Source organism: Pseudomonas sp. W5-36 (assembly GCF_046540455.1).
Taxonomy (GTDB): domain Bacteria; phylum Pseudomonadota; class Gammaproteobacteria; order Pseudomonadales; family Pseudomonadaceae; genus Aquipseudomonas; species Aquipseudomonas graminis_B.
The window spans coordinates 1-57,671 of the sequence record NZ_JAXCIQ010000025.1 but is presented as its reverse complement, the minus strand read 5'-3'; the positions used below and the strand labels follow the sequence as shown (position 1 = coordinate 57,671).

Genomic DNA, 57,671 nt, shown 5'->3' with positions numbered 1-57,671 from the left:
CACCTGCCGAGCTGGCGTTCAGGCCGATCGGCACGAAGCCCGCGACCGTCACCAGCGTACCGGTGAGCATCGGGAAGGCCGTCGAGGTGTAGGCGTAGGTCGCGGCCTGGGCTTTGGTTTCGCCTTTTTCAAGGCGTGACACCATCATCTCCACGGTAATCATCGCGTCATCGACCAACAGGCCGAGGGCAATGATTAGCGCGCCCAACGAAATACGCTGCATGGTGATGCCGCTGTATTCCATGAACACGAAGACCATCGCCAGCACCAGCGGGATCGAGCAGGCAACCACAAGCCCCGCACGCATGCCGAGGCTGATGAAGCTTACGATCAGTACGATCACCACCGCCTCGAACAGCGCGCTGGTGAAACCACCGACGGCTTTCTCTACCACTTGCGCCTGATCGGACACCACGTGCACGCCCACGCCAATCGGCAGGTCGGCGGTTGCGGCGCTCATGCGTTCGTGCAACTGCTTGCCGAACTCCTGAACGTTGCCGCCCTTCTTCATGGCGATAGCCAGGCCGATGGCGGTCTTGCCGTCGAAGCGGAACAGCGGCTTGGGTGGATCCACGTAGCCGCGGGTGATTTCGGCGATGTCGCTCAAGCGATAGAAGCGATCGTTGAGGCGGAGGTTGACGTTTTCCAGGTCTTTTTCCGACGCGAACTGGCCGGAGGTGCGCACTGATATGCGCTCAGGACCCGCCTCGATGACCCCGGCAGGCGTCACGGTGTTTTGCGATTGCAGGCTTTGCACGACCTGACGTTGATCCAGCCCCAGGGCGGCCAGCTTGCGGGTGGAGAAGTTCAGGTAGAGCACTTCGTCCTGCTCGCCGATCATCTCGACTTTGCCCAGACCCGGCACGTCGCGGATCTGGACGCGCACTTGCTCCACGTAGTCGCGCAGCTGGCGCAGGGTCAGGCCGTCGGAGGTAAAGGCGTAAATCGAACCGTAGACGTCGCCGAACTCATCGTTGAACGCCGGGCCTTGAATCCCCTGGGGAAATTGCCCGCGAATATCGTCGATCTTCTTGCGCACCTGGTACCAGATGTCAGGAATGGCCTCCGCGCTGGTGGTGTCGCGCAGGTAAACCATAACAGTGGACTCGCCCGGCCGGGTGTAGCTCTTCACGTAGTCGAGGGAGTCGAGTTCTTCGAGCTTTTTCTCGATGCGGTCGGTGACCTGCTCAAGGGTTTCATCCACGGTCGCGCCCGGCCAGCGGGTTTGTATGACCATGGTCTTGATGGTGAACGAAGGGTCTTCTTCGCGTCCCAGGTTCATGTAGGAAAACACGCCCATCAGCAGGCCGACGAACATCAGGTACCAGACAAAAGACTGATGCTTGATCGCCCAATCGGAGAGGTTGAACGTCCCTTTCATCGCGGGCTTTCCTTATCGACTTTGATTTTCTGCCCCGGCTTGAGGCTGTTGACGCCGGCGGTCACAATGCGATCGCCATCGTTGACGCCACCGGCCAGTACCACGGAATCACCACTGCGGCTGACGACCGTGACGACGCGTGGGGAAACCGTCTGATTCTGCATGTCGATGACCCAGATCTGCGTTTTGCCATCCACTTCCTGCGCTGAGGTGGCGGGCAGCTCGATGCGCGGTTTGATCGCCGAGCTCAGGGTCACGCTGATCGCTGTGCCCAAGCGGAAGGCCGACGGCGTTTCTGCCAGGGTCAAACGTGCGCGACGGGTGCGCGTGGTGCTTTCGGCCTGGGGTTCGAGTTCTCGCACCGTCGCGGTGGTGTTGATCTCTGGCTCCAACTGGCTGGCGACTGTAAACACGACGTCGCTGGGCAGTTGATCACTCAATTGCGCCGGCAGGTCGATGACCGCCTCCTTGATGTCCGGGCGCGCCAGTGTCACCACCTGCTCACCTGCGCTGACCACCTGGCCGGCCTCGACTTTCCATTCGGTGACGACGGCATCGTGATCGGCGCGCAGCTCGCTGTAGCTCAGCTGATCCTTGGCCTGTTGCGTCGCGGCCTTGGCCTGGTCGTAGGAAGACTGGGTGGTTTTCAGGTCGGTGACGGCGACATCCAGCGCAGCCTGGGCGCCGACGCCGCGATCAAACAGCTCGTGCTGCCGACGGGCGTTGGCCTGGGCGTTGATCAACTGGGCTTCGACCCGGGCCAGATCGCCCTGGGTCGAGCGCACCTGGTTCTGTTGGTCCGTCGGGTCGAGCACCGCGAGCATATCGCCCTTCTTGACCTGTGCGCCGACATCGACACTGCGCTGGGCGATGCGGCCCGAGACGCGAAAACCCAGAGTGCTTTCATAGCGCGCCGCAATGTTGCCGGCGAAACGACCGAGGCTTTCCTGCGCCTGGGGCTTCACTTCGATGAACAGCACCGGCCGAACCGGCTCCGGCGGCGGCTCTTCCTTGCTGCAGGCGCTTAACAGCAGACCGGTCAATATGATTCCCGACAGGCGCTTCATGGCTTGTCTCCTGTCGGTTGTTTGGAGGGATCGGGGTACACGTCGGCGAGTTCGACCTGCATGTCGGGGTGCAATAACTGGTTGCCGGCAACGACCACTTTTTCACCGTTCTTCAAACCGTCGACGATGATCACTTTGCCCGTCAGGTAGCGCCCGACCGTGACGCCGCGCAGGCTCACCTTGTTGTCACCATCGACCACCCAAACGGCAGGCTGGCCGAGCTGATCGCCCAGGCCCTTGGTGAGGGCCGACCACGGCAGTTCGACGCTGGTCCTGGCCGGCACGCTCAGGGCGGCACTGACCACCGAACCCAAGTCCATGCCCGGCGGCAGCGAGCTGAGTGCGATCTTCACTTGCAGCGTGCCCGTCTGCGCTGACACGGCTGGCGTGACTTCACGGACTTTACCGACGGCCTTGACCTTGGAGTTGTCCAGCAACGTGACTTCAACCGGCTGGTCGGTGGGCGGGTTAACGAACAGCGATTCGTAAACGTTGAACACAGCATCGCGCTCACCGTCACGGGCCAGACTGAAGATCGGTGCCGTCGGTTGCACGACCTGGCCGACTTCGGCCTGCCGCGCGGTGATGATCCCCGGCGCGTCGGCGATCAAGGCGGTGTAACTCAGTTGCTCGCGGGCGTTGGCCAGTTGCGCCTGGGCGGCTTTGAGCGCGCTCTGGCTGCCGCGCAATTGCGCCTGGGCCGAATCGTATTCACTGCGACTGGTGTAGCCCTTGGGCAGCAGTTTTTCCTGACGCACGAAGGCGGCGGAGGTCTGTTTCACGCGCGCCTGCTCGGCGGCAACGGCAGCGATGGCGGAGTCGACGTTGGTTTGCAGGTCTTTAGGGTCGAGTTTGGCCAGCACTTGCTTGGCCGACACCCGATCGCCGACATCGACCGAACGCTGAATGATCTTGCCGCCCACCCGGAACGAAAGCTGCGTCTGCACCCGCGCCTGCACGTCCCCGGTCAGTGCCACGTCCGCAGCGAAATCGACCGTCTTGACCTCCTGCGCCTGCACGCGTGCGCGCACGGGCTCCTGGGGCTTTTCCTTGCCACAGCCGGCGAGAACGGCCAGGCACAGACCGATGGAAATAACGGTCAGACGACCACGAAAAAGAGGGGGTTGGGCGGGCATGCAAGCTCCTTGTGCCAAGCCATTACGACACCGCGCCGCCGAACGCCGTTGCGATGTGGTCATGCGACTGTGAGCGTAGATCAGGGTTCCTTGGGGTAAGGAACTCTGCCGGGCTCTAGGCCGCACGCCAATTTACGCTAGAGCGCGCCTGTTCGCGATGGGGGCGGATCTATGATATCGATGTTGGCAGACACACCGCCTTCGCGAGCAAGCTCGCTCTCATGAACATGACAACGCCGCAGCTCTGCCTGCGGACACTGCTTAAAGGGGACTGATTTATTTACAACTCCACCGTAAATTAATCTGTCCCCGCGCTAGCAGTCTGCCGCAGGCATTTTGAGTTACTGAGTCTTGCCAACGCTTCGCGTCACATCCCCCCAAGCCCAAGGCGCCCCGGCAAGAGCAGATGCCGGCTTTTGGATTACCGCACTCGGGGACAGATTAATTTACGGAGAAGCGCTGTAAATAAATCAGTCCCCGTTTAACCCGTCCCCGTTTAACCCACCGCCTTCGCGAGCAAGCCCACTCCCACAGGGGTTGTGTTTGACGCGAAACAGCGCGTCGTCTGGACGACGGGATATCTCACAAGTTCGCTGCGTCCCAAACATCTGGCTCGCACGCAAATCCCCTGTAGGAGCAATCGAAGGTTACGACGGTCGCGAAGGCGGTGTAACTGGCACACCGCCTCCCTATCTGACGCGCCTAAACAGCCCGATCAAACATCAAGGATCAACTCCCCGCGCCACCGTGGGCTTCTTCGAAGAAGAAATCCTTCCAGCTGTCGGCCTTGTTTTTCAGCACACCCAGCTCGTGCAGTTTTTCGGCGTAGATGAACGTGCGCTGGGGCACGACGGTGAAGTCGATTTCAGGGTCGGAGACGATCTTCTCCACCAGCGGCAACGGCAGTTTCGATTTCTCGACGTCGATGTAGGTCTTCGCCGCCGCAGGCTTGTCCGCCTTGATGATTTTCTCGGCCTCGGCCAGCGCGTCGTAGAACGCTTTGTAGGTCTTCGGGTTTTCGTCGTGGAATTTCTGGGTGGTGTAGAGCACGTTGAACGTCGCCTGGCCGCCCAGCACATCGTACGAACTCAGCACCTTATGCACCTTGGGGTTTTCCAGCTCCTGATACTGAAAGGGCGGGCTGGAGAAGTGCGCGCTGATCTCCGAACCGCCGGCGATCAGCGCCGAGGTTGCATCCGGGTGCGGCAGGCTGACCGAGATGTTGTCGAATTTCTTGAAATTGTCGCTCCCGAAGAGCTTCGCGGTTTCGATCTGCAAGGTGCGCGACTGGAAACCCACGCCCGCCGCCGGCACCGCGATGCGGTCCTTGTCGGTGAAGTCGTTGAGGGTCTTTACGTTCGGATTGTTACTGAGCAGGTAATTGGGCATCGAGCCCAACGAAGCAATCGCCTTGACGTTCTGCTTGCCCTTGGTCCGGTCCCAGATGGTCAGCATCGGCGGCACGCCCGCCGACACCACGTCCAGCGCGCCAGCCAGCAGGGCTTCATTCATCGCGGTGGCGCCGGAGATGCTGTTCCAGTCGACCTTGATGTCCAGGCCCTGCTCCTTGCCGTGCTTCTCGATCAACTTCTGCTGCTGAACGACGTCCAGAATCAGATAACCGATACCGAACTGCTGGGCGATGCTGATTTTGCCTTCAGCGTGAGCGCCGCTGCTCAGCAACGCGCCAGCCAGACCCACGGCGGCGGCGAGCGTGGTCAGTGTCGGGCGCTTGAACGGTGCAGCTGTGTTTGAAAAATCCATACATTTCTCACGATGAAGGCGAAAGGGGGTGACGGCCTCATTGCCCATCCAGCGGCCACAAGGCGGAGCGTTCGTTGATAAAGCAGATCAGCGCTGCATGCCCCACCGCTTCACGGTCAGGCGCTCGACGTTGCTGAACAGCAGGTTTTCCACCAGCAGACCGATGATGATTACCGCCGCCAGACCCGCGAATACCTTGTCGGTGTACAGCTCGTTGCGATTCTGGAAGATGTACCAGCCCAAACCGCCCTTGCCCGAGGACGCGCCGAACACCAGCTCAGCGGCAATCAGGGTTCGCCAGGCAAACGCCCAGCCGATCTTCAGACCGGCGAGAATCGACGGCAGCGCCGCGGGGATCAGGATGTACCAGACGAACCGCAGCCCCTTGAGCCCGTAATTGCGCCCGGCCATGCGCTGGGTTTCAGAGACCCCGAGAAATCCCGCGTAGGTATTCAACGCCAGTGCCCAGAGCACGGAGTGCACCAGCACGAAGATCAGGCTGTTTTCACCCAGGCCGAACCACAGCAGCGACAACGGCAGCAGCGCGATGGCCGGCAACGGGTTGAACATCGCCGTCAGCGTGCCCAACAGGTCGCGACCCAGTTGAGTCGACACCGCCAAGGTGGTCAGGCCGAACGCAAGGACGATGCCAATCAGGTAGCCCTTGACCAGGACCGTCAGGGAGATCCAGACCTTGGTCAGCAATTCGCCACTGGCGATGCCGTCGATAAACGCCGAAGCGGTTTGCAGAAAGCTCGGCAGCAGCAAGTCGTTGCCTTGAATGCGCGCGGCGATTTCCCAGATGATCGCGAGGGCGACGAGGATGACAGCCTTGCGCACCCAACTGACCTGCCAGATGCGATGCGCGAGGGGAATGTCGCGGGCCAGGTCTTCCTGCGTGAAAGGCTCCAGCACGACTTCGTATTCTTCCCGCAGAGGGGGTGAAAGGCTCATGGGTGCAATCTCTTGATGGGGTAGCGCGACGAACCGCGATCAGTAGGCAATCCGAACATCCTGAAACCGCAGATCCGGCTCGACTGCAGGTGCTTCGCCCTCGTCGAACAACAGCCGGTGAATGCGCTGAGCAGACGCCTGGAACTCAACCCCGCCAAGGCTTTTCAGGGTGTACTGATGGCTGTTGATCTCGGCGCGCACGCGGCCCGGATGGGGCGACAGCAGCAGAATCCGGTTGCCCACCACCAGTGCTTCCTCGATGGAGTGGGTCACGAACAGCAGCGTGAAGCGCACCTCTTCCCACAACTCCAGCAGCTCCTCCTGCATCTTGCGACGGGTCAATGCGTCGAGCGCGGCGAAGGGCTCGTCCATCAGCAGGATCTTGGGCTGCATCGCCAGCGCCCGGGCAATCGCCACGCGCGCCTTCATGCCGCCGGACAACGTGTGCGGATAGGCATCGGCGAAGGCGCTCAGGCCGACCTTCTCCAGGTAATACCGCGCACGTTCCTCGGCTTCACGACGCTTGAGGGTGCGCGAGGCCAGCAGCGGAAACATGACGTTCTGGATCACCGTCTTCCACGGCGGCAACTGGTCGAATTCCTGAAACACCACAATGCGGTCCGGCCCCGGCTCCCTGACCTGCTGGCCAGCCAGACGAATCTGTCCTTCGCTGGGCTGAATGAATCCGGCCACGGCTTTAAGGAGCGTGGACTTGCCGCAGCCCGACGGGCCGAGCAACACGAAGCGGTCGGCCGGATCGATTTCAAAACTGACCTGATGGGTGGCCCGCACTACGCGTTCCGGCGTGCGGTACTCAAGGCTGACGCCCTGTACTTGCAGCAGCGCTTCAGCGGTGGGCTGATTGGCCTGGTGCGCGTTCAAGCGATCGCTAGCCGTGTGGCTTTGCAGAACAGCATTCATGGAGCTCTCCTGGATCAGAACGGCGCATCGCCCTGAATGGTGGTGCGGTGCAAGCGACGGCGCAGGTGATCGGGCGTGCCGCCGGCCAGATGAATCAGCGAACGGTTGTCCCAGAACACCATGTCGTTCTCCTGCCACTTGTGGCGGTAAACGCCTTCCGGGCGAACGCTGTGGGCGTACAGCTCTGTGAGAATCGCCTGACTCTCGTCGTCCGGCAGGCCGACGATGTGGGTCGTGAAGCCTTCGCTGACAAACAGCGCCTTGCGCCCGTTTTCCGGGTGGGTGCGCACAATCGGATGGCTGACCACAGCGACCTGTGCCAGCTGTTCAGCGCTGAGGGTCGGGCGCCAGTTATCGGCGTTATGCCCATGGCTGTAGCGCGAGGTGTAGCTGTGCGCGGCGCTGCGACCTTCGACGGCCTTGCGCAGGTGCTCGGGCAGCGTGTCCCACGCCAGGTGCATGTCGGCGAACAGGGTGTCGCCGCCTTCGCTCGGCAGTTCCTGGGCGTAGAGCATCGAGCCCAGGCTCGGCAGTTCTTTGTAGGACAGGTCCGAGTGCCAGTACTTGCCCGCATCGCCCAGCCCGACCGGCTGGCCGTTTTCGACGATATTGGAGACGATCAAAATTTCGGGATGATTGGCGAGCAGGAACTGCTTGAGCACATGAATCTGCAGGACGCCGAAACGGCGGCTGAAATCGATCTGCTGCTGCGGGGTGATGTGCTGATCGCGAAAGACGACAACGTGATAATCGAGATGCGCTTGATGCACGCGGGCAAAATCGGCGTCGTTAAGCGGACGGGACAGATCCAGACCGACGATTTCCGCGCCCACCTTTTCGGCGAATGGACGCACATCGAACGGCTGACCGGGCGCTTGCGCGGACGAAGCGTGGGAGGCTGCTGGCATGAGAACTCCGACTCCAAAAGGCGTGGCTGAGGAGGGAGGACTTTAAAGCTATAAGAACGGAAGTTTAAATATCGTTAGAGCATATGCATAGCGCCGAACAACCTATCGAAGGCCGTCGGTACTCATTGTCATCACCGCAGCCGCAGGCCCGGAAACGTTGACGAATTTCTACGTTAAAACGCAAAAACGCGCTTGTCCGTCGCCACTCCCTGCAGCCGATGACAGTGCGTCAGCGGAGCGGGAGCAGCGGCGGGCAAGCGCGTTTTTTATCGTTGAGCGCGCGGCAATCGCGCGTTCAGGCCTTCATCAGAACGCCGGCAGTACCGCGCCGTCGTACTTCTTGTTGATGAAGTCTTTGACTTGCTGGCTGGTCAACGCCTTGGACAGCTTCTCGATCGCGTCTGTGTGAGCGTTGTCGGTACGGGTCACCAGATAGTTCACGTACGGCGAGTCGGCACCTTCCAGAATCAGCGCATCCTTTTTAGGGCTGAGCTTGGCTTCCAGCGCGTAGTTGGTGTTGATCAGATCCAGGTCAACCTGATCCAGCGCGCGCGGCAGCAGCGCCGATTCCAGCTCGCGGAATTTCAGGTGCTTCGGGTTGGTGGCGATGTCTTTCGGCGTCGCCAGCGCGTCTTTCGGGTCTTTCAGGGTGATCAGGCCGTTCTTCTGCAACAGCAGCAGGGCGCGACCGGCGTTGCTGCCTTCGTTAGGGATGGCAACGGTTGCGCCATCAGGCAGCTCGGCGATGGACTTCCACTTCTTCGAGTAGCCGCCGAACGGTTCAACATGTACGCCGACGCCGGTCACCAGCGTGGCGCCCTTGCCTTTGTTGAAGCCATCCAGATAAGGCTTGGTCTGGAAGTAGTTGGCATCCAGACGCTTCTCGTTCAGTTGCACGTTCGGCTGCACGTAGTCAGTGAAGACCTTGATCTGCAGGTCCACGCCTTCTTTGGCCAGTTCAGGCTTGATCAGCTCGAGGATCTCGGCGTGCGGAACAGCGGTGGCGCCCACAACGAGCTTCTCGGCGGCGTGTGCAGCGCTGATGCCCAGGGAGAGAGCGGCCGCCAGTGCGGTGAACAGAAACGTCTTCTTCATGCGATGTCCTTAATAGAAATCGGGTCGCCTCGTGGGCGACTGTGCCTTCGATCTGCCGCGGGATCGACCCTTGGCAGGGTGGCGGCTGATGCGGACAGTACCGAGATTTTTTATTCCGAGACAATACTTTTTAGTCGGGTGGTTATGCTTTTTCGTTCTCATGGGGCGTTTTCCCACCGGCCCATCAAATACATGAGCCCGAGTGCCCTCAGCGAACAGGCAGATTCAGGTGTTCCGGCAGGATTTCCGCACCGCTGCTGACCAGCAGCGCGAAGTGAATGACGTTCTCCAGCTCCCGCGTATTGCCCGGCCAGTAATGGGCTTCAAGCACGCGCTGCGCGTCCTCGCCGATCAACGGCATCTCGAAGCCGAAGCGCTGGCTGTAAATCCCCAGGAAGTACTCGGCCAGTGGCAGGATGTTGCCCGGCTGCTCGCGCAACGCCGGCAGATCGAGGCGCCCTTCATTCAAGTAGCGATAAAGCCGCTCATGGAATTTGCCGGCGGCGACTGACAGGCGCAGATCGATGCTGGTCGCTGCGACCAGCCTGACGTCGACCTGGCTGGGCTGCGTGGCGCCGACGCGGGTGACTTCGTGGTTTTCCAGCGCCGCCAGCAACTTGATCTGGATCGCCATTGGCAGGTCGGCGATCTCATCAAGATAAAGGGTGCCGCCGGTTGCCGAGCCGAACCAGCCGGCACGACTGCTGGCAGAACCGCTGTGGGCGCCAGCGGCGTAACCGAACAGCTCGGCGTCGGCGTAAGTCGAGCTGATGGCGCCGCAGTTGACCGACACGAACAACCCGGCCCGGTCGCTGCCACGGTGAATATGACGCGCGAGCAATTCCTTGCCTGTGCCGGATTCGCCGCGGATCAGAACCGGCAGGTCCAGTGGCGCCAGCAGCTCCATCTCTTCGCGCAGCTGCCGTGATCGAGGATCGACGAACACCAAGGCCTTGGCGCGGATGCTCAGCGGGCTTTTTTCAGCATCAGGGAAGGTCAACAGCGGGTGGATCGAAATGTCGGAAAGGCTCATGGCAGGCTCCCGCCCCGGCCATTCATGGACCCGGGCGTTGAAAAAAAAGCCGCAGCACCTGTCGGTTCACTGCGGCGAAAATGATGCTGAGAACAGTGGGCTCGTGCGCAACGACGGTGACGTGTGCTGATGTCATGCGCGGCGGCGGGTAAGTTGCTCGATACGCCCTTGCAGCCGGTACAGGTAAGCGAAACCCTGCTCCCAACGCTGATGGCCCGACTTCACGTTGATATGGCCAGCGCCGCTGAGGATGCCAATTTCGGCGCCCCAATTGCGGGCCATTTCCATTGCGCGCAACGCACTGACGGCTGAATCGTTGTCCGAGCTGACCACTTGGGTCGGGAACGGCAGCAGGTGCTCGGGAATCGGCGCGAAATTGCGGATCGCCGGCGGGCAATTGGGGCGTTCGACGTCAGCGGGGGCCACCAGCAAGGCCCCTCGCACCTGACACAAACTCGTCAAAGGCGCCAGCTGCGCCCAATGGGCGACGGTGACGCAACCCAGGCTGTGGGCGATGAGAATCACCGGTGTGCTGTCAGAGGCGATAGCGCGCTGCAGTTCACCCACCCAATCTTCTCGACGCGGCTTGAGCCAGTCGGCCTGCTCCACGCGCACGCTGTTGGGCAGGCTGTTCTGCCAGTGAGTTTGCCAATGGTCGTCGGCAGATCCTTGCCAGCCTGGCACGATCAAATAACGGATCGATTCGTTATGCATGGCCTTCGCCTCCTGCATGGTGCGTTCATGGGGGCGAGTATAGGGATCGCACATATATTCGAAAAAGAATAAGAAGCTATTTATTAATAGCTCGAAAATATATGCCGCTGCATCAGAAGAAGGCGCCAAAAAAGAGGGCCACCCCCTGCCTTAAAGGGGTGACCCTGAGAATCACGCTGTCTGCCCCCAGCTCGCCGGGGATGAGCAGAGATTAAGGGGCGGTTGTTACAGAAATTTTTATCCGGAGAAATTTCCTACAAGCCGGCGAGGCTGGCGTAATGGGCCGCCAGGTATCAACCGCGCGCAGGCTTGAGCACCGAGTCATTTTCAGTCATCCGTTCAAACCGGTTGGCCCGCCCGAAGGTGCCGAAGTCATTGAAGCGCACGCCCATCTCAGCCATCACCTTGTGCGCAACGGATGCCGTCATCTGGCGGATGTAGAAAGGCTCCTTCACCACAAAATGATGGATGCCATGGGTGCTGCCGAAGTTGAAGCAGAACGCCTGCAGCGGCCACATCCACCACGGGTTGAGCACTTGGGTCTGCTGCATGACATTGCCCATCTCGACGTCGCCGTAGTAATGCATGTTCGAACTGACGAAATGCAGACAGAAGGTCCTCAGCACGTTCGGGCCCACCAACACCACAACAGCGATGTCGATGACGTGCATGACCGCCAGCGTATCCGCCGACCATTCAATCGGGCTGCCCATTAGACCGGCAATGCCATTGGCGGCATGGAAGCCGAGAAACACGTACCACGTGCCCCAATTCGCCAGCGCCAGCGGCGCATAGACACGCAGGGTGCGCTTGAGAATGCTGAACTTATGCGCCCAGGTTTTCGCGCGCAGCATGCGGATCAGCGACGACATGACGTTATCGCCCACCATCAGCAACCGCGCCACGCCCCATGGTTCGCCGTTGGTGATGGCGCGCTCCTCCATATCGGCCTCGGTGCCGGAGACCTTGTGATGGTTGAGGTGCAGATGCCGACGAATCCATGGGTTGATCGTGCTCGGCCGCGCGAGCCAGACCAGTGCCAGCATCAGGTTATGGGGCACGCGCTGTTTGCGGAAATACATGCTGTGGATCAGGTCGTGTTCAAGCTCGTGGGTCAGCGAGGCGAAGAACGCATTCAGCAGCAGACACGCCCACCAGGCCAGGTAACCCCCGAGATAGAGCGCCGCGCTGCCGATCATGCCGGCCAGTGCGAAGAACAGGATGCCGGCGCCAATGGCGTCCTGATGCCGTAGCAGCGGATAGCGCTCACGCAACGCGGCGCCGTGGGCGGAAACCACGGCACGAATATGCGCTGATCGTTGTTGTGCATTCAGTCCGGCAGCACTTGCAGAAGTGTCGTGCATGATTCCATTCTCCGGTTTCAGGATGAAAAAACGTGGCACCACTGTGCCGCTTGGGGAGGGAAGCTGCCTGACCGTGAACGCCAATCTGTAGACCGGAGGCGCCAACCTGTATGTCTGAGCCGAGCATTCTCGCCAGCTGGACCCGCGCCCTGCGCAAGCAACTCGATGCTCTCGGCCTCGATAGCCTCGCACTGAGTCAGGCTGCGGGCCTGGATCCGCAGCTGATGGATGATCCCAACGCGCGATACCCGGTGACAGTGACCACCCGTTTCTGGGAGCTGGCGGTGCAGGCCAGTGGCGATCCGGCGCTGGGCTTGCGGGTGTCTCGTTTCGTCAGCCCGACGACCTTTCACGCACTGGGTTACGCGCTGGTCGCCAGCGGCTCGTTGCGTGAGGTGTTCGAACGCATCGTGCGTTATCACCCGGTGGTGAGCGACGCGCTGGTGATGAGCTTTGAACGTGTGGATGAGCGTTACGAGTTTCGTTTCCGCGTGCCCGACGGCAGCCCGGTGCCAGCCAATGAGGCCATGGACGCCTTCGCCGCAATCTATGTGCGCACCTGTCGCAACCGCCTGGGCCGTCATTACGCGCCGCTGGCCGTGCACCTGATGCGTCCGCAACCGGAAGACCCTCAGCCGTGGCATGACGTCTTCCGTGCGCCGCTGTTTTTCGGCGCGGCGGAGAATCTGCTGAGTTTTGCCAGCGAGGATTTCGACAGGCACCTGGACGATGGAAATCCGGAGCTGGCCGTGCACAACGAGGCGGTGCTCAACCGCACCCTCGAGCAACTCAGTGCACTGACGTGGGAGCGCAAGGTGCGTGGCGCCATCGAGACCCACTTGCCGGAGGGCGAGCCGTCCGCCGAGCACATCGCCCACACCCTGCACCTGAGCCTGCGCAGCCTTCAACGCCATCTGGCCGACGAGGGTTGCCGCTACGACTTGCTGCTCAATCAATGCCGGCAGAATCTGGCCCTGCAGCACATGCGCGATCCCGGTTGCTCGCTCAGTGAAGTCGCCTATCTGCTCGGTTTCGCCGACACCAGCAGTTTCAGCCGCGCGTTTAAGCGCTGGACCGGCATCACGCCAAGCCAGTATCGCGAAGGAATGCTGCGCTGACGGGTGACGCCCTCAGCCGCATGCGCCGGTCAGGCGATGAAGGGCCGCCTCACGCAGCCATTCAATGTCCAGCACGCCGATAAGATCGTGATCGCGCCGGACGATCTGCCGTTCGGCGAGCTGCCCCAACACCCGCTCGACCACCTCACCGCTCAACCCGAGGCAGCGATTCGAGGCGATGTCGGCAAGGGGCACGCTGCGCACGGAGCGGTCCATCTCGCCATAGGCTTCGGCCAGCATCAGCAGCCGAAAAGCCACGCGCTCTTCAGTCGGCATCAGGGTGATGTCTGCGATGGCGGGCACGGCGAGGCCGAGCTTGCGTCCCAGCAAATCGCGGAAATGCCGCCAAAAGGCCGGGTGCTCGGCCAGCAGTTGCTTGAGTGGCGCGTGGGGCATGTGCAGGAGGATGACTGCATCCTGAGCGAACACATCGTGGGTTGCGGGGAGGTCGTCGAACAACGAGGCCTCGCCGAACCAAAAGGGCCGATAGCCTTCTGCCGGGGGCATGTCCCCCTGCTGCGGCTTGAGGGGATTGATGCGCAACGAGCCCGTGAGCAACGCGTACAGACCGGGCACCGGGTCGCCGCGCTGGAAGATCGATTTGCCGGGCGTCACCCGGCGCTGCCGCATGCTGCTCAGCAAGCTATCCTGCAACAGCGCAGGCAGATCGCGGAACCATCGGTCGTTGATAAACCATGAGCGCCATTGGGTTCCATTCGTCATGTGAATCTCCTTTTGATAGCCGGCGTTTTGTTGCAGGCTGAGCCGTGCAGCGGGCTCAGCCTTAAAAAATCAGCGGCATGATCCACGTATCCACAGAGGAATAACAATGAAAAACCTCGTCGATCACCTCAGCCAGTACGCGGCCTACCACCGCGACACCCGCAATATCCTCACCCACTTCGTCGGCATTCCCCTGATCGTGATCGCGGTGGCCGTGCTGCTGTCACGCCCCGGCTGGACCAGTTGGTCCCTCGGCGGGATTTGGGTGTCGCCCGCTTTGCTGGTGAGTCTGGCCGCGACGTTTTTCTACCTGCGGCTGGATGCCTTCTTCGGCGTGCTGATGGGTGTTCTGCTTGCGCTGTGCCTGTGGCTCGGCGCCCATCTGGCGCAACAGACCACCATGGTCTGGCTCAGCGCAGGCGTCGGCTTGTTCGTGCTCGGTTGGGTGATTCAGTTTGTGGGCCATTATTACGAAGGCCGCAAGCCGGCGTTTGTCGACGACCTCACAGGCCTGATCATCGGCCCGCTGTTTGTCGTCGCCGAAGCGGCTTTTTTGCTGGGAATGAGAAAAAAGTTGCAGCACGCCATCGAAGCGCGAGTGGGCAAGACCCATCGGCGGGATTTGAAGAAGGCTGCGGTTTAAAGCTCAGACCCACCGCCTTCGCGACCGTAGTAACCTACGATTGCTCCTACAAGGGATTTGCGTCCGGCCCGGATTGTGAGTACCCACACGAACCTGTAGGAGCGTGGCTTGTCCCGCGATCGGCGACACAGTCGTCGCAAACTGGATAATGCGGTGCATCAGGCAGAACGCATTATCAGGATTGCTGCCGGTCCCCGGCAGATCGCGGGACAAGCCACGCTCCTACAGGGGTACGCTTAGAGGTTGTCGACTTTCTGCCAGACCTTCGGCTTGAAAAACAACGTCTCGCCCCTCGCCAGTCCGGTCAGGCTGTCATGGTCTTTCACCACTTCGGCTTCGATCAGCTCGGGTTGCCCTTCGACCTTCAGCGTCACGCGCGTCGTGGCTCCCAACGGGCGGATGTCCCGCACTTCTGCCGCGTGGTGCCCTTCCACTTCATGCCGTGACAACGACACCTCGTGCGGGCGGAACAGCACGTGATTGTCATCGCCCAAGTGCAGGCGGTTCGAGTCACCCAGAAAGTGGTAGACGAAGTCGCTGGCCGGGTTCTCGTAGACGTCGCCGGGGGAGCCGATCTGTTCGATCACACCCTTGTTCATCACCACGATGCGGTCCGCGACTTCCATCGCCTCTTCCTGGTCGTGGGTCACGAATACCGATGTCAGGTTGATGTCTTCGTGCAGCCGCGCCAGCCAGCGACGCAGTTCCTTGCGCACCTTGGCATCCAGCGCGCCGAACGGCTCGTCCAGCAGCAACACCTTGGGCTCCACCGCCAGGGCACGGGCCAGGGCAATCCGCTGACGCTGACCGCCCGACAGTTGCTCCGGATAGCGATCCGACAGCCAGTCCAGCTGCACCATGTTTAGCAGCTCATGCACTTTGACCGCGATCTGGCTTTCGTTCGGGCGCTGGTTCTTCGGCTTCATGCGCAGGCCGAAGGCGACATTGTCGAACACGGTCATGTGGCGAAACAGCGCGTAATGCTGGAACACAAAACCCACGTTGCGATCACGCACGTCGTGGCCGGAGACATCTTCGCCATGGAACACGATGCTGCCTTTATCCGGCGTTTCCAGCCCTGCAATGATGCGCAGCAGCGTGGTCTTGCCACAGCCGGACGGGCCCAACAGCGCGACGAGCTCGCCACTCTGGATATCCAGACTGATGCCGTCGAGGGCCTTGAAGGCGTTGAAATTCTTGCTGACGTTACGGACTTCGATCGACATGAATTATTCCTCCGCCGCGTTTTTGCGCAGACGGCTAATGCGCGCTTCGCTCCACTGCTTGAGCAGCAGGATGAACAGCGCAAGGATCAATAACAGGCTCGCCACGGCAAATGCAGCCACGTGGTTGTACTCGTTGTAGAGAATCTCGACATGCAGCGGCAGGGTGTTGGTCACGCCGCGAATGTGGCCCGAGACCACAGACACCGCACCGAACTCGCCCATGGCCCGCGCGGTACATAGCACCACGCCGTAGATCAGGCCCCATTTGATGTTGGGGACGGTCACGTGCCAGAACATCTGCCAGCCATTGGCACCGAGCAGGCGCGCAGCTTCCTCTTCCTGCGTGCCCTGCTCCTGCATCAGCGGGATCAGTTCGCGGGCCACGAACGGCACGGTCACGAAGATGGTCGCCAGTACGATGCCCGGCAGGGCGAAGACGATCTGGATGTCGTGCTCCTGCAGCCAGGGACCGAACACGCCACGGGCGCCGAACATCAGCACGTAGATCAGACCGGCGATGACCGGCGAGACCGAGAACGGCAGGTCGATCAGGGTGACCAGAATCGCCTTGCCGCGGAACGAGTATTTACTCACGCACCAGGCCGCGGCGACGCCGAAGACCACGTTGAGCGGCACCGAAATCAGCACTGCGAACACGGTGAGCTTGAGGGCCGACAGCGCATCGGGCTCGAGGATGGCCGTGAAGAATCCGCCGAGGCCGTTGCTCAAACCCTGGCCGATCACCACCACCAATGGCAGCAACAGGAAGAACGCAAAGACCAGCCAGCCAAGGCCGATCAGAATGCGCCGCGACACCGCGCTGCCACGACGGGCAGCGTTGGCGGAGGACGCAGCAATGAGCGATGAATCAGACATAGGTGCGCCTCCTCAGTTAGGGGTTTCGATGCGTCGCTGCAACAGATTGATCAGCAGCAACAGCACGAACGACACCAGCAGCATCATCACGCCAATTGCCGTGGCGCCGGTGTAGTCGTACTGGTCGAGCTTGACCATGATCAGCAACGGCAGGATTTCGGTCTTCATCGGCATGTTGCCGGCGATGAAAATCACCGAGCCGTACTCACCCACGCCCCGGGCGAAGGCCAGCGCAAAGCCGGTCAGCCAGGCAGGCAACAAGGCCGGCACGAGGATGTGACGGAAGACTTGCAGGGGTTTGGCGCCAAGGCACGCCGCCGCTTCTTCGACTTCCCGGGGGATGTCCGCCAGCACCGGCTGAACCGTGCGCACCACGAAGGGCAAGGTGACAAAGGTCAATGCCAGGGTGATGCCGAAGGGGCTGTAGGCGATCTTGATGCCCATGTCGGCGGCGAACTGGCCGATGAAACCGGTGGGTGTGTACAGCGCGGTCAGCGCGATACCGGCGACGGCGGTGGGCAATGCGAACGGCAGATCGATCATCGCATCGATGATCTTGCGACCGGGGAAGGTGTAACGCACCAGCACCCAGGCCAGCAGCGTGCCGATGACGCCGTTGATGATCGCCGCGAAAAACGCGGTGCCGAAACTCAGCCTGAGCGCTGCGAGCACGCGAGGCGCTGTGACGATGTTCCAGAACTGAGCGGCGCTCAGCTGGGACGCGTGGATGAACATGACCGCAAGCGGTATCAGCACAATCAGGCTGAGGTACACCAATGTGTAACCCAGCGTCAGCCCGAAGCCGGGTATGACGGGGGATATGCGTCGCGACATAAAAGTCCTTGGTTTACACACGTTACCCGGAACAAGTCCGGGTCCTTTTATTCCGTGGAGCGCTGCGGTTACTGCGGAATGTAGATCTGATCGAACACACCGCCGTCATCGAAGAACTTGGGCTGAGCCGATTTCCAGCCGCCGAAATCTTTGTCGATCGTCAGCAGATTCAGTTTAGGAAACTGCTTCTCGTACTTGGCGGCCACTTCAGCGTCACGGGGACGATAGAAGTTTTTCGCCGCGATTTCCTGGCCTTCCTTGCTGTACAGGTGCTTGAGGTATTCGGTGGCGATTTCGGTGGTGCCGTGCTTCTCGGCGTTCTTCTCGACAACGGCCACGGGAGGCTCGGCCAGAATCGACAGCGAAGGTACGACGATGTCGAACTTGTCGGCGCCGCCGCCTTCTTTCAGCGCCAGGAACGCTTCGTTTTCCCACGCCAGCAACACATCACCCTGACCGTTGTTGACGAAAGTGATGGTCGAACCGCGCGCACCGGTGTCCAGCACAGGCACATGCTTGAACAGCTTGCCGATGTATTCCTTGGCCTTGGCTTCATCGCCGCCATTGGATTTGAGACCGTAGCCGTAAGCCGCCAGGAAATTCCAGCGAGCGCCGCCCGAGGTTTTCGGGTTTGGCGTGATGACCGACACGCCGTCCTTGATCAGGTCGGCCCAGTCATGGATGCCTTTCGGGTTGCCCTTGCGCACCAGGAACACAATGGTCGAGGTGTACGGGGTGCTGGCATCCGGCAGTTTGGTCTGCCAATCCGCAGGGAGGGTCTTGCCCAGCTTGGCGATTTCGTCGATGTCGCCGGCGAGCGCCAGGGTCACCACGTCGGCAGGCGAGCCGTCGATCACCGAGCGGCCCTGCTTGCCGGAGCCACCATGGGACTGGTTGATCTTCACGGTGTCGCCCGGGTGGGATTTTTTCCAGTAGCTGATGAATTCGGCGTTGTAGTCCTGGTACAGCTCGCGCGTAGGGTCATACGACACGTTCAGCAGGGTGAAATCCTTGGCGACAGCAGAACCGGCAAACACCGCACTGGCGAGCGCGGCCAGCGCATAACGACGAATGGACATGAATCAAGCTCCTGGACGAATTTTCTTTTGTTGGCTTTTCGAGTTGTAGGTCGTGCAGTGTTCGTTATGCGGGAGCGTGGCTCAGCCCTGCTTGTTGCTAGGGTTCTGCAGACGGAATTTCTCTTTGCGCTCGATCTGCACCACCTGCGCGTTGTGCACCGTGATTTCAACCGCGCCAAAACGCAGGTCGCGCAGCGCGCTTTGAATTTCACGCAAAATGCTTGCTTCGTCCTGGCCGTCAACGCTACGTAGAGATGCGCTCATGTTCGTGCTCCTTGAAAGATGTGCCGCAGCGTGGGGGCGACCGCTGCTTGTGGCGTGAGCGCGATATTAGAGACGCAGAGATATTCTTAAAAAGACTATTTAAGAATGCAGATATAACCAAAAGGCATTTACGGGGTGTGGTCAGCCAGCCGCTTCAAAAGCGGCGATGGGACCTGTAAGCGGTGGCCATGCTGCCGTCTTAAGCAGAGACAAAAACCGGCGCATGGTGCCAGTCGATCTGCTCCGCCGGCATGGGCCGCGCGAACCAGTAGCCCTGGCCCAGTTCGCAGTTGTGCTTCAGCAGGAAACCGGCCTGACTGGCCTGCTCGATGCCTTCTGCCAACACGCGCATACCCATCGCCCGTGCCAGGGCGATGATGGCGTTGACGATCGCGATGTCGTCATCGTCGTCCGGCAAACCGGCAACAAAGCCCTGATCGATTTTCAGTTTCTGCACCGGCATGCGCTTGAGCCGCAGCAGTGACGAATAGCCCGTGCCGAAATCATCAATGGACAGTTTCAGGCCCAGGTCCCGTAGCCGGTGCATCTGCTCGATGGCTTGATCGGGGTCGTCCATGATCGCGCTTTCGGTGACCTCCAACTCGAGAAACTGCGGCGCCAGTCCGGTTTCGTTCAGCACTTTGGCCACCCGCCGATCAAGATCACCACGACCGAACAAACGGCTGGACACGTTGACCGCGACGAACGAGACATTCACGCCCTCCGCCAGCCACTGGTTCATCTGCCGGCAGGCTTCGGTCAGCACCCAGTTATCGATGTCGGCAATCAGCCCGCTTTGCTCGGCGATGGGGATGAATTCACCCGGCGAGACCATGCCCCGTGCCGGGTGCTCCCAGCGCACCAGCGCTTCGACACCTTCGATGCCGCGGCTGTGAAGGTTGTGAATCGGCTGGTAAAACACCCGCAGCTCGTTTTCCTCGACAGCCTGTCGCAGCTCCGCCGCCAACTCGACGCGACGCTGGGCGTGGGCGGTCAGTTCGGCGGTGTACATCGCGTAGCTTTCACGGCCCTGATGCTTGGCCTGTGACAGCGCGGCATCGGCGTTACGCAGCAACTGCTCGGCGGTCAGCGCATCGTGGGGGAAGATGCTGATGCCGACGCTGGCGGTCAGAAACAGCGATTGCCCGCTGACCAAAAAAGGCTCCCGCAGCCCTTGCAGAATGCTCTGCGCCAGTTCGGCGGACTGAACGACCTGCTGGGCGTTTTCGAGCAGAATCGCGAATTCGTCGCCGCCCAGCCGCGCCAGCGTGACGCCCTTCTCCAGATGGGTTTCGAGGCGCTCGGCGGCAGCTTTCAACACCTCGTCCCCGGCGTTGTGGCCGAGGCTTTCGTTGATGTGCTTGAAGTGATCGAGATCGACGAGCAGAAGTGCCAGGGTGCGCTTATTGCGGCGGGCGTGGGTATGCGCCTGCTCGGCACGGTCGGTGAACAGCAGGCGATTGGGCAGACCGGTCAGCGGATCGTAATGGGCCAGATGCGCCAGCTCGCGCTCGGAATGCTTGATCGAGGAAATGTCGGAAAACACCGCGACGAACTGAGTAATTGCACCATGCTCGTCCCGGATCGGACGGATGCTTTGCCACTGCGGGTAGATTTCGCCGCTTTTGCGCCGGTTCCAGATTTCGCCACTCCACTGCCCTGCGCTGTGAATGGTCTTGAACATGCGTTCGTAGAACTCAGGGCCATGGCGCCCTGATTTGAATTTGCTCGGCCGCAAACCCAGCACTTCATCCTGCTGATACCCGGTGATCTCGCTGAAGGCGCGGTTCACGTGCACGATCACACCCGTGGCATCGGTGACCAACACACCTTCCAGCGTGGTGTCGAACACCGCCGCTGCCAGTCGCAGACGCTGCATGTCTTCATCCCGGCGCGCCAGTTCGGTGACGCCCATGAATCGGAGCAACCGCGAGCGGGCCAGATAGATCAGCACCGCGCTGAGGGCCAGCCACATATAACCGCCGGCCTGCTGCGCCCGGCCCAGTTGGGTCGGGTCGTCGATCAGCCGCGGCAGCACATGGTCCATGACCGCCGACCACCCAATCGATACAACCCCGTACAACGTTGCGGTGCGTAGCGCATCCCGGGTAGTGCTCGACATAGATAGAAACAACCTTGCGAAAGACCGAAATTATAGAACAAGAAACATCTTGCGACGCTTATCTCAAAGAGCGGGTGGTTTTATCTGTGAGCTAAGTGATAATGCGCGCTTCTGTCTCAGGGTCTGCTCAGGCGGATCCGTATATTGCACGCGTTACAACCGAGGGCAACTCAGCCTATGTGGAACAACGGTCTGCTCGACCTTTCCGTCTGGCAATTGGTCGCAGTCACCCTGGCGATGACACACGTCACCATCGTCGGCGTCACGGTCTATCTCCATCGCTATTCAGCGCATCGCTCCCTGGAACTCAACGCAGGGCTCAAGCACTTTTTCCGTTTCTGGCTGTGGCTCACCACGGCGCAGAACACCCGCGAGTGGACGGCTATCCACCGCAAGCACCATGCCAAATGCGAAACCGTCGATGACCCGCACAGCCCGGTCATCAAGGGTCTCTCGACCGTATTGCGCAAAGGGGCCGAGCTGTACCGCGCCGAAGCGGAGAACCCGGAAACGCTGCGCATCTACGGCAAAAACTGCCCCGAGGACTGGATCGAGCGCAACCTGTATTCGCGCTATCCCCTGCTGGGCATCGCCATCATGGGCGTGATCGATCTGGCGCTGTTCGGCGTCATCGGCATCACTGTCTGGGCGATTCAGATGATGTGGATTCCGGTGTGGGCGGCGGGCGTGGTCAATGGCCTCGGCCATGCGGTCGGCTATCGCAACTTCGAATGCCGCGACGCCGCCACCAACCTGGTGCCCTGGGGCATTTTGATCGGCGGCGAAGAGCTGCATAACAACCACCACACCTACCCCAATTCGGCCAAGCTGTCGGTCAAGCGCTGGGAGTTCGACATGGGCTGGGCGTGGATCAAGGTGTTCAGCTGGTTGCGCCTGGCGAAGGTGCAGCGTGTCGCGCCGATCGCGCACCGCGTTGAAGGCAAGGGCCATCTGGACATGGACACGGCAATGGCCATCCTCAACAACCGTTTCCAGATCATGGCTCAGTACCGCAAGCTGGTGATCAAGCCTTTGGTGGCGCAGGAACTGGCGAAAGCCGACGCCTCCGTACGTCACCAGTTCCGCCGCGCCAAACGTCTGCTTTCCCGCGAGCCGAGCCTGCTTGAAGACAAGCATCAAGCGCGCATCCAGACCATGCTGGAGCACAGTCACGCACTGAAAGTGATTTACGAAAAGCGCCTGGCGCTGCAGCAGATCTGGGCGAAGACCAGCAGCAATGGTCACGACATGCTGGCGGCCATCAAGGACTGGGTGCACGAGGCGGAAGCCAGCGGTATTCAGTCGTTGCGTGAGTTCGCCGATCAGCTGAAAACTTACTCGCTGCGGCCTCAACACGCTTGATGCCGTTGATCGGTGACCATTCGTCCGAGTGGCACCGATCGGAACTTAGTGCCATTAGTCCTATCTCATTAACACCTTCGCACTATGCTGTGTGACATGTTGTGGCATGCGCCGCACCTTATTCTGAGATGCAGTGCTCATGGACAACCAGACTCCCCACGTTGAGACCCCCGCCGCAGCAGAAACCCTTCTGGCGCTGATGCATGCCCAGGCGGAAGTGGCGCGCCTCAGCGAGCGCGAGCAGCTGTTCAGCTCTCTGCTGGTCAGCGTCAACGCCGTGTTGTGGGCGTTCGACTGGCAGACGCAACGCATGATCTATGTCAGCCCTGCCTACGAGCGCATTTTCGGCCGATCCGCCGGTTTGTTGCTGGCGGACTACAGCGAGTGGCGCGACAGCATTTACCCCGACGATCTCGACTACGCCGAGCGCAGCCTGAGCGAAGTGCTCGAAAAAGGCTCCATCGAAGACCGCGAGTACCGCATCATCCGCGCCGACGGCCAGGTCCGCTGGCTCAGTGACAAATGCTTTGTCAGTCATCAGGCCGAGCACAGCCAGCGGCTGATCGTGGTCGGCATCGCTGAAGACATCACCGAGAAGAAGCACCTCGAAGACGAGCTGCAGCGTCTGGCCACCACCGACGTGCTCACCCAGAGCAGCAACCGCCGGCACTTCTTCGAATGCGCCCAACGCGAGTTCGAGCAGGCGCGTCTGCAGGGCACGCCAATGGCGTTCCTGTTGCTGGACGTGGATGATTTCAAGCTGGTCAACGACACCTACGGCCACCAGGAAGGCGATCTGGTGCTGCAACGCATCGCCGAATGCGGGCGCAAGACGCTGCGTCGGGGTGATCTGTTCGGTCGAATTGGCGGGGAAGAGTTCGCCGCCGTGTTCCCGGGCTGTGCGCCGGAAATGGCCCAGCAGATTGCCGAGCGGCTGCAGCGTGAGATTCAGCGCCTGAGCTTTCAGTGCAATGACAAAACCTTCGGCATCACCGCCAGCCAGGGGCTGACCAACCTCGGCGATCAAGACCAGAGCCTCGAAGCGCTCTATGCACGCTCGGACGCTGCGATGTACCAGGCCAAGCGCCAGGGCAAAAATCAGATCGTGCTGGTGTAACCCTGCTTTTCTGCATCAACCTCCCGGTCAAGCCACCGTCTTGCTGCGCACCCCTTCCAGATCTGACCTGCTGACCTTCAACAGCCTCGCCGATTTGCTTTTCGCCAGCGCCTCGAGCGGGTCTTCGAGCCCAAGCAGGCCCATTTGCCCCGCCACATTCATCGCCAGGATTTCGCGGGTAAAAACCCCGGTGTTGTACTGATACACCGCCGCAATCAACTCACGCAGCTCCAGCGGTAGCCGCCAGCGCGTCCGTAATGCGGAGCCAAACGAGGCCGAATACTGCGCCAACGCGCGGCGAATGGTGGCCTCATCCAGCGAGCCTCCAGCGATCAGCCAGTCCTGCAAACAGCGCAACACCGTCAGTTCGCCCAGGCCCCTGAGCAAACCGGCGCAGTAACAGCGCTCGTGATCGAGATCCAGCTTGCGCGCCAGCGTCCGCGCGCAGTCGGCGGTGCGTTGCGAGACCTCCCAGATTTCGGTGGCGTGCAGCAATAACGTTGCATCCGTCAGCACCGCGCCGCGCTTGAGGGCCAGACCTTGCACCAGATTGACGCTCTGGGTGGCGCCCAGCACGGCGAGCGCCTGCCCCAGGGTCTGCACCGGTTTGCCCTGATGGTGGGAAGCGCTGTTGGCGGCGGCAATCAACATCGCGGTGACATGGGGGTCGAGGGTCAGCGCCTGTTCCAGCAACGTCAGATCCACACCCGACGCCCCGCGACTGCTCGCCACCGCCGCCCTCACCTCAACGAACAGCGGCCCGCCATCGGCCACTTCCCGCCGCTTCTCCAGAAACGCATCCAGCCCGACACCCGGCGCCAGCGCGGGCACCGCACAGGCAACCTGCGCGCCGTCCTGCAACAGCAGCGTTTCCAGCCGTTGCCGCAGGCCTTCCATGTTCAGGGGTTTGGTGAGGTAGGCGGTGGGCGCCAGTTGCACGGCCTCGCGGACACTGACGCTGTCGCTGCGACTGCTCAGCAGAATGAAACGAACCGGCGGCTGACGACGCAACTGCCGCAGCCCGCGCAGCAGGCTCAGGCCATCGACGCCCGGCAACTCGCGGGAAGCGATCACCAGGTCGGGGATATACCCGCTCATCCGCTCAATGGCTTCCCGGCCGTTCGAACAGATGTCCAACTGCGCGTCGCAACGCACGTCGAGGACCAATTCGTTGAGCATCTCCCGGGCCCAGGGGTCCGATTCAGCGATCAACACGCGGGGAACGGCTAGCGCCTCTACTACGGTCATCATGACTCTCCGGCATCAGTCTCTTCACCATAGTCAAAGACTGCGCAGGGAGACAGACTGAGACGGAATTTTCCGGCGTCCATAAACGAAAAAACCTGCCGAAGCAGGTTTTTTCTGGTGAAGCGGTCAGGTTTTTATCAAACGTGGCTGCGGCTCACCGACGTGGATTCAGGCGATTTCAGCGAAGCATTCTTCGATGATCTTCAGGCCTTTGTCCAACTGCTCGTCCGGCGAGGTCAGCGGGACCAGCACGCGCAGGACGTTGCCATAGGTGCCGCAGGACAGCAGGATCAGCCCCTTATCACGGGCCTTGGCGATCACTTGCGCGACGGCAGCAGCGTTCGGCTTGTGGGTGTCGCCGTTCTCGAAGCACTCGACGGCGATCATGGCGCCCAGCGCTCGGACTTCACCGATGACCGGGTACTTGGCCTGGATGGCGCGCAGGCCAGTGACCAAACGCTCGCCAACGGCCTTGCAGCGATCAAGCAGATGCTCTTCTTCGAACACCTCCATGACCGCCAACGCCGCAGCGCACGCGATCGGGCTACCGGCGTACGTACCGCCCAGACCGCCCGGAGCGATGGCGTCCATGTATTCGGCCTTGCCGCACACGCCGGCCAGCGGGAAACCACCGGCGATGGATTTGGCGAAGGTGGTCAGGTCGGCGCTCACGCCCATCTGCTCCATGGCGAAGAAGGTGCCGGTACGGCCAGCGCCGGTCTGTACTTCGTCAGCGATCAGCAGAATGCCGTGCTTGTCGCACAGTTCGCGCAGACGCGCCATGAACGCTTTCGGCGCCACGTAGAACCCCCCCTCGCCCTGCACCGGCTCGATGATGATCGCGGCGATGTCTTTCGGCTCGGCGTCATTCTTGAAGATGCGCTCGATGCTGGCGATGGAATCGTCAACGCTGACACCGTGCAGCTCGTTCGGGTAGATGGCGCGGAAGATACCGCCCGGCATCAGGCCCATGCCGGCCGAGTACGGCACGACTTTACCGGTCAGACCCAGGGTCATCATGGTGCGGCCGTGGTACGCGCCGGTGAAGGCGATGACGCCCGCACGGCCTGTCGCGGCGCGGGCGATCTTGACGGCGTTTTCAACCGCTTCGGAACCTGTGGTCACCAACAGGGTTTTCTTGGCGAAGTCGCCCGGCACCTTGGCGTTGACCTTCTCGCACAGCTCGACGTAAGGCTCGTAAGCCAGCACCTGGAAGCAGGTGTGGGTCAGCTTGGTCAGTTGCTCTTGCACGGCGGCAACGATCTTCGGGTGCAGGTGACCGGTGTTCAGTACTGCGATGCCGCCGGCGAAGTCGATGAACTCATTGCCTTCAACGTCGGTGACGGTGGCGTTCTTCGCGGATTCAGCGAAGATCGGGTGAATTTGACCAACGCCGCGGGGGACAGCTGCTTCGCGGCGTTTCATCAGGGATGCGTTAGTTTTGCTCATGATTTCCTCATTCGCCGCTCATCGGGCGGCGCGGTTCAAGGATCAAGCAGCGGGGGTCAACAGCGACAGCATACGATGATCGACTGTCGCGGCCTCCCGGCCACCCATAGGTTGGTGCCACTGAAACCTGCGAAACGGCGCTCTCGCGTCCCGCAGGTTGTCGAACAGTTACTTCACGCTGCCACTCAGCGGATTCAGATGCTGAGGCAGAGGTATTTGATTTCCAGATAATCTTCGATGCCGTACTTGGAGCCTTCACGGCCAAGACCGGAGGCCTTGATGCCGCCGAATGGCGCGACTTCGTTGGAGATCAGGCCGGTGTTGATGCCCACCATGCCGTACTCCAGGGCTTCAGCCACACGGAACACGCGGCTCAGGTTCTGCGCATAGAAATACGACGCCAGCCCGAACTCGGTGTCGTTGGCCATGGCGATCACTTCGGCTTCGTCTTTGAAGCGGAACAGCGGGGCCAGCGGACCGAAGGTTTCTTCCTTGGCCACGGCTGCGTTTTTCGGCACGTTGACCAGGATAGTCGGCTCGAAGAAGTTGCCTTCCAGGCTGTTGCCGCCGCTCAGCACTTTCGCGCCTTTGCTCAAGGCATCAGCGATGTGTTCCTTGACCTTGGCCACGGCTTTTTCATCGATCAGAGGACCGGTGGTGGTACCGTCGGCCAGGCCATCACCCACTTTCAGCTTGGCAACGGCAACCTGCAGCTTCTCGGCGAAAGCGTCGTAGACCGCGTCCTGCACGTAGATACGGTTGGCGCACACGCAGGTCTGACCGTTGTTGCGGTACTTGGAAATGATCGCGCCTTCAACGGCCTTATCCAGGTCAGCGTCGTCGAACACGATGAACGGCGCGTTGCCGCCCAGTTCCAGCGACACCTTCTTGATGTCGTGGGAGCATTCAGCCATCAGCTGGCGACCGATCTCGGTCGAGCCGGTGAACGACAGCTTGCGCACGATCGGGTTGCTGGTCAGCTCGCTGCCAATATCGCCGGCGCTGCCAGTCACCACACTGAACACGCCCGCCGGGATGCCCGCGCGCTCGGCCAGTTCAGCCAGTGCCAGTGCGGAGTAAGGGGTTTGCGAAGCGGGCTTGAGCACCATGGTGCAGCCTGCCGCCAGCGCCGGGCCGGCCTTGCGGGTGATCATCGCGGCCGGGAAGTTCCACGGCGTGATCGCTGCAGTAACGCCGATCGGCTGCTTGAGGACGATCAGGCGCTTGTCCGGCTGATGGCCCGGAATCACGTCGCCGTAGATGCGCTTGGCTTCTTCGGAAAACCACTCGATAAAGGAAGCAGCGTAAGTGATTTCGCCTTTGGCCTCGGCCAGCGGCTTGCCCTGCTCCAGGGTCATCAGGCGACCGAGGTCGTCCTGGTTTTCAATCATCAGCTCGAACCAGCGACGCAGCTTGGCGCCACGCTCTTTGGCGGTCAACGCACGCCAGGCCGGCAGCGCCTTGTCAGCGGCTTCGATGGCACGGCGGGTTTCAGCAGCGCCCATCTTCGGCACGGTGCCGAGAATCTCGTTGGTCGACGGGTTGTTGACCTTGATGGTCTGGCCACTGTCGGCATCAGCCCAGGCGCCATTGATGTACGCCTGCTGGCGGAACAACTTCGAGTCTTTGAGCTGCATTGCGGCCTCCTGAACAGCACCGCGCGCGGCGGAGCGAATGGTTGTGTGCGGGCGCCTCGACCGAGGCCGCCGCCGGATAACACTGTCGCCGGCCCTGATTGGAGAATAGAAGAAAGGCCGGGCGGGGCGTTTGAAATCTCAAACGAATCCTAGGGACAACAGGGGTAAAGGACAATAGTGCGTTCGAAAAAAAGAACGGGTTGAGCTTGGGATGGGGATGGATATGGGTCAGCGTAGCCGGGAGGGTGCGTATGTGGTTGTCATGCGGGGGTGGCTTTGCTGCCTGGCGTGGTCTCACTAAATTGTTAACGGCGGGTCATCGGCATGGACGCGTGCAGGCCAGATGAGTATTATGGCGCCCGCGTTGCACCTGTAGCTCAGCTGGATAGAGTACTGCCCTCCGAAGGCAGGGGTCATGGGTTCGAATCCCGTCAGGTGCACCATCTTCTTTCCCTTGCGTCGCAGGGGGTCAGCGTTACTGCCAGATACCTGCTCAGGGCCTGAGAGTCGTTTTTGCGGCGATGGCGCAAACGACGGTGCGCAAAGCGCACCCTTCAAAAGCTAACCAGCCCAGCAGAAACCCCTCAAAATCAAGTCTGACGCCCAAGCCTTGTCACCCGCGATCAAAATCAATTGAGGCATCTTTGTCTGTTGGTCGGGCCTGGCCGCACTCCCTTTCATCAACTCATTGACCGACGACTGCAAGGCACGTCCTCGAAGTAGAACATCGAGCTGTCTGCGCAATGACACCCCGATGCTCCAAGACGTGAGTAAGCGTTTGAAGGGCAAATAATTGGCTAGCTATGTTCCCCGAGCTTAGACGACAAACTTACTCACCAACCCCTGCAGATGCACACCCAAACGCGCCAGCTCAACGCTCGAAGCTGCTGTCTGTTCACTCGCGGAGGCAGTCTGTTCGGAGATGTCCCTCACACTGAGAACACTGCGATTAATCTCTTCAGCCACGGCACTTTGCTCTTCGGCAGAGGCGGCGATTTGCTGGTTCATCGACTCGATGGTTGAAATGGAGCGACTGATGTTTCCAATCGAAGCGCCCGCATCCCGCGCCAATTCCACGCTGTTGTCAGTCAGAAGGCGGCTGTTTTCCAGCGTGGTCGCAACCTGTGCGGTTCGGCTGTGCAGACCACCAATCAATGTCGCAATTTCTTCGGTCGACGCTTGTGTGCGCTGCGCCAGGCTTCTCACCTCATCCGCAACCACCGCAAAACCTCGGCCGGCTTCGCCAGCACGCGCGGCTTCGATGGCGGCATTGAGTGCCAGCAAGTTGGTTTGCTCGGCAACAGCCTTGATCACGTCGAGCACGCCGCCGATTTTGTTGCTCTCTTGCTTGAGCTCATCCATCGCGGTTTTCGAATAGCCGACTTCTGTGGCGAGTTTTTCGATCTGGAGCACTGCCTTGGCGACAACTGCATCACCATCGCGGGCTTCTTTGGAGGCGCTGACCGCCGCATCCGACGCCTGCTCTGCGTTCCTTGCCACTTCCTGAACCGTGGCGGCCATTTGATTCATGGCTGTTGCGACTTGGTCGGTTTCGGTTCGCTGACTATTGACCCCTGCGCTGGTCTGCTCGGTGACTGCGGACAACTGTTCGGCAGCGCTCGCAATCTGAGTGACGCTATCACGCAGGCCACCAATCAACTGTCGCAGGTTGGTGGTCATTCTGTGCATGCTGGCTTGCAGCAGGCCCAGCTCGTCTCGCCTTTGCGTTACTTCGCTGTAGGTCAGATCGCCGTTGGCGACTCGATCAGCCAACTGCAGTGCTTCGCGAAGCGGACCCACGATGAGGCGGGTGATGACCCATGCAGCCAGTGCGCTGATGATGAGCGCAATGCTGAGCCATATGATCAACATCTTATTGGCTTGGCCCACATCCTCAATACGCAGCGAAACCTGGTTCTGCGCCAACTGATCGGCGGAAGCCAGCAGGACTTCGATGTTTTTGGTAATACCTGCCTGGCCCTGGTTAATGGCGGCCTGTGCTTCCGAAAACTGGGCAATGGCAGCCTGGTATTTATTCAGTGAAGCCTGAAAGCCTTTGATGGCATCGGGTTGAAATCCAGCGGCTTGCAGGGATTGGGCGTTGCTTACGGCCGCAGCGATTGAAGCGTTCGCCAGCTGCTGCGCGTCAGGCTTTAGCGTGAAGGTGTACCCACGCACATCAAAGCGCATTTTCTGAAAAAGCGTCAGCGCTTGTCCGATGGCATCTCGCTGTGCGGCCGTGCCCTCGGGCGAATTGGAGAGCGTGTCCAAGCGTAGCAGCACCTCCAATGCCTCATCGGCGGCGCTGCCAGACACGGCTCGGCTCGCTTCGCGCGTATGGGTCGCATTGATGATGTCGTTGTAAAAGCCCTTGTAGACCGTCATCGCGGCGGTCGCGGTTTTTACATGGGGAATATTGAGCTCGGAGTCGAGTATTTCGCGCAAATACGCCAAATGACTGTCGAGGTTGTCATAGGCTTTTAGCCAGGTGGCAGCGTTGGCGTCGTCAGAATTCTGGCCGTAGACCAGCCGGGCGATGCGCATGTCCCGCGTCAGCGTTGTGAGTTTCGCGATGTCAGACACGCGCTCACTTCGCTCGCTGAGTGAGGAGATGCCTTTCCACCCCGTGAGGGCGATAAGGACAGTGAATATGATCACCAGGGTGAAGCCGAGTACGAGCTTCGACCTGACGGTCATGTTGATTAATATGTTCTTTAGCATGGCGCCCTCTGAAGTTTTAGGTATTCACATAGGAGAGGGCCACTCCATGCCATTCCTACAGCCTTAAACTTCGGCCTGCCGCAAAAAAACTTTAGGAAAAAATCGTCCTTTCATACACTATCGGCGCAATAGGTTACTTGCTTCGCGGTATCTATTCCGGACGAAAAGTTCAAATTATTTTGCTTGTTTTTTCGTTGTCCGATGGAAGGTCGCCTGAGTCAGAGGCTGGAGATCAATTGCGGTTTAGAGGTCACGGCTGCTGCTTACTACGACCCCGCCCCCCAAGGATTAGGCCATTCAAGGCTGAATAGTTGGCCATAGCGCTATCGATGGATGGGAACAGTTTCAGCCCACTACTAAAGACAGTTGTTCTTTTTATTCAGCGCGGATAATGCCACCCCGCTGGCAACTTTGCACTTCGATATTGGGTGCCGTCATAGTGAAAGATTCAGTGCTTGCGCTGATTACCGCTAATTGACCGTCACTTAAAATTCTTTACCGTTCAGAACCATTGTTTGGTGAACCGATAGAAACCAAACACTTATTCCAGCAGACCGACGGCTTGAACCAACTTCAGCCCCCACTCCACTCGTTCGGGAATGGCTTGAACCAGCTGCTCCCGGTCTCCACCCAGCAGCGCTCTGAGCTGATGGGGCGCGAACACCAAGTCGATGAATTGAAGGGCCAGCGCATCAGGATCCGAGGGTTGGTCCGGGCCCGCCATGATGGCGGAACGCACTCTGGTGAATCCACCTTCCCACCCGATTCGATTCACTTCGGCCGCCAGCAGCGGGGCCCGACTGGAAGTGGCTATCACCAGGCGCATCATGGCCAGGGTATCGGGTTGCAGCGCATGCTCGAGGATGCCATGACCCACATGCCTCAGGCGGCCTTGGAGCGGGAGCGCGGGAATCGCCTCGGCAGGCACCAGCAAAGTCGCTACGTGGCGCCGCACCACGGCTTCGAACAACGCCTCTTTATTGGCATAGCGCGCATAGAGAGTGGCTTTGCTGGCGCCTGCCGCCCGGGCGATGTCTTCGCATGAAGTGCCCTCGACGCCTTTGGCCAGAAAGCGCTGCAGCGCAGCATCCAGCAATCGACGCTCGGCCTCGCCCGCCTGGCTTTGCCTGGGCCTGCCGCCTTTGGATTTGGTCGTGATCAACGTCATGGCCGGCAACTTACCGACCTCTTGTTTGCGCGTCAACTAAACGGTAACGTTCAGTTAATTCGGCGCAGGCAGCCGGCGCTCTTTACCCCCTTCACACCGACCAGGAAGGCTCTTTGTGGATCACACTACTGCTTCACCGATTGTGGTTGCTGGCGCATCAGGAGACTTGGGCCAACGCCTGGTCCTGGCGCTGGTTGAGCGCGGCGCCCATGTCATCGCACTGGTTCGACCAGGCACTGAACAAACCCGGTTGACTGGTCTACCCAGCAGCGGCGTCACCGTAACGCCCGTTTCCCTGGATGACGCTCGGGGCCTGCGCGGTGCCATTGCCGGCGCGGGTTGCGTGGTGTCCACGCTCAACGGCCTGGAGGAGGTGATCATCAAGCAGCAAGGCAGGCTGTTGGAGGCCGCTGCCGCTGCTGGGGTGCCCAGGTTCATTCCCTCGGATTATTCGCTCGACTACACCCATACCCGCCCCGGGGACAACCGCAACCTGGACCTTCGCGGCGCTTCGCCACCCAGCTCGATTCAGCCAACATCGCCGTTACCTCAATCCTCAACGGTGGGTTTCTGGAACTGCTCGAAGGCGACGCGCCTATCGTGCTTCCCGGCCGCCGAGTGCTGCATTTCGGCGATGTGCAACAGCTACTGGACTTCACTGCCAAGGACGACGTAGCCGCCTTTACCGCCGATGCCGCGCTTGATCACAACACGCCACGTTTCCTGCGCATTGCCGGCAACAGTGTGTCGCCTGCGCAGATTGCCAACATCCTGACCGAGCTGACCGGGCAGCATTACCGCACCCTGCGCCCCGGGAATATCGGCACGCTGTCCGCCCTTATCTCCGGGGTGCGCGCGCTTACGCCTGCCAGTGAAAAGCCCTTCCCCGCCTGGCAAGGCATGCAATACCTGCGAGACATGATGAGTGGGCGCGGCAAGCTGCTCAATCTGGACAACGATCGCTATGGCCAACGTGAATGGGCATCCGTCCGTGACACGTTGGCCCGTACCCATGTGCAAGGGACCAACCCATGACCCACCCTGTCGAGTCCTTTCCCCTTCATATCCCCCAGACACAACTCGACGATCTGGCCCAGCGCCTGGCGCAAACCCGCTGGCCTGACCCAGAAACCGTCTCCGACAACAGCCAGGGGCCCAGGCTTGAGCGTATTCGCGCGCTGGTCGAGCGCTGGCGCAACGGCTATGACTGGCGCGCCACCGAAACCCAACTCAACCAGTGGAACAGCAGCCGGACCGAGATCGACGGCCTTGGCATTCACTTTCTGCACATACGCTCGCCTCACCCTGACGCCCTGCCCTTGCTGATGACCCACGGCTGGCCAGGCTCCGTTCTGGAGTTCAGGGCGATGATTGGGCCTCTCACCGACCCGACCGCCCATGGCGGCGAGGCCAGCGACGCGTTTCATCTGGTGATCCCGGCGCTTCCGGGTTTTGGTTTCAGTGATAAGCCACGTTCGCCGGGTTGGGGCGTGGGTAAAACCGCTGCGGCCTGGGCACAATTGATGGACCGCTTGGGATATGGCCAGCGCTGGGCGGCCCAGGGTGGGGATTGGGGCGCGGCCGTCACCACCGCCCTTGGGCACATGCGTCCGGCTGGCTTGGTCGGCATTCACCTGAACATGGTGATGTACCAACCCACTGAAGAGGAGATCGCGCAGGCCACCCCTGAAGAGCAGCGCATGTTGGCCGATGCGCAACGCTATGAGCGGGAGCTGTCCGGTTACATGAAGGTACACAGCACCCGGCCGCAGTCGATAGGCTTCGCCCTGTCGGATTCGCCCGTTGGCTTGGCGGCGTGGGTTTACGCGCTGTTTCAGGACGCTTCCGACAGCGGCGGAGAGCCCGAGCGGGTCATCGAGCTCGACGCGCTGATCGACGACATCATGCTGTACTGGCTGCCTGATGCGGGACCCAGCTCGGTCCGTTTCTACTGGGAAGGGATGCGCGAAATGCAACAGCAAGGCCCTCCACGCGCCCTACCCATCCGGGCGGGCGTGAGCATGTTCCCGGGCGAGTTGCTTCGCCTGTCCCGGCGCTGGGCAGAGGCGCGTTTCGACGATCTGCGGTTCTTCGCTGAGGCCGAGCACGGCGGCCACTTCGCTGCCATGGAAAACCCCGCAACCCTCACCGCGCATGTGCGTGAGACCTTCCGTCTGCTGCGTTAACGGCTTCGCGGGCTTGGCGGGCTTCAGCGGGGTCACGCTTGGCTGGCATCTGGACGCTCTTGCAACCTGTAAAAAAAATGAGAAAAAATCCCTCACCTGTAGGAATATTCCTACTTATGAGGCTGCAGTGACGCGCGATGGAGCGTTTCGCCGCCCTTCAAGAACTTCGAGGAGTCAGCAACGCATAACAACAAGCAAGACCCAGGATATCCGGGAAGAAAAACACCACTCAAGGACCTCAAGGAAAACCAAAATGAACACGACAGATCAAGTACAAAGCCGCGACGGCTACAGCGAGAAATGGCAGCAACGTTTCGCATTTTTTGACGAGCATGGCGGGCCGAACTCCCCAACGTTCAAGCCCGCATGGCTGAAGCTGCCTCTCCGGCAGAGGATCAAGATCAACGCGAACATCATCGCGTTTTTCTTCGGCCCGATTTACCTGTTCGTCCTGGGCTTGTGGAAGAAAAACCTGACGCTGATCGGCATTCTGCTGGCCGTCAGCGTGGTGGCGGAAATCTTCTATTCCGCAACCGGCTTTGCTTACGCCAAACAGTTGGATCTTGCTATCGGTATTGCCATAAACGCCTTCTATGCAAGGACCACGAACTTCGCCTACTACCTCAAGGAAATTAAGGGCGAACAAGGCTGGAACCCGTTCAAAGGCTGCTAACGCTAAGACGGACCACAGAGCGTCGTCACTTTCATTGCCTCGTTGTGTGAAAGACGAAGCTCTCTGCCATGGTGTTGCGCCGGCAATGCCATGGCCATTCAAAACCCCCGCAGCCAGTCCTGCGGGGAGAGCTACGCCAACACCACAGGTAAAGCGTTCGATCGCCACCTTCGCGACTAACGCAATGCCAGCAGCGCATCCCGACGAACCCCCTCCAGCGCAGCACCCTTGACCTAAAGCCGCGCAGCCTTTCGCCGATACTTTTTACCTACAGCGTCATTTTCATTTAATCGGACAGTCACACAGCAGTCCCGCAAGGAGCACGTTCGGCATGATCGTCGGTATAGATCTCGGCACCACCAACAGCCTGGTCGCCGTCTGGCGCGATGGCGGCACGCAATTGGTCAGCAACGCGCTGGGTGAGCTGTTGACGCCCAGCGTCGTCGGGCTGGACGACGACGGACAGGTGTTAGTGGGCAAGGCCGCGCAGGAGCGGCTTCAAACTCATCCGGGCACAACCACGGCGCTGTTCAAGCGGCACATGGGCAGCGCGCATGAAGTCAAGCTCGGCGCGCGCAAATATCGTCCGGAAGAGCTGTCCGCGCTGGTGCTGAAAAGCCTGAAGGCTGACGTCGAGCGGGCGTTCGGCGAGCCGGTGACGGAAGCGGTGATCAGCGTGCCTGCGTATTTCAGCGATGCGCAGCGCAAGGCGACCAAGGTGGCCGGCGAGCTGGCGGGCTTGAAGGTCGAGAAACTCATCAATGAACCGACTGCCGCAGCGCTGGCCTACGGGCTGCATCAGAAAGAAGGCGAGACCTCGTTTCTGGTGTTTGACCTGGGCGGAGGCACCTTCGATGTGTCGATCCTTGAACTGTTCGACGGCGTGATGGAAGTGCGCGCCAGCGCCGGGGATAACTTCCTCGGCGGGGAGGACTTCGACAACGTGCTGCTTGAGCACTTCGTGGCGCTGCACAAACAGGAGGTCGAATTTCCAGCCGCATTGACGGTGAGGCAATCCCTTCGTCGCGAAGCCGAGCGCGTGCGTAAAGCGCTAGGGCAGGAAGCGAGTGTTGATTTCGTGCTGCGTCATGCCGATCGCGAATGGCGCAAGCCGGTGACCCAAGAGCAACTGGTCGAGCTGTACGCTCCCCTGCTGGACCGTCTGCGCGCGCCGATCGAACGAGCGCTGCGTGACGCGCGCATCCGTGTCGCCGATCTGGATGAAATCCTGCTGGTGGGCGGCACCACGCGCATGCCGCTGATCCGCAAGCTGACCGCCAGCCTGTTCGGGCGCTTCCCTTCCATCACGCTCAACCCTGACGAAGTGGTCGCTCAAGGCGCGCGACTCGGCGCTGGAAGAAGTGGTGCTGACGGATGTGTGTCCTTACACGCTGGGCATCGAAACCACCCAGCGCATCGGCGAGCATTTCGAGAGCGGCCATTACCTGCCGATTATCGAGCGCAACACGGTCGTGCCGGTAAGCCGGGTCAGGACCGTCAGCACCCTCAGCGATCATCAGCAATTCGTCATTGTGAAGATCTTTCAGGGCGAGAGCCGCAAGGTTAAGGACAACGTGGCCTTGGGCGAACTTGAGATCAAGGTGCCGCGCCGGCCCGCCGGTGAAGTCGACCTGGACGTGCGGTTTACTTACGACAACAACGGCATTCTCGAAGCCGACGTGCGCATTCCGATGACAGGGGAAGCGCACACGCTGGTGATCGAAAACAACCCAGGGGTGCTGACGCCTGCCGAGATTCAAGAGCGCCTCAAAGCGCTCGACTCGTTGAAGACGCATCCTCGCGAGCAGCAGGTCAACACGCACATGACGGCAAAGCTCGAGCGCCTGTATCAGGAGTACCTGGGTGAAGCGCGCGAGATGGTTGGGGCATGGGCCAGCCAGTTTCAGCACGTGCTGGAAACGCAGGATGAGCGGCAGATCAGCGAGGTGCGCAAGCGGCTAAGCGAGCAGGTCGAACGCTTCGAGCGAGGGGAATGGTAGGCGACATGAACCCTTGGACTTTGCTGGGCCTGAGCGACGATGCCGATGAGCGGACCGTCAAACGTCACTATGCAAAACTGCTGAAGGTCACTCGGCCGGACGAAGACCCGAAGGCCTTTCAGCGGTTACGAGAAGCCTACGAGCGCGCGATTGAGTTGGCGCGAAACCGTGCTGAAGATGATGATGATGACCACTCGCCTACGGTGACTTTGAGTCTTGCGTCGGAGCTTTCGGCGCAGCCCGTGACGTCTGCGCACAATTCGGGCGATCTCGTACATCCGGCACAGGATGCCGACGCCCTGGCGCGGCAGGCTGCACGCCTGCTGGTTGAAGAAACCACCGCAGAAAACCTGCCGCATCAGCATCAGCGCGCGGTGGAACAAGGCTGCGATTTGCCCTTCCAGCAACGCTTGCTTGATCGGTGCCTGGAAGCAGATTCGTCCGACTGCGATCTGCTCAAAGCCGCCGTCGACCACTTGCAATGGCTGACGCCGTGGCAGTCTTTGCGCATCAGCGCAGACCGGGAAATCCAGCTGACACAGCGATTGCTGGACAGCGAAGGCGCGCGGCTCGAACACGCGTTGGCCGAAGGCAAAGAGCGCCAGTTTCTTGCGGCCTTGCAGGAGCTCGCTCAGCAACCCTGGCTGGCCTCTCTGGAACGCCGCGATCAATTGCAGCGCTGGGCGATGTTCTTCCTGCACAACTACAAAGGCTGGACGGCTGCGCTGTTCGACAGGGTCTGCGAACTTTTTGCGTGGGATGACCGCAAGGGCGTGTTTCCCGAGCCGGAATTTATCTGGCGAAATTTGATCGAGCGATGCGAGAAGTACGCCTACATTGAACATTGGCAGCGCCTGCTGGCGGGCGGCAAGACTGACAGCGTTGAAGAGAAGGCCGCGCGGCTGGTGCTCCAGCCCGGCCGCAAGGTTGATCGGCTGCGACTGGCAAGATTCTGCAGCGCGGATGTGTGGATCGCCTGCGAGCAGCTGTGCTCGACGATCAACAATCGCTATCCCGAAATGCTAGAGGTTTTCCCCGAAGCGGATCTGCAGGGCTGGAGAACCTTACAGGTTGATCCGATGAACCCGGCTGTCTGGACGTGGATCGGCTGGGTGCTTTTCACGGCTCTCTTCATGATCCCGAACGAGATGATGAAGGGCGAGCTGGACGGGGTAAAGGCGGCGGTGATGTTGCTGATGTATCCGCTTTTCATGACCGGCCTGTGCCGAATCGCCATGCGCGCCTGGCGCCCGGTGTGTCTGGCCATCGAAGAAGCTGATGAATGGATCAGCGACCTGCTGCTTCCGGAGTGGCTGCATTGGCCCGCGTCGCAGGCACTCGTCGTTCGGCACGGCGTGCCGCTGGTGCTGATCGGGGTGCTCCTCTCGTCCCAAGGACCTGCCGCGCAACTGTGCTATACGCTGCTGATGCTGGCCTGGATCTTTCTATCCCCCTACCGCCACCCGCAAATTTACGCCCCGATTCGCCAAGCGGTAAGAAGGTTCCTGCACGTAAACGCGCGCAAAATTTTCATGTCGATCATCGTCATAGCGGCCTCTGCGATCTACATGAGTCTCCACCCGATTGCACCGAACCCGGTGCAAACCTCCGGATCCGGACACGTTGCGAAAGCACTCCCCGGCCAGCTCGACTGCAGCAGCGAGCAGGCCATGGAACTGATGGATAAGGAGTGCAGAAACGCGGTGCTGCCACAGCGCTGCGCGAGCTATACGCGAGAGCAGAAGATCAGCCAGTGCTGGCGGCTTCGGACCCGGTTGCAGCGTGAGCTGGACATTCAGACGGCGCCGGGCCATTAGCCTGGACTGGCCAGACCATTCGACATGGAGTAAACGTGTCGGATGCTCTGGCTCGCTGATTGCAGCCCGTCACGATTTCTACGGCGGCGGGCGGATCGGGGAACATTGAGCGCTGAGGGAGCTCACACCTCTTGCCTTTGAACCGTCCTGTTGGTGACCCCCTCTATGGAACACGTACTCCCGGAAGCCTGGCTGAACGCACTGCCGTTGCCCTGGCTCAACACCTTGGTGGCCGCCGCCTTCGCGATTTGCATCGCACTGTTGGGACGCTGGATCGCATTGGTGTTGCTCCGTCGCGTCGCCAAGTCGTTCGTCTTCGCCCAGCAGCTCATTCACCGCGCCGAACCGCCGACCTTGTGGCTGATCCCGCTGCTGGCCCTGCAAACCGTGTGGACGTCTGCGCCTGATGATCTGATGTTGATCAAGGGTGTTCGGCATTTGAACGGCATGCTGGTGGTGGCCGGGTTCACCTGGCTGGCGTTGAGTTGCGTGAAAGCCATTGGCGAAGCGGTCGCGATCCGAAACCCGCTGGACATCGAGGACAACCTGCAAGCCCGCCGGATTCAGACGCAAGTGCGGGTGCTGGTGCGCTGCCTGAATGTGCTGGTGTTGTTGTTCGGTACCGGGCTGATTCTGATGAGCTTCCCGCCGGTGCGTCAGATCGGCACCAGTCTGCTGGCGTCGGCAGGGCTTGCGGGATTGGCCGCCGGTTTCGCCGCCAAGCCGGTGCTGGGTAACTTGATCGCGGGTTTGCAAATCGCGATATCCCAGCCGATTCGCCTGGATGACGTGGTGATCGTTGAGGGCGAGTGGGGTCGCATTGAAGAGATTAGCGGCACGTACGTGGTGCTGAAGATCTGGGATGAGCGGCGGATGGTGATTCCGTTGCAGTACTTCATCGAGAAGCCCTTCCAGAACTGGACGCGCAGCACGTCGAGCCTGATTGGCTCGGTGTTTCTGTGGGTGGATTACGCGTTGCCACTGGAAGAATTTCGCGAGGAGGCGGAGCGAATCTGCAAGGAAATCCCGCATCTGTGGGATGGCCGCGTCTGCGTGCTGCAGGTCACGGACACCACCGACAAGGCGATGCAGTTGCGGGTGTTGTTGAGCTCGGCGGACTCATCGCGCAGTTGGGATGCGCGATGCCACATGCGCGAGCGGCTGATCAGTTTCGTTGCCCGGCAATATCCGCAGTGCCTGCCTCAGCTGCGTGCGGAGATGTCTTCGCGCACCGTTCAGCCGGAACGCGAAGGCCACGAAGCGCCCACGGAAATCGCGCGCCAGCCGCCAGTCTGAACACCTTATGGGAGCGAACTTGCCCGCGAAGGCGGTGTTGCTACCCCCAGAGGTTCTGGGGATACGCCGGCCTCTTCGTGAGCAAGCTCACTCCCACAAAAAACAGACGCCGTAGCGCTCAGATGGAAGCCACGCTGCCCACTCACTGCCCGCCGCTGAACATCACAAACTTGCCCATCATCATTGCGGCAAACTGTTGCGCCGGCATCTTCACGCCGTTGAAGTCCACCACGTCGTTGGCGTAGTGCAGGCTGGACACGATGTTGTCGCCATCGACCTTGCCCATTTGCAACATGACCGCCATGCCGCCTACCGAATCCGCTGCGCCCTGCGCCTGCTGCGCGATGGCGGCGGGGTCGGTCAGACCGGCAGACTTGGCGCGCAGTGCGGCCAGATCCTTGATCATCGGCTTGGAGAGCACCAGCTTGGCGTCCAGCTGGGTCAGCAGCTGCTTGAGCAATTCCGCGCCGGGTTGATCGAGTGCCGAAGGATTGGCCAAGTCCATCGACAGGCTGAACTGGCTCTCGCCGCTGGCTGTTTTCAGTGAAAGCTTTTCCAGCTCGATGTGCGGCTTGGCACTCAGCAACTTGCTGACTTCAGCCTGCACCAAGGCCTGATCAGCCGGGCTCAAATGTGGCGTGTAGGCTTCACCCACCGCCGCGGCGGCCTGGGCTTGAGGCTGCACTTTCTCCTGATAGATCTTCATCAGTGCCTGGGTTGAGGCGATGTCGAAATTGCCGAACTTCCAGAGCATCTGCATGGCGCCAACGTCATTGCCATTGAAGCTGACGTTGCCGATGTCGTAGGTCACCTGCGCATTCAGGTTGCCTTCCACTTCCTGCAACAGGCTGGTGTTGACGAAGTCCTTGAACTGAATGGCCGGCTGGCCCGCCGCCTGGAACGTGGCCGAGGCGATTTTCGCGTCGGTGTGGCCCAGGTAGAAACCCGATTTGCCTTTTGTGCCACCGGTGTTGAAGGTGAAATCCTTGAGAGTCAGATGCACCGGGCCTTCTTCGGAGGTGGCGGTGACGTCGACGCTGCCCAGCACACCGTTGGCCTCAAGCTTCTGGCCATCGCCCGAGCCGGAGGCATTCACGGTGAAACCGGAAAACTTGAACGCGCCGGTCTGATCGGTGAATTCAAACGGCAGCAAGTCCACCCGGCCCAATGCGGCGCGGTCGTAGCCCATGCTGAAGTGGCCGGTCAGCGGCGGCTGGCCGTTGGTCATGGCAAACCATTTCTCGGAGAAAGCGTTCTTCTCAATCTGCACGTTGCTGGCGGCCATTACCGGCAGCAGTTGCAGCGATTTCACGCGGCTCCACGGCAATGGCCCGTGCTCGATGTTGTCGACAAACAGCAGCTCGACCGGCTTGCCCTCATTGAATTGGGGGTCCTGGATATTCAGCTTGTAGTGCGCGGTGCTGGTGAAGAAGTGACGGTCAAGGGAAAGGAGCTCAACACTCGCCTTGCCTTCATGCCCGACGAACGCGGCTTGAAGCTGCTGATTGCCTTGCTGGATGGCGTCGTTGAGCGCGCCCTCCAGCCGTTTTCCGGTGTACCAGGCGCCAGCGGTAACGAGGACGCCCGCAACCACAATGACGCCTACGGCGATGTTGACTGATTTTTTCATGTGTCGACTCGAAGATGTCCGTTCTTGAAGAGAGGTCTTGCCTTCCTTGACCCCGGAGGGTTTCGGCGCCACACAGAGCGGCCGTGCAGCACCTTGCGCTGCCGAGAGCCCGGCGAGATTAGCACTTGGCGAGGACGTTTTGCAGCCGTTGCGCCTAGCCACGACGTTCGCCGAGGCGTTAGGCTGGACGCCAATTTGCTAAGGGAATCGATGAGATGAGCGACGTGCAAAAGCCCAAGGGTCCGGTCAAGGCGGTGATTTTCGACATGGACGGCCTGCTGCTGGACACCGAAGGCATCTACACCGAAGTGACCGACACCATCGCCAAGTGGCACGGCAGGACGTTCGACTGGGCGGTGAAACAGCACTCCATTGGCCGCGGCTCCCAGGATTTCGCCGAGTACGTGATCAGCGCGCTTGAGCTGCCGATGTCTCCCGAGGAGTTCCTGACCGTTCGCCAGCCGATGCTGGACGAGCGCTTCCCGCACGCCGTGCCGATGCGTGGCGCCGAGGCACTGGTGCGTCACCTCGCCGAGCACAACATCCCCATCGCGGTGGGCACCAGTTCTTCCCTTCACTACTTCCACGTGAAAACGAGCAATCACCGCGCCTGGTTCGAGCTGTTCAAGGACGTGGTGACGGCAGATCACGCCGAGGTCACCGCGGCCAAGCCTGCGCCGGATATCTTCCTGGCTGCGGCGCGCCACCTGGGCGTGGACCCGAAGGATTGTCTGGTGTTTGAAGACTCGCCTTTCGGCGTCACCGCTGCCAAGACCGCAGGGATGTATGCCGTGGCGGTGCCTGACTCGCACATGCCGGTCGAGCAATATGCGCACGCTGATCTGGTATTGGGCTCGCTGACGGAGTTTCCGCTGGAAGATTGGGGTTTGCCGGGCTTTGCCCGCTGATCACGCTGTAGGCGCAGGACCGCGCTTGCTCGCGATGAGGCCGGCACATCCGCTAGGTCGCAGGCGTTCGAAAGGGCGCCTTCGCGAGCAAGCTCACTCCCACAGGGACGGTGTTTGCTGCGCGCCACCGGGCTTACGTTCGCGGCAATTGCGTGACATTTACGCTACACCCCAACCCTTAAATCCACCCCCAACGCCCGAGCGAACGCCTTGACCAGCGGGCTCCGGGGGGCGTTGTGCCTCAGGATGAGGTTGACGGGCGTTTGTAGAAAGATCAGGTCGGGGCGCAGGGCGCGGAGTTGGCCGTCGCGGATCAGATTGCGCGCATAGTGTTCGGGGAGAAAGCCGATGAAGCGCCCGGTCAGGATCATCATGGCGACGGCCTCGACTTGGGAGGCGGAGGCGCACTGGCTGTCGGAATTGACGAAGCTCGCCTTGTCGCGATGGATCGCATAGCGGTGATTCACGATGTCGAATGCGCGCAGGCTGTCGATGCTCAGGGCACCGTCGTCCGCCTCGAACAGCGGATGCCCCACTGCGCAATACGCGTGGGAGGTCTCTTCGTACAACTGGAAATAATCAAACTCTTCGCGCCGCTGATACACCGGCACGATGCCAAGACTCACCCGTCCTTCGACCATGGCACGCTCGACTTCATCCAGTTGAGACGCTTGCAGGCGCAGTCTGACTTTGGGCGCTTCATCGCGCATTAGTCTAAGTGCGGCAATGAGCGGCGAACTTTTATCGGTCAGGGTGTTATCAATTACGCCGATACTCAAATCGCCAATCAACTCATTCTGCGCAGAACTAATCCGGTCGCGAAAACTGTCCACAGACGCGAACAATTCGATCGCCGCCTGATAGACCAGCTTGCCCTCTTCAGTGAGATGAAACCCTTCCCGGCCTCGTGTACAGAGGCGCATGCCGATGCGGATTTCAAGGTCCGAAATCTGCTTGCTGATGGCTGCAAGGCCCACATTCAGCTCATTCTGGGCGGCGCTGAAGCCACCCGCCTCGACCACGGCCTGAAACACCCGCAACAGCTTGAAGTCCATTCCGCTGAGAGTAAGAGGCGGGCGTATTCCCGGTTTAGGCGGCACGTTTCCAGAATTGGAAAGTGGAGTTTCCATAATGCTTATTGACCTCGCCTATTGGATTCAACAGGCTCTGACTCACAACAAAAACGTGCCCGGTTGATAATAATGAACACAGAAAAACCCGATTGGCAACCGCGCACGCGGTACTCCGCAACATAGGTCTAAAGCGGATCCAACATTAAATAACCTGACACTTTGATCAGGACTTTCAATTAGTAACTGCCCTCTATCCAGGACGATTCAATGCTGCAGCGGCGGGCCTACGTCGGGGCGGGGAGGCTGGGTAGGGTTGCCCAGATCAGGCAGGCGCGGTCTGCACACAGCTTCGGAGAGACACATGAATCAGAATCAGGCGGAGCAGCTGCAAGCCGAGCGCAGGAAGACCGAAAACGCGTTCGACATCACCCAGTACGAACACGTCCCACGCCGCTATTACGGGCGCATTTTCTTCGCGACCCTCATCATCGTTGCCCTCGCCGGCCTGGCCCGTGCGTTTGCCAACGGGCAGATCGAGTGGGGTTATATCGGCCAGTTCCTCACGTCCGAGGCCATTCTTTGGGGTCTGCTGAACACGATCATCATGTCGATTCTGGCGATGGTCCTCGGGGTGGTGATCGGCGTGATCACGGCCATCATGCGCATGTCGGCGAACCCGATTTTGCGTTACGTCGCGATCACCTACACCTGGCTGTTTCGTGGCACGCCGCTGATCTTGCAGTTGCTGCTGTGGTTTAACCTGGCGCTCATCTTCCCGGTCATCGGCATTCCCGGTGTGTTCGAGATCGATACGGTCAGCCTGATGACACCTTTCGTTGCCGCGCTACTGGGCCTGAGCATCAATCAGGGCGCGTACACCGCCGAGGTCGTGCGCGCAGGCTTGCTGTCCGTAGACACCGGCCAGTACGAGGCCGCCAAATCCATCGGCATGCCGCGCCTGCAGGCGCTGCGTCGGGTGATCCTGCCCCAGGCGATGCGCGTGATCATCCCGCCGGTTGGCAACGAATTCATCAGCATGGTGAAGATGACCAGCCTTGCCAGCGTCATCCAGTATTCCGAATTGCTGCACAACGCGCAGAACATCTACTACGCCAACGCCCGGGTCATGGAGCTGCTGATCGTCGCGGGGATCTGGTACCTGGCGGTGGTGACTGTCCTGTCGTTCGGTCAAAGCCGGCTGGAGCTGCGCTTCGCCCGCGGCGCCGGCAAGCGTTCGTAAGTCAGGCCCAGGAGAATCAGCATGAGAAACATCGTCAAAGCCGTCGGCCTGAACAAATACTACGACCAGTTCCACGCCTTAAAAGACGTCAGCATTGAAGTCGAACAAGGCGAAGTCCTGTGCATCATCGGGCCCTCGGGCTCGGGCAAGAGCACCCTGCTGCGGTGCGTCAATCAGCTCGAAAAAATCGACAAGGGCGGTTTGTGGGTCGACGGCGAACTGGTGGGCTACCGCATCGTCGGCAACAAACTGCACGAACTGACAGATGCTCAGATCGCCCGTCAGCGTTTGAGCACCGGCATGGTGTTTCAGCGCTTCAATCTCTTCCCGCACATGACCGCGTTGCAGAACGTGATCGAAGGCCCGATCCAGGTGCTCAAGCGTTCGCCCAAAGAGGCCAACGAAGAAGCCACCGAGCTGCTGGCCCGCGTCGGACTGGCGGACAAGCGCCATTCCTATCCCGTGGAGCTCTCCGGCGGCCAGCAACAGCGTGTCGCGATCGCGCGCGCATTGGCGATGCGGCCCAAGCTGATGCTGTTCGACGAACCCACTTCCGCCCTCGATCCGGAGTTGGTGGGCGAAGTGTTGTCGGTCATGCGTGACCTGGCGCACAGCGGCATGACCATGATCGTCGTGACACACGAACTCGGTTTTGCCCGCGAAGTTTCCAACCGGATGGTGTTCATGGACGGCGGCCAGATTGTGGAGGCCGGCACCCCGGAAGACATTCTAATAAGCCCACAAAATCCAAGAACCCAAAGCTTCATTTCTGCCGTTCGCACTTAAACCAGAACAAACGAGAACGACCATGAAAAAGATCCTCATCCCCAGTTTGCTCGCCGGCCTGATGGCGTCCGCGTCAGTGTTCGCCGCGCTGCCCGCCAGCCTCAAGGAAAAGGGCGAAATCACCGCCGCCATCGTGCCGAATTACCCGCCGATGGACTTCAAAGACACCAGCACCAACACGCTGACCGGCCTGGACGTGGATCTCGGCAACGCCCTGGCCGAGCGCCTTGGCGTCAAGATCAAATGGCAGGAGACCGCCTTCGAGCAAATGGTCAGCGGCCTGGTCACCAGGCGCTTCGATATCATTCTGTCGGGCATGACCGACACGGCCGAGCGGCAGAAGTCGGTGACGTTCATCGACTATTTCGCCAGCGGGCCGCAGCTGTACACGCTGACCAAAAACGCCGATCTGAATGAGCCCGCCGATTTGTGCGGGAAAAAAGTCGGCACCAGCCGCCGCACCACCTGGCCTGCGGAAATCGCGGGGTGGAGCAAGGAAAACTGCGAAGCGAAAGGCAAGCCGGCGATCATCGTCAGTGGCTCGGAAGGCTCGGCCGATGCTCGCGCGCAACTGCGTCAGGGCCGGCTTGACGCCGCGATGCAGGGCAGCGAAACCATTCCATACCTGATGTCCCAAGAGAAGGACACCTACAAGCCGCTCGGTCTGGCGATCTCGAAACAGTTCACCGGCCTGGGCGTCAGCAAGTCCAATCCTGAACTGGCGGCGGCCATCGCTGAAGCGATGCAGGCCATGGTCGACGACGGCACCTATGGCAAGATTTTGAAAAAATGGGAGCTGGAACAGGGCGCGGTGACCAAGGTCGGGATGAATCAGGGTAAGTAACAGGCGATCAAGCCAGCCCCGTCAGGGATGACTCGTCGTCTAGAATGCGGCGCTGTCGGGCAGCGTTTGTGGGAGCACCACCCCGGTCGCTCCCACAATGGGTCTGCTCCGAGGCTTGAACAAGGACGGAAAAACAACAGTGACCACCTACTCCCTCGTCATCCGCCGCTTGATGGTCTGCTCGTTGACCATCGTCATGAGCCGGGCGATGACCAGCCCGCTGCTGACGCTGTTCCTGAGCACAAGGCTGGGGCTCAATCAGCAAGACGTCGGGTTGCTGATGGGCATCGCGGTGTTCATCGCCACGCTGCTGGGCCTGTACGGTGGCTACATCATCGACCGGCTGGAAAAGCGCAAGTTGCTGATCCTGGCGATGCTGTCCAGTGCCGTCGGCTTCGCCCTGCTGACCTTCGCCCACAACGTCTATCTGACGACCCTCACGCTGGTGATCACTGAGACGGCCTCGGCGCTGTTCCTGATCGGCTCCAAAGCAATCATCAGCGAAAACCTGCCCATCGGGCAGCGTGCGAGGGTTTTCTCGCTGCGCTATACCCTCACCAACATTGGCTACGCCACCGGCCCGATGCTCGGCGTGGTCATTGCCGGGCACCTGCCACTGGCGCCGTTTTTCATCGCCAGTGCGATAGCGTTCTGCAGTCTTTTCCTGATGCTGGGCATACCGCGCACAGTCCCGGATACCGAGCACCCACCGCGCAGCTTTCTCGACACCCTGGTCACGCTGAAAAACGACCGCACGCTGATTCTGTTCACGGGCGGCAGCTTGCTCAGCACCATCGTGCATGGCCGGTATACGTTGTACCTGTCGCAGTTTCTGCTGGTCACGCACACGGCGGAACAGGCGCTGAAAATCCTGTCAGCCGTATTGGCGTGCAACGCGTTAACGGTCATTTTGATGCAGTACCAGATCGGCCGCTTTCTCAAACGCGAGCAGTTGCCGTACTGGATTTGCCTTGGCACCGCATTGTTTGCGATCGGCCTTGTCGGCTTCAGCTTTGCCGAAACAACCCTGGCCTGGTGCGCCGCAATGTTCGTTTTTACGTTGGGCGAGATGATCATCTATCCCGCCGAATACCTGTTCGTCGACACCATCGCACCGGATCACCTTCGCGGCAGTTACTTGGGTGCGCAGAATCTGGCGGCCTTCGGCGGAGCGTTAAGCCCGGTGATCTGCGGCTACTTATTGATCAACAGCCCCGCGCCGACCATGTTTTATGTCTTGGCGTGCCTGACCGCCATGGGCGGCACACTGTGCTTCCTGGCCGGGCGCCACGCGAAGCTCACTCACGCTGACCTCTCCCTCTGACGCCGTGCTCGGCCACCCGCGGCTCGTCAATTTGTCACTTTTCAAAACCCGCCCAAACAGGTGAGTATGTCCGGCCTAGAGCTGTCGGTCTGATCGGTCTTTACGAGACCCCTTGCAAGCCTGTCCCAGACTGTCCTGATTTCCACTTCCCTGACGAAAAGGATATCGAGCAATGAAATACCGCACCCTTGGCCAATCCGGCCTCCAGGTTTCAACGCTGACACTGGGCTCCATGATGTTCGGCGTGCAGACCGGCACCGAAGAATCCCTGCGCATCATCGACAAGGCCTGGGATGAAGGCGTCAACTTCATCGACACGGCCAACGTCTACAACGCCGGCCGGTCTGAAGAAATCGTCGGGGAGGCCATCGCCAGACGTCGCAGCGAGTGGGTTCTCGCCACCAAAGTCGGCAGCAGCTCGGGCAATACTGCACCGAACGCCAGCGGCCTGAATCGCAAGCACATCTTCAATGAAATCGAATCCAGCCTGCGTCGTCTCGACACCGATTACATCGATATCCATTACCTGCACAAGGAAGACCACAACACGCCACTCGAAGTGACCGTGTCGGCCATTGGCGATCTGATTCGCCAGGGCAAGATCCGGTACTGGGGCGTGTCGAACTTCCGCGGCTGGCGTATCGCGGAGGTGGTGAATGTGGCTCAGCGTCTGGGCGTCGACACACCGGTAATCAGCCAGCCGCTGTACAACATCGTCAACCGTCAGGCCGAGCTGGAGCAGATCACTGCGGCGAAGTTCTATGGTTTGGGCGTCGTGCCCTACAGCCCGCTGGCACGCGGCGTGTTGAGTGGCAAGTACGCACCTGATGTAACGCCAGACAGCAGCACCCGCGCCGGCCGTCAGGACAAGCGCATCCTGGAAACCGAATGGCGTACCGAGTCCTTGCACATTGCCCAGAAACTGCAGGCGTACACCCAGGCCAAAGGCGTGGGGCTGGTGGAATTCGCCATTGCCTGGGTGCTGAACAACCAAGCTGTGACCTCTGCCATTGTCGGGCCACGCACCGAGGACCAATGGGACAGCTACACCAAGGCGCTCAGCGTGAACATCACGGCCGAAGACGAAGCGTTTATCGACTCCCTCGTCACACCCGGGCATGCGTCCACGCCGGGTTTCAATGACGTGCAGCATTTCGTGACGGGCCGCTATATCTGACGCCGTTCGGCCGTGAAGCCAGCCTCGCGTGCCGCAAAGACTTGCGTCACCGAGGCCGGGCAGCCCGTTCCCAATCCCCGATTGATGGCAATACCTCTACGCTCAATCCCTTGTAGAATGCCGCGCCGAGACAGCCCGCTAAACTTGTAGCAAAGTTTGACAAGGCCAGCAGCGGTCTCTAGTGTTTCATTGGATCCAATAACTGTTCAGCTGAAGAAGATCAAGCATGCGCAGGACTGAGAAAGAGCAATTTCTGCGGGAAACCCTGGGTGATGAGCAGCCGCCTGCACATCTGGCGCGTGCCGTCATCGAAGAAAAACTGCGCAGCGCCATTCTTGAAGGACGCCTCCCGGCAGGCATCGCCCTGCGCCAGCAAGAGCTGGCGACACTTTTCGGTGTCAGCCGCATGCCCGTGCGCGAGGCGCTGCGTCAGCTGGAAGCTCAATCGTTGCTGCGCGTCGAGACCCACAAAGGTGCGGTCGTTGCCCCGTTGATCAATGAGGATGCTACGGAGGCCTATGCGTTGCGCATCCTGCTGGAGTCCGAGGCCCTGCGCCAGTCGATCCCGCTGCTGACCGATGAAGACATCAGCATGGCGCGTGGGTACATCGAACAGTTGGAGGTCGAAACCGACTACAGCATCATGGGCACGCTCAACCGCCAGTTCCACATGGCGCTGTATTCCAAGGCGCACAACACACGCCTGCTCAAACTGGTCGAGGACGGCTTGAACGAGGAAGAGCGCTTCTTGCGTTTCAATCTCAAGCAAATGAACCTGGGCAAGGTGTCCCAGCGCGACCACTACGAATTGCTGGAAAAGGCCGGCGCCGGCGATGTGGACGCCACCGTCGAGGCGCTGACTCACCACTTGAATCGTGGTGTTGAAGCCATCAATGCCTACTTGAGCGCCCGTAAGGCGGAAGAGGCAAAACCTGCGGCGGCCTCACGAAAACGTGCCGTCACCCAGTGACATTCGCTGTTTTTTCAACCTTGACCTTGCTCGCCACTGGCTAATCGGCCGATAAGCACAAGGGATCAACGAACGCCGTTCATGACGGCGTATGCGCCGAAGGACCCGGCTCCACGGTTATGACGCCTCTATCAAGGCTCGGGGAAGCTGAGTGCAAGCCGAAAAGAACAAATGGCTGATGGTTGTCAATTCTGGACAACCCGTCAGAACACGCCTGATTTGCTTTCCTCACGTAGGTGGCGATCCGGAGCATTTTCGTGACTGGTCCGAAGGCCTTGGGGATCACATCGAACTGGTAACGCTGCGCCTGCCCGGCCATGGCAGCCGGCTCAAGGAAACGCCCTACGATCAGTGGGCGCCCTTGCTGCAAGACACCTTCCTCGCGTTGCAGCCCTACCTGAGCGAACCCCACGCATTTTATGGCCACAGCTTTGGCGGTCGTGTCGCTTATGAAATGGCCAGGCTGGCGCAGCATCATTACCCGAATCTGACGCGTCACCTGTTCATTTCCGGCTGCCGCAGCCCTGACAGCCGACAACCCTGGCCGTTTTTGCACACGCTGCCGCAGGACGATTTCATTCAAGCGCTGATCAGGCTGGGCGTGCTCCCGAACACGTTCGCCCAGGATAAGAAACGCCTGAAGCTGCTGGAGGCTGTCGTGCGCAGCGACGTAAAGCTGTCTGAAATCTGGTCGCACCGCGCAGACGAGGGCCTGGACATCCCGTTGACCGGTCTGTACGGCAGCGATGATCCGGTCGCCACAGCCGCCAGCATGATGAAGTGGCGGGAGTTCACACGTCGCGAGTTCGAACTGATCGAAGTGCGCGGCACTCATGACTTCCTCAGCTCGCAACGCGACCGCCTGCTGCACATCATCAACACGCACCTCGGCTTGCTGGGCGGCTGAACGGAAACCGCCGCCCACTCCTTCTGCATCGACTCCTTACCCCCTCCCCCTGAAGCCTCCTACGACTAAAAGCCGGCCCTCCCACGCTCGGGCCGCGGCTTATGCACCTATCGTGAAACTTGGTCGTCGTTGACGCGGTGTACCGGTGTGTTCAGGCAAACTCGAACGACGAATCGGTCTGCAGCCGATTCAGGGAAAGCAGTTCTCATGGAGCGGCAAAAGGAGCATTGCCCTGGGCGGAGACATTGAAGTGAAACCCTGAATGTCGCCCAAACCAAAAATTCTCAAAAACTGTATTAACCCGATTAAGCGCAACGCTGAACGAGGTATTCGTTCATTCATTTCAATTCTGGCCTTAATGGGCCGGAAGGGTTGCGCTCGCCCCAATAAAACCTCACTCAGAAGTTTTATTACCGTCTCTCACGCCCGATTTATATAGGCTGTTAATTATATTAAAAAGTATTTGCGGAACCCTTTGAAACTGTTCTAACGTTTTCTGGCCGCCAACGTTTAAGGGCTATTCGCCCACACACGTAGGGCAGCGAGGGCATAGGCCAAGTGCGCATGCCCGATTCCAGCCTGCACGATTGTTGATCACACACGAAATAAGGTTTGCGGCCTTTTATTGCCCGAGATTAACGGGAGTGATGTTATCCGTTGTTTGCACGGCAACTTAAGACGACCACCCGCTGTGGCAATTAAAAGAAATGCTGACACACTTAATCTACCAAGGACGTGAAAATGGACAGTCTCAAACAGCAACTTATTGCAAAAAAATCAGCACTTAGCGCGCACCCTGTTTTTTCCGAAATTAATTCACTGCACGTCCTGCAGCGCTTCATGGAGGTGCATGTGTTCGCGGTCTGGGACTTCATGTCACTCACCAAACGGCTGCAACAGGAACTGACGTGCACCCGGCTGCCCTGGCTGCCACCGCGAGACCCGAAGGCAGCGCGGCTCATCAATGAAATCGTGTTGGGTGAGGAGTCCGACGACCGGCCGGGACGCCACGATCATTACAGCCACTTCGAACTGTATCTGGATGCCATGCGAGAAGTCGGCGCCAGTACGGCCCGCATCGAGCATTTCGTCGAACTGTTGCACGAAGGCATTCACTACAACACCGCGCTCGACAGCGTCGGCGCAGGCCGAGCGGCCACGCACTTCGTCCGCGACACGCTCGACATTGCTTTGAATGCACCGGCGCATTGCGTAGCGGCCGCGTTTCTGCATGGGCGCGAGAGTGTTATCCCGCAGATGTTTCAGCGAATTCTCGACGACTGGGGCATCACGGCCGACAAGGCACCGACCTTTCGCTACTACCTGGAACGCCACATCGAGGTGGACTCCGAAGACCACGGCCCGGCTGCGGAATCATTGCTGGCCAGGCTAGTCGCCGGCAATGAACAGCACCAGCGCGAGGTGTATGCCGCTGCCATTGCCGCCGTTGATAGCCGCATGGCGCTTTGGGACGCCCTGCAACACACCCTGCGTGAGACGGCGCGGGAAGTCAGCGCGTGAGCCCCTCCCGCCTCCGCAACCCAGAAGCCCTCCACACAAGGACGCCATCATGAAAGCCGAAGACTACATGTCATTCGTCGATGCCTGGGAAGGCCGCGCGACGATTCGGACACGCCCGCGCCGCATCGTCGAAAACGACGAAAAACTGATCTACCCGCTCAGCCGCCAGCCATTGGTGCTCAGCGAGACGTTCACCCGTGAATGCGCCCATCTGCGCGATCTGGCGCTGGTGCAGAGCCTGTACAAGTTCATCAACGACGTGGTGATTTTCGAGACTGAAATCGTCGACAAGACCGCGCGAAGCATCGCCAAAGACAACTTCGCAATCCGCTTTCCCTTCGCTTGCCGCTACGACGCCATGACCGTGGTTGTCGATGAGGATTACCACGCACTGGTGGCGATGGACTTCATGCAGCAAACCATCGCACTCACTGGCATCCAGCCAATCCCGTTGCCACAGGAAATCGAACTCAGCAGGGCCATCCCCGCTGCTCTGGCATTGGCGCCAGGCCACTTGCGCAGCGCAGTCGAGCTCATCTGCGTGGCGATTGCCGAGAACACCGTGACCAACGACGTGGCCGCGTTCGCCAAAGACGACACGGTGAAGCAATCCGTCAAAGGCCTCATGGCGGACCACCTGCTCGATGAAGGACGGCACTCCGGTTTCTGGTCGCGCCTCGTCAGGATCTACTGGCACACAGCGCCCGAGCAGGACAAGCAGCTTATCGCGCAGATCCTGCCTGTGTTCATTGCTCAGTATTTGACCAATGACATCCAGAAGTCTTTCGACTTCGTGCTGATCGACAGCTTGCCGGTCGCAGAGCCGATCAAACAGGCGCTGAGGGAAGAAACGCAGGCGATGTGCTTTCCGATCAATCGCCACCATCCGTTGGTGGGCAACATCATGCGTTTCTTTACCTCCAGCTCGATGCTCGATTCCCCCTGCGTCCAGCATGCCCTTGCCGACTATCTACCGGTCGGAGGCTCGCAATGAAGCGCCTGGAGATTGTGCTCATCGGTCATAGCCAGACAATGAGTGAGCTGAGTGCAGAACTGAATGCCCACGGGCATCTGATTCACCACCTGCGCGACGAGGCAACGCTGAAGCTGAGCGCACCGCAGAACGCGTCGATCCTCATCGACGACGGCACGCTGGACCTGCCCGGCGCAGAATTGGGCGTGTTCGAGACAGCCGTTCATCTCGGCCTCCGGGTAGGACTGACACCGGTGAGCGAGCGGGCGCTGCCGGAGCTGGAAATAGTGTGCTGGCTCGGGACGGCTACGGCTCAGCGCTTGATCGCGTGCCATACCGTGGCTGCCACGCTTTCCGGCAACGGACGCGTCTTGCGGGACGCGGCGGTCGCGACGCTGGTGGACAACGTTGCGATGCTGATCAGCCGGTTCTCGCGCGATACCGAGTACTTTGCACGCGCCGAGCGCGTCGACCCGCCGCACAGTGGACGCCAGGAAAGCCTGCTGCAACTGGACCGGTTGGCCTTCGAGCACTGTTTCAACTTTACCGCGGCGCCGGAATTGCTGCGCGTTGCCGAGCAGACGCTGATCGCACGACTGGACCGGAGCTTCAGCCAATTCGCCGGACGCATTGCGCTGAGTATCGACGGCGAGCGCATCAGCTATGACCAACTGCGGGCACACAGCGTCGCGATCCAGACGCAGATACAGGCCATGCGGCCGCACGCATCAGCTGAACCGGTGGTGATTGGCATCTGTATGCCGAAGTCTGCGGCGCTGTTCGCCGGGATCCTCGCCATTCTGGGCAACGGGGCGGTGTATCTACCATTGGACCCCAGCCAGCCTCTGCAGCGTCAGCAGTACATCCTCGAAAACGCACATGCCGTATTACTGCTGCACAATGGCAGCCACCCGCTGGCGGGCGTTGTTGTGCCGGGGCTGGATATCAGCTGCATCGAGATCGTGCCGACGGCGCAGTCGCTGATGCGCTATTGCCCTGAGACCGACGCGCCATGCATGGCGCTGCACACCTCGGGTACGACCGGACACCCGAAAGGCGTAATGCTCAGCCAGCGCAACCTGAGCCACTTCACGGCCTGGTACGCACACTATGTCGAGCTCTCCGAGCACAGCCGGGTACTGCAGTTCTCGACACTGAGTTTCGATTCCTCGGTCATCGACATCTTCCCGACGCTGCTCGGCGGCGCTGAACTGATCGTGGCGAGCGATGACCAGCGTCGTGATCCGCTGCAACTGTCCGAGCTGCTGGATCAGAATCTCAGCCACGCGTTTCTGCCGCCTGCCTTGTTGAGCATCCTGCCGATTGACCGACCGCTGAAGCTCAAGCACTTGTGCACCGGCGGTGATGTCTGCGAGCCCTACGTGATTGAACGCCTGGCAGCGCAATGTCACTTCCATAACCTGTACGGCCCCACTGAGGCCACCGTGCTGATCACTGCCGGCCAGTTTCAACTCGGCGGCAGCAACCGCAACCTGGGTCGCCCGATTGCTAACAGCCAGGTCCTGATTCTCGACGAGGACATGCAGCCTGTCGCGGACCAGACGCCCGGCGAGCTCTACATCGTCGGTCCGGGCGTGTGCCTGGGTTACATCAACAACCCTGAGCTCACCGATGACCGCTATGTGCATGTCACTCTGGGTGATGGCCAAAGTATTCGGGCTTACCGAACCGGGGACATCGGCAAATGGACGAGCGAAGGCATCGAGCTGTCCGGGCGACGTGACAACCAAGTGAAGATCCGTGGATTCAGGGTCGAGCCTGAGGAGATCGAGCACTGCCTGCGCGACAGCCAGCTGTACCGCCAAGTCGCGGTAGTGATTGACGACCAGCGACGCATCCTGGCTTTTCTCGCGCAACCGCACGGCGCAGAACCGGACGCCGCTCGGCGTTTGCTCAAGGACCATGTCGCCGCTATGTTGCCCGACTATATGCGGCCGACCGCCTACACGGAGTTGGCGAGCATGCCGTTTGCCAGCAACGGGAAGGTTGATCGCAAGGCACTGTTGCAGTTGCCCGTGAACATGCTTGAGCAAGCGCCGCGTCGTTTACCCGATAGCGAAAGCGAGAGGCTGCTCCTGACCTTGTGGGCGGACCTGCTGGAACTTCCGCCCGGCGAAATCTCGACCGACGAGAGCTTCTTCAATTTGGGTGGCCACTCGATTCTGTTGTCGCAGATGCTGCTGGGTATCCGCGAACGGTTCGGCCGCAGCATCCCTATCAATCGCTTCATCGAGGCGCCAACGCTGACCAATCTGGCGTCACTGCTCGACAGCGACGGCACCACCTCATGGACCGTCAGCCCGCAAGCGTTCCTGGATGGTTCGGCGCCCTTCGAGCTGCCCGTACTGCCGGTGGAGCGCATGGGCGACGTGCACAAAGTCATCGTCACCGGCGCCAATGGTTTTCTCGGCGTTCACATCGTCCAAGCGCTGTTGGCCTGGGGCGCAACCGAGGTTGCCTGTCTGGTGCGCGAAAGCGCAGGGATGACCGCGCAGGATCGCTTTATTCAGGCACTGCGCGAAAACCGTCTTGAGCATCTGGATCTGGCGCGAGTACGGGTCTATGCCGCCGACGTCACACGGCCACAGCTTGGATTGAGCAACGAGGTGTACGAGCGGCTTGATCGCGAGTTTGGCGCGCTGGTGCATAACGCCGCCAACGTCAACCACGTCCAGGATTACGAGACCCTGGCCAAAGATAACGTCGAGCCCATCTTCGAATGCCTGAAGCTGTGCGAAGGGCGCAGCAAGAAGGTGTTCAACTTCGTATCGACGCTGTCTGCCTCAAGCGCCGTCGGGGCTGACGGTCGCGTCCTCGAAGCGCCTGCTGCCGAGACACCGCCCATCTACATCAAGAACGGCTACAACCTGTCCAAGTGGGTCGCCGAGCGCATCCTGCAGCAAGCCAGGGGGCGAGGCGCGTGGGTAAACATCTACCGGCCCGGCAATATCGCGTTCAATAGCACGACGGGGGTCTGCCAGCCGCACAAAAACCGCTTGATGCTGATGCTCAAGGGTTCGATGCAACTGGGCCAGGTCCCGGACTTCTCCATGACCTTCGATTTGATGCCTGTCGACTTCCTCGCCCGATTCATCGGCTTCCACGCCAGTCGTTACCAGCCATCTCATGCAGTCTTCAACCTCCATAACCCGGAGCCATTGAGCTGGAGCAATTACGTCAGCGCGTTCCGTGAAGCGGGCAGTGATTTCGAAATGGTCAGCGTCAGTGAATGGCAAACCCAGTTGAAACGGGTTAACAGCGAGAACGCTTTATTCGGCGTGCTCGGTTTTTATCTCGACGGGTTGGAGGAAGACATCGGAGACATATCAATGATCGCGTATCAGAACGCCCATGCGGGTGTTCAACGGATGGGCGAATGCTACCCCTCAAAAACCCCGGCGCTGCTTCGCAAGGGCTGCGATTACCTGAAAGAGATTGCTTTCATCTGATACACCCCAACGCAACATCCCCTTTAGTTATGGAGAACAACATGGACGCTATTCAGCTGCTCAACACCCTTGGCTCCCTGTCGCCCGATACGCTGATTACCAATCCTGGCGGGGAACCGGTGGTGTCTGCTATCTCGATAAACGCACCGGCGCGTGAGGTCTGGAAGGTCGTGGGCGATTTCGGTGGTTTCACTCAATTCATTCCGGAGCTTGCGAGCATCGAAGTGATTGGTAACGGTCCTGGCTCAGTCCGTTACAAGAAATTCAAGGAAGGTGGTCTGGTGGTTATCGAACAACTCAATTCGTACGACGATGACGCGATGGCTATGACATGGACAACCATCTACAACAACCTAGGCGTCAGCAAGCTCTGGGCCTCAATGACGGTTGTCCCCAAGGACAGTGTCAGCTGCGTTGCTACTTGGGCGATCATTGCCGAGCCTGTGGACAACGGCTCGACGAGCGTTGAGGGCTTCAGAGAGTTTTTGCAGGGCTTTGCTGATGGTGCGATGAAGAACGTGCCAGGAGCCGTGATGTCCTCATAGCAGAAGCCTGCGGAGCTTCAGTGCCAGTGGCCTAAACGACAAAACCCCAGTCTGCGTAAGCAGACTGGGGTTTCGGAATTCAATCTTGACGATGACCTACTCTCACATGGGGAAACCCCACACTACCATCGGCGATGCACCGTTTCACTGCTGAGTTCGGGATGGGATCAGGTGGTTCCAGCACTCTATGGTCGTCAAGAAATTCTGTAGCCGACCCGTTACTGACGTAACGTTCCAGCGAAAATGTATGACCTTCACTTAAAACAAAACCCCACCTGCTTTCGCAAATGGGGTTCTGGAATTTAATCTTGACGATGACCTACTCTCACATGGGGAAACCCCACACTACCATCGGCGATGCATCGTTTCACTGCTGAGTTCGGGATGGGATCAGGTGGTTCCAACGC

The 57,671-nt window shown here is 60.1% G+C and carries 46 protein-coding genes, 1 tRNA gene, 2 rRNA genes and 3 pseudogenes (1 of these 52 running past the window's edge); 24 read left to right on the top strand and 28 right to left on the bottom strand.

Annotated features, from left to right (window positions below):
• From SLW74_RS25520 to SLW74_RS25470, 11 genes and pseudogenes are all read right to left on the bottom strand, one after another.
• Window positions 1-1,381, bottom strand: partial view of an efflux RND transporter permease subunit gene (locus SLW74_RS25520; protein ID WP_065991004.1) — the start only. Its footprint begins 1,760 nt before the window's first position; 1,381 of the gene's 3,141 nt are visible here — the first part of the coding sequence; the start codon lies at window positions 1,379-1,381; its stop codon lies beyond the left edge, outside the window.
• Complete coding sequence (locus SLW74_RS25515) at window positions 1,378-2,448, bottom strand: efflux RND transporter periplasmic adaptor subunit (protein WP_410930497.1); 1,071 nt, start codon at window positions 2,446-2,448, stop codon at window positions 1,378-1,380. Before SLW74_RS25515 ends, SLW74_RS25520 begins: the two co-directional genes overlap by 4 nt.
• Window positions 2,445-3,584, bottom strand: a complete 1,140-nt coding sequence (locus tag SLW74_RS25510) for an efflux RND transporter periplasmic adaptor subunit (RefSeq protein ID WP_410930496.1) — start codon at window positions 3,582-3,584, stop codon at window positions 2,445-2,447. Before SLW74_RS25510 ends, SLW74_RS25515 begins: the two co-directional genes overlap by 4 nt.
• Window positions 3,585-4,313: 729 nt before the next feature.
• Window positions 4,314-5,348, bottom strand: coding sequence for an ABC transporter substrate-binding protein (locus SLW74_RS25505; protein WP_410930495.1), 1,035 nt, complete (start codon window positions 5,346-5,348; stop codon window positions 4,314-4,316).
• Between the two features lie 87 nt (window positions 5,349-5,435).
• Window positions 5,436-6,302: an ABC transporter permease gene (locus tag SLW74_RS25500; protein WP_410930494.1), complete on the bottom strand. Its 867-nt coding sequence runs from the start codon at window positions 6,300-6,302 to the stop codon at window positions 5,436-5,438.
• A 39-nt stretch (window positions 6,303-6,341) separates the two neighbouring features.
• Window positions 6,342-7,223: an ABC transporter ATP-binding protein gene (locus SLW74_RS25495; protein WP_410930493.1), complete on the bottom strand. Its 882-nt coding sequence runs from the start codon at window positions 7,221-7,223 to the stop codon at window positions 6,342-6,344.
• A 14-nt stretch (window positions 7,224-7,237) separates the two neighbouring features.
• Window positions 7,238-8,131 (bottom strand): TauD/TfdA dioxygenase family protein, encoded by an 894-nt coding sequence (locus tag SLW74_RS25490; protein WP_410930492.1) that lies wholly within the window; start codon window positions 8,129-8,131, stop codon window positions 7,238-7,240.
• Window positions 8,132-8,437: 306 nt separating this feature from the next.
• Complete coding sequence (locus SLW74_RS25485) at window positions 8,438-9,226, bottom strand: MetQ/NlpA family ABC transporter substrate-binding protein (protein WP_065990991.1); 789 nt, start codon at window positions 9,224-9,226, stop codon at window positions 8,438-8,440.
• A gap of 217 nt (window positions 9,227-9,443) precedes the next feature.
• Window positions 9,444-10,259: pseudogene (locus SLW74_RS25480) on the bottom strand (sigma 54-interacting transcriptional regulator); the annotation flags it as partial.
• Window positions 10,260-10,391: 132 nt separating this feature from the next.
• On the bottom strand, window positions 10,392-10,973 hold the full coding sequence (locus SLW74_RS25475) for an alpha/beta hydrolase (protein WP_192135872.1): 582 nt from the start codon (window positions 10,971-10,973) through the stop codon (window positions 10,392-10,394).
• A 293-nt stretch (window positions 10,974-11,266) separates the two neighbouring features.
• A complete protein-coding gene (locus SLW74_RS25470; protein ID WP_296310319.1) occupies window positions 11,267-12,337 on the bottom strand; it encodes a fatty acid desaturase in 1,071 nt (356 codons plus the stop codon).
• Between the two features lie 110 nt (window positions 12,338-12,447).
• Here SLW74_RS25470 and SLW74_RS25465 point away from each other — a divergent pair, with 110 nt between their 5' ends.
• A complete protein-coding gene (locus tag SLW74_RS25465) occupies window positions 12,448-13,455 on the top strand; it encodes an AraC family transcriptional regulator (protein WP_410930491.1) in 1,008 nt (335 codons plus the stop codon).
• A gap of 12 nt (window positions 13,456-13,467) precedes the next feature.
• Here the strand turns inward: SLW74_RS25465 and SLW74_RS25460 are convergent, their stop codons facing one another.
• Window positions 13,468-14,178: a Crp/Fnr family transcriptional regulator gene (locus tag SLW74_RS25460; RefSeq protein WP_410930490.1), complete on the bottom strand. Its 711-nt coding sequence runs from the start codon at window positions 14,176-14,178 to the stop codon at window positions 13,468-13,470.
• A 106-nt stretch (window positions 14,179-14,284) separates the two neighbouring features.
• On the opposite strand from SLW74_RS25460, the gene SLW74_RS25455 reads away from it, so the two are divergent.
• Window positions 14,285-14,821 (top strand): DUF962 domain-containing protein, encoded by a 537-nt coding sequence (locus SLW74_RS25455; protein ID WP_410930489.1) that lies wholly within the window; start codon window positions 14,285-14,287, stop codon window positions 14,819-14,821.
• A gap of 236 nt (window positions 14,822-15,057) precedes the next feature.
• Here the strand turns inward: SLW74_RS25455 and SLW74_RS25450 are convergent, their stop codons facing one another.
• From SLW74_RS25450 to dibA, 6 genes are all read right to left on the bottom strand, one after another.
• A complete protein-coding gene (locus SLW74_RS25450) occupies window positions 15,058-16,047 on the bottom strand; it encodes a sulfate/molybdate ABC transporter ATP-binding protein (RefSeq protein WP_065990983.1) in 990 nt (329 codons plus the stop codon).
• Window positions 16,048-16,050: 3 nt separating this feature from the next.
• On the bottom strand, window positions 16,051-16,923 hold the full coding sequence (gene cysW, locus SLW74_RS25445; protein WP_410930488.1) for a sulfate ABC transporter permease subunit CysW: 873 nt from the start codon (window positions 16,921-16,923) through the stop codon (window positions 16,051-16,053).
• Between the two features lie 12 nt (window positions 16,924-16,935).
• Window positions 16,936-17,757: a sulfate ABC transporter permease subunit CysT gene (gene cysT, locus SLW74_RS25440; RefSeq protein ID WP_065990979.1), complete on the bottom strand. Its 822-nt coding sequence runs from the start codon at window positions 17,755-17,757 to the stop codon at window positions 16,936-16,938.
• 68 nt (window positions 17,758-17,825) lie between these two features.
• Entirely contained in the window at window positions 17,826-18,836 is a 1,011-nt protein-coding gene (locus SLW74_RS25435) for a sulfate ABC transporter substrate-binding protein (RefSeq protein WP_065990978.1), read from the bottom strand.
• 81 nt (window positions 18,837-18,917) lie between these two features.
• Complete coding sequence (oscA, locus tag SLW74_RS25430; RefSeq protein ID WP_065990977.1) at window positions 18,918-19,100, bottom strand: sulfur starvation response protein OscA; 183 nt, start codon at window positions 19,098-19,100, stop codon at window positions 18,918-18,920.
• A gap of 199 nt (window positions 19,101-19,299) precedes the next feature.
• Window positions 19,300-21,222 carry a phosphodiesterase DibA gene (gene dibA / locus SLW74_RS25425; protein WP_410930487.1) on the bottom strand — a complete coding sequence of 641 codons (1,923 nt, stop codon included), beginning with the start codon at window positions 21,220-21,222 and terminating at the stop codon, window positions 19,300-19,302.
• A gap of 177 nt (window positions 21,223-21,399) precedes the next feature.
• Between dibA and desA the strand changes: the two genes are divergently transcribed.
• Both desA and SLW74_RS25415 read left to right on the top strand, forming a co-directional pair.
• Entirely contained in the window at window positions 21,400-22,584 is a 1,185-nt protein-coding gene (gene desA / locus SLW74_RS25420) for a delta-9 fatty acid desaturase DesA (protein ID WP_192135862.1), read from the top strand.
• A 139-nt stretch (window positions 22,585-22,723) separates the two neighbouring features.
• Window positions 22,724-23,701, top strand: coding sequence for a GGDEF domain-containing protein (locus SLW74_RS25415; protein ID WP_065990974.1), 978 nt, complete (start codon window positions 22,724-22,726; stop codon window positions 23,699-23,701).
• A gap of 27 nt (window positions 23,702-23,728) precedes the next feature.
• On the opposite strand, the gene SLW74_RS25410 is transcribed toward SLW74_RS25415, so the two are convergent.
• From SLW74_RS25410 to gabD, 3 genes are all read right to left on the bottom strand, one after another.
• The gene (locus tag SLW74_RS25410; RefSeq protein WP_083233181.1) at window positions 23,729-24,952 is read right to left on the bottom strand and encodes an HDOD domain-containing protein; all 1,224 of its coding nucleotides are present in this window, start codon (window positions 24,950-24,952) and stop codon (window positions 23,729-23,731) included.
• Window positions 24,953-25,117: 165 nt separating this feature from the next.
• Complete coding sequence (gene gabT / locus SLW74_RS25405; RefSeq protein WP_192135860.1) at window positions 25,118-26,398, bottom strand: 4-aminobutyrate--2-oxoglutarate transaminase; 1,281 nt, start codon at window positions 26,396-26,398, stop codon at window positions 25,118-25,120.
• A 194-nt stretch (window positions 26,399-26,592) separates the two neighbouring features.
• Window positions 26,593-28,035, bottom strand: coding sequence for an NADP-dependent succinate-semialdehyde dehydrogenase (gene gabD, locus SLW74_RS25400; protein ID WP_410930486.1), 1,443 nt, complete (start codon window positions 28,033-28,035; stop codon window positions 26,593-26,595).
• A gap of 366 nt (window positions 28,036-28,401) precedes the next feature.
• Between gabD and SLW74_RS25395 the strand changes: the two genes are divergently transcribed.
• Window positions 28,402-28,478, top strand: a tRNA-Arg gene (locus SLW74_RS25395).
• Window positions 28,479-28,851: 373 nt separating this feature from the next.
• Here the strand turns inward: SLW74_RS25395 and SLW74_RS25390 are convergent.
• The 3 genes and pseudogenes from SLW74_RS25390 to SLW74_RS25380 form a co-directional block, all read right to left on the bottom strand.
• On the bottom strand, window positions 28,852-29,565 hold the full coding sequence (locus SLW74_RS25390) for a methyl-accepting chemotaxis protein (RefSeq protein ID WP_410930507.1): 714 nt from the start codon (window positions 29,563-29,565) through the stop codon (window positions 28,852-28,854).
• Window positions 29,566-29,706: 141 nt separating this feature from the next.
• A pseudogene (locus SLW74_RS25385) lies at window positions 29,707-30,732 on the bottom strand (methyl-accepting chemotaxis protein); the annotation flags it as partial.
• A 565-nt stretch (window positions 30,733-31,297) separates the two neighbouring features.
• Entirely contained in the window at window positions 31,298-31,924 is a 627-nt protein-coding gene (locus SLW74_RS25380) for a TetR/AcrR family transcriptional regulator (protein ID WP_192135846.1), read from the bottom strand.
• Window positions 31,925-32,039: 115 nt separating this feature from the next.
• Between SLW74_RS25380 and SLW74_RS25375 the strand changes: the two genes are divergently transcribed.
• The 7 genes and pseudogenes from SLW74_RS25375 (at window position 32,040) to SLW74_RS25345 (ending at window position 39,896) form a co-directional block, all read left to right on the top strand.
• Window positions 32,040-32,600 (top strand): NmrA family NAD(P)-binding protein, encoded by a 561-nt coding sequence (locus SLW74_RS25375; RefSeq protein ID WP_410930485.1) that lies wholly within the window; start codon window positions 32,040-32,042, stop codon window positions 32,598-32,600.
• Entirely contained in the window at window positions 32,561-32,959 is a 399-nt protein-coding gene (locus SLW74_RS25370) for a hypothetical protein (RefSeq protein ID WP_410930484.1), read from the top strand. The genes SLW74_RS25375 and SLW74_RS25370 overlap by 40 nt, the downstream gene beginning before the upstream one ends.
• Window positions 32,956-34,110, top strand: a complete 1,155-nt coding sequence (locus SLW74_RS25365; protein WP_410930483.1) for an epoxide hydrolase family protein — start codon at window positions 32,956-32,958, stop codon at window positions 34,108-34,110. Before SLW74_RS25370 ends, SLW74_RS25365 begins: the two co-directional genes overlap by 4 nt.
• Before the next feature lie 253 nt (window positions 34,111-34,363).
• Complete coding sequence (locus SLW74_RS25360; RefSeq protein ID WP_410930482.1) at window positions 34,364-34,783, top strand: DUF2628 domain-containing protein; 420 nt, start codon at window positions 34,364-34,366, stop codon at window positions 34,781-34,783.
• Window positions 34,784-35,114: 331 nt separating this feature from the next.
• Window positions 35,115-36,783, top strand: a pseudogene (locus tag SLW74_RS25355) (molecular chaperone HscC).
• A 20-nt stretch (window positions 36,784-36,803) separates the two neighbouring features.
• Window positions 36,804-38,600 (top strand): J domain-containing protein, encoded by a 1,797-nt coding sequence (locus SLW74_RS25350; protein ID WP_410930481.1) that lies wholly within the window; start codon window positions 36,804-36,806, stop codon window positions 38,598-38,600.
• 165 nt (window positions 38,601-38,765) lie between these two features.
• Entirely contained in the window at window positions 38,766-39,896 is a 1,131-nt protein-coding gene (locus SLW74_RS25345) for a mechanosensitive ion channel domain-containing protein (protein ID WP_410930480.1), read from the top strand.
• 142 nt (window positions 39,897-40,038) lie between these two features.
• On the opposite strand, the gene SLW74_RS25340 is transcribed toward SLW74_RS25345, so the two are convergent.
• The gene (locus SLW74_RS25340; protein ID WP_369320001.1) at window positions 40,039-41,526 is read right to left on the bottom strand and encodes a YdgA family protein; all 1,488 of its coding nucleotides are present in this window, start codon (window positions 41,524-41,526) and stop codon (window positions 40,039-40,041) included.
• Window positions 41,527-41,741: 215 nt separating this feature from the next.
• Between SLW74_RS25340 and SLW74_RS25335 the strand changes: the two genes are divergently transcribed.
• Window positions 41,742-42,434, top strand: coding sequence for an HAD-IA family hydrolase (locus SLW74_RS25335; protein ID WP_410930479.1), 693 nt, complete (start codon window positions 41,742-41,744; stop codon window positions 42,432-42,434).
• Between the two features lie 164 nt (window positions 42,435-42,598).
• On the opposite strand, the gene SLW74_RS25330 is transcribed toward SLW74_RS25335, so the two are convergent.
• Window positions 42,599-43,564: a LysR family transcriptional regulator gene (locus tag SLW74_RS25330; RefSeq protein WP_410930478.1), complete on the bottom strand. Its 966-nt coding sequence runs from the start codon at window positions 43,562-43,564 to the stop codon at window positions 42,599-42,601.
• 304 nt (window positions 43,565-43,868) lie between these two features.
• Between SLW74_RS25330 and SLW74_RS25325 the strand changes: the two genes are divergently transcribed.
• From SLW74_RS25325 to SLW74_RS25275, 11 genes are all read left to right on the top strand, one after another.
• A complete protein-coding gene (locus tag SLW74_RS25325) occupies window positions 43,869-44,747 on the top strand; it encodes an amino acid ABC transporter permease (RefSeq protein WP_065990922.1) in 879 nt (292 codons plus the stop codon).
• 21 nt (window positions 44,748-44,768) lie between these two features.
• Window positions 44,769-45,533 carry an amino acid ABC transporter ATP-binding protein gene (locus SLW74_RS25320; RefSeq protein ID WP_065990920.1) on the top strand — a complete coding sequence of 255 codons (765 nt, stop codon included), beginning with the start codon at window positions 44,769-44,771 and terminating at the stop codon, window positions 45,531-45,533.
• A gap of 22 nt (window positions 45,534-45,555) precedes the next feature.
• Window positions 45,556-46,377, top strand: a complete 822-nt coding sequence (locus SLW74_RS25315) for an ABC transporter substrate-binding protein (protein ID WP_192135834.1) — start codon at window positions 45,556-45,558, stop codon at window positions 46,375-46,377.
• A 139-nt stretch (window positions 46,378-46,516) separates the two neighbouring features.
• The gene (locus SLW74_RS25310; protein WP_065990916.1) at window positions 46,517-47,701 is read left to right on the top strand and encodes an MFS transporter; all 1,185 of its coding nucleotides are present in this window, start codon (window positions 46,517-46,519) and stop codon (window positions 47,699-47,701) included.
• Window positions 47,702-47,873: 172 nt separating this feature from the next.
• Window positions 47,874-48,878 (top strand): aldo/keto reductase, encoded by a 1,005-nt coding sequence (locus SLW74_RS25305; RefSeq protein WP_065990914.1) that lies wholly within the window; start codon window positions 47,874-47,876, stop codon window positions 48,876-48,878.
• 226 nt (window positions 48,879-49,104) lie between these two features.
• Window positions 49,105-49,848 (top strand): GntR family transcriptional regulator, encoded by a 744-nt coding sequence (locus SLW74_RS25300; RefSeq protein ID WP_410930477.1) that lies wholly within the window; start codon window positions 49,105-49,107, stop codon window positions 49,846-49,848.
• 178 nt (window positions 49,849-50,026) lie between these two features.
• A complete protein-coding gene (locus tag SLW74_RS25295; protein WP_244160396.1) occupies window positions 50,027-50,755 on the top strand; it encodes a thioesterase II family protein in 729 nt (242 codons plus the stop codon).
• A 741-nt stretch (window positions 50,756-51,496) separates the two neighbouring features.
• Window positions 51,497-52,276, top strand: coding sequence for a DUF3050 domain-containing protein (locus tag SLW74_RS25290; protein WP_369319997.1), 780 nt, complete (start codon window positions 51,497-51,499; stop codon window positions 52,274-52,276).
• Window positions 52,277-52,325: 49 nt separating this feature from the next.
• Complete coding sequence (locus SLW74_RS25285) at window positions 52,326-53,270, top strand: diiron oxygenase (protein WP_065990907.1); 945 nt, start codon at window positions 52,326-52,328, stop codon at window positions 53,268-53,270.
• Window positions 53,267-56,719: a non-ribosomal peptide synthetase gene (locus tag SLW74_RS25280; RefSeq protein ID WP_410930476.1), complete on the top strand. Its 3,453-nt coding sequence runs from the start codon at window positions 53,267-53,269 to the stop codon at window positions 56,717-56,719. Before SLW74_RS25285 ends, SLW74_RS25280 begins: the two co-directional genes overlap by 4 nt.
• 41 nt (window positions 56,720-56,760) lie before the next feature.
• Window positions 56,761-57,264 (top strand): SRPBCC family protein, encoded by a 504-nt coding sequence (locus tag SLW74_RS25275; protein WP_410930475.1) that lies wholly within the window; start codon window positions 56,761-56,763, stop codon window positions 57,262-57,264.
• Between the two features lie 83 nt (window positions 57,265-57,347).
• Here the strand turns inward: SLW74_RS25275 and rrf (SLW74_RS25270) are convergent.
• Both rrf (SLW74_RS25270) and rrf (SLW74_RS25265) read right to left on the bottom strand, forming a co-directional pair.
• Window positions 57,348-57,463: ribosomal RNA gene (rrf, locus tag SLW74_RS25270) — 5S ribosomal RNA — on the bottom strand.
• 107 nt (window positions 57,464-57,570) lie between these two features.
• Window positions 57,571-57,671: ribosomal RNA gene (rrf, locus tag SLW74_RS25265) — 5S ribosomal RNA — on the bottom strand; the annotation flags it as partial.

What these genes read in the sequence shown, in the direction of transcription:
- SLW74_RS25410 (WP_083233181.1), bottom strand. Translation starts at nt 24,952, where the DNA reads ATGATGACCGTAGTAGAGGCGCTAGCCGTTCCCCGCGTGTTGATCGCT.
- SLW74_RS25330 (WP_410930478.1), bottom strand. Translation starts at nt 43,564, where the DNA reads ATGGAAACTCCACTTTCCAATTCTGGAAACGTGCCGCCTAAACCGGGA.
- gabD (WP_410930486.1), bottom strand. Translation starts at nt 28,035, where the DNA reads ATGCAGCTCAAAGACTCGAAGTTGTTCCGCCAGCAGGCGTACATCAAT.
- SLW74_RS25295 (WP_244160396.1), top strand. Translation starts at nt 50,027, where the DNA reads ATGGTTGTCAATTCTGGACAACCCGTCAGAACACGCCTGATTTGCTTT.
- SLW74_RS25470 (WP_296310319.1), bottom strand. Translation starts at nt 12,337, where the DNA reads ATGCACGACACTTCTGCAAGTGCTGCCGGACTGAATGCACAACAACGA.
- SLW74_RS25345 (WP_410930480.1), top strand. Translation starts at nt 38,766, where the DNA reads ATGGAACACGTACTCCCGGAAGCCTGGCTGAACGCACTGCCGTTGCCC.
- SLW74_RS25365 (WP_410930483.1), top strand. Translation starts at nt 32,956, where the DNA reads ATGACCCACCCTGTCGAGTCCTTTCCCCTTCATATCCCCCAGACACAA.
- SLW74_RS25475 (WP_192135872.1), bottom strand. Translation starts at nt 10,973, where the DNA reads ATGCATAACGAATCGATCCGTTATTTGATCGTGCCAGGCTGGCAAGGA.
- dibA (WP_410930487.1), bottom strand. Translation starts at nt 21,222, where the DNA reads ATGTCGAGCACTACCCGGGATGCGCTACGCACCGCAACGTTGTACGGG.
- SLW74_RS25285 (WP_065990907.1), top strand. Translation starts at nt 52,326, where the DNA reads ATGAAAGCCGAAGACTACATGTCATTCGTCGATGCCTGGGAAGGCCGC.
- SLW74_RS25490 (WP_410930492.1), bottom strand. Translation starts at nt 8,131, where the DNA reads ATGCCAGCAGCCTCCCACGCTTCGTCCGCGCAAGCGCCCGGTCAGCCG.
- SLW74_RS25290 (WP_369319997.1), top strand. Translation starts at nt 51,497, where the DNA reads ATGGACAGTCTCAAACAGCAACTTATTGCAAAAAAATCAGCACTTAGC.
- SLW74_RS25495 (WP_410930493.1), bottom strand. Translation starts at nt 7,223, where the DNA reads ATGAATGCTGTTCTGCAAAGCCACACGGCTAGCGATCGCTTGAACGCG.
- SLW74_RS25325 (WP_065990922.1), top strand. Translation starts at nt 43,869, where the DNA reads ATGAATCAGAATCAGGCGGAGCAGCTGCAAGCCGAGCGCAGGAAGACC.
- desA (WP_192135862.1), top strand. Translation starts at nt 21,400, where the DNA reads ATGTGGAACAACGGTCTGCTCGACCTTTCCGTCTGGCAATTGGTCGCA.
- SLW74_RS25275 (WP_410930475.1), top strand. Translation starts at nt 56,761, where the DNA reads ATGGACGCTATTCAGCTGCTCAACACCCTTGGCTCCCTGTCGCCCGAT.
- SLW74_RS25515 (WP_410930497.1), bottom strand. Translation starts at nt 2,448, where the DNA reads ATGAAGCGCCTGTCGGGAATCATATTGACCGGTCTGCTGTTAAGCGCC.
- SLW74_RS25340 (WP_369320001.1), bottom strand. Translation starts at nt 41,526, where the DNA reads ATGAAAAAATCAGTCAACATCGCCGTAGGCGTCATTGTGGTTGCGGGC.
- SLW74_RS25305 (WP_065990914.1), top strand. Translation starts at nt 47,874, where the DNA reads ATGAAATACCGCACCCTTGGCCAATCCGGCCTCCAGGTTTCAACGCTG.
- SLW74_RS25485 (WP_065990991.1), bottom strand. Translation starts at nt 9,226, where the DNA reads ATGAAGAAGACGTTTCTGTTCACCGCACTGGCGGCCGCTCTCTCCCTG.
- SLW74_RS25505 (WP_410930495.1), bottom strand. Translation starts at nt 5,348, where the DNA reads ATGGATTTTTCAAACACAGCTGCACCGTTCAAGCGCCCGACACTGACC.
- cysW (WP_410930488.1), bottom strand. Translation starts at nt 16,923, where the DNA reads ATGTCTGATTCATCGCTCATTGCTGCGTCCTCCGCCAACGCTGCCCGT.
- SLW74_RS25280 (WP_410930476.1), top strand. Translation starts at nt 53,267, where the DNA reads ATGAAGCGCCTGGAGATTGTGCTCATCGGTCATAGCCAGACAATGAGT.
- SLW74_RS25360 (WP_410930482.1), top strand. Translation starts at nt 34,364, where the DNA reads ATGAACACGACAGATCAAGTACAAAGCCGCGACGGCTACAGCGAGAAA.
- SLW74_RS25500 (WP_410930494.1), bottom strand. Translation starts at nt 6,302, where the DNA reads ATGAGCCTTTCACCCCCTCTGCGGGAAGAATACGAAGTCGTGCTGGAG.
- SLW74_RS25300 (WP_410930477.1), top strand. Translation starts at nt 49,105, where the DNA reads ATGCGCAGGACTGAGAAAGAGCAATTTCTGCGGGAAACCCTGGGTGAT.
- oscA (WP_065990977.1), bottom strand. Translation starts at nt 19,100, where the DNA reads ATGAGCGCATCTCTACGTAGCGTTGACGGCCAGGACGAAGCAAGCATT.
- SLW74_RS25315 (WP_192135834.1), top strand. Translation starts at nt 45,556, where the DNA reads ATGAAAAAGATCCTCATCCCCAGTTTGCTCGCCGGCCTGATGGCGTCC.
- SLW74_RS25335 (WP_410930479.1), top strand. Translation starts at nt 41,742, where the DNA reads ATGAGCGACGTGCAAAAGCCCAAGGGTCCGGTCAAGGCGGTGATTTTC.
- cysT (WP_065990979.1), bottom strand. Translation starts at nt 17,757, where the DNA reads ATGTCGCGACGCATATCCCCCGTCATACCCGGCTTCGGGCTGACGCTG.
- SLW74_RS25460 (WP_410930490.1), bottom strand. Translation starts at nt 14,178, where the DNA reads ATGACGAATGGAACCCAATGGCGCTCATGGTTTATCAACGACCGATGG.
- SLW74_RS25450 (WP_065990983.1), bottom strand. Translation starts at nt 16,047, where the DNA reads ATGTCGATCGAAGTCCGTAACGTCAGCAAGAATTTCAACGCCTTCAAG.
- SLW74_RS25455 (WP_410930489.1), top strand. Translation starts at nt 14,285, where the DNA reads ATGAAAAACCTCGTCGATCACCTCAGCCAGTACGCGGCCTACCACCGC.
- SLW74_RS25390 (WP_410930507.1), bottom strand. Translation starts at nt 29,565, where the DNA reads ATGAATCAAATGGCCGCCACGGTTCAGGAAGTGGCAAGGAACGCAGAG.
- SLW74_RS25435 (WP_065990978.1), bottom strand. Translation starts at nt 18,836, where the DNA reads ATGTCCATTCGTCGTTATGCGCTGGCCGCGCTCGCCAGTGCGGTGTTT.
- SLW74_RS25320 (WP_065990920.1), top strand. Translation starts at nt 44,769, where the DNA reads ATGAGAAACATCGTCAAAGCCGTCGGCCTGAACAAATACTACGACCAG.
- SLW74_RS25465 (WP_410930491.1), top strand. Translation starts at nt 12,448, where the DNA reads ATGTCTGAGCCGAGCATTCTCGCCAGCTGGACCCGCGCCCTGCGCAAG.
- gabT (WP_192135860.1), bottom strand. Translation starts at nt 26,398, where the DNA reads ATGAGCAAAACTAACGCATCCCTGATGAAACGCCGCGAAGCAGCTGTC.
- SLW74_RS25510 (WP_410930496.1), bottom strand. Translation starts at nt 3,584, where the DNA reads ATGCCCGCCCAACCCCCTCTTTTTCGTGGTCGTCTGACCGTTATTTCC.
- SLW74_RS25380 (WP_192135846.1), bottom strand. Translation starts at nt 31,924, where the DNA reads ATGACGTTGATCACGACCAAATCCAAAGGCGGCAGGCCCAGGCAAAGC.
- SLW74_RS25415 (WP_065990974.1), top strand. Translation starts at nt 22,724, where the DNA reads ATGGACAACCAGACTCCCCACGTTGAGACCCCCGCCGCAGCAGAAACC.